The 57,671-nt window shown below is 71.3% G+C and carries 47 protein-coding genes (2 of these 47 running past the window's edge); 35 read left to right on the top strand and 12 right to left on the bottom strand.

Annotation, left to right across the window (positions count from 1 at the left end; translation table 11 throughout):
- The 8 genes from AB0M82_RS14750 to AB0M82_RS14715 form a co-directional block, all read left to right on the top strand.
- Positions 1 to 1,052, top strand: partial view of a VgrG-related protein gene (locus tag AB0M82_RS14750; protein ID WP_364721631.1) — the 3' portion only. It extends 769 nt beyond the left edge of the window; the window shows 1,052 of its 1,821 coding nt (coding positions 770–1,821); its start codon lies off the left edge, out of view; the stop codon is at positions 1,050 to 1,052.
- Between the two features lie 12 nt (positions 1,053 to 1,064).
- Positions 1,065 to 1,346 carry a PAAR domain-containing protein gene (locus AB0M82_RS14745; RefSeq protein ID WP_364721629.1) on the top strand — a complete coding sequence of 94 codons (282 nt, stop codon included), beginning with the start codon at positions 1,065 to 1,067 and terminating at the stop codon, positions 1,344 to 1,346.
- Position 1,347: 1 nt separating this feature from the next.
- Positions 1,348 to 1,803 carry a GPW/gp25 family protein gene (locus tag AB0M82_RS14740; RefSeq protein WP_364721627.1) on the top strand — a complete coding sequence of 152 codons (456 nt, stop codon included), beginning with the start codon at positions 1,348 to 1,350 and terminating at the stop codon, positions 1,801 to 1,803.
- Entirely contained in the window at positions 1,803 to 3,764 is a 1,962-nt protein-coding gene (locus tag AB0M82_RS14735) for a putative baseplate assembly protein (protein ID WP_364721625.1), read from the top strand. The genes AB0M82_RS14740 and AB0M82_RS14735 overlap by 1 nt, the downstream gene beginning before the upstream one ends.
- On the top strand, positions 3,761 to 4,300 hold the full coding sequence (locus tag AB0M82_RS14730) for a phage tail protein (protein ID WP_364721623.1): 540 nt from the start codon (positions 3,761 to 3,763) through the stop codon (positions 4,298 to 4,300). Before AB0M82_RS14735 ends, AB0M82_RS14730 begins: the two co-directional genes overlap by 4 nt.
- Before the next feature lie 3 nt (positions 4,301 to 4,303).
- Positions 4,304 to 5,281, top strand: coding sequence for a zinc ribbon domain-containing protein (locus AB0M82_RS14725; protein WP_364721621.1), 978 nt, complete (start codon positions 4,304 to 4,306; stop codon positions 5,279 to 5,281).
- 27 nt (positions 5,282 to 5,308) lie between these two features.
- Entirely contained in the window at positions 5,309 to 9,379 is a 4,071-nt protein-coding gene (locus tag AB0M82_RS14720) for a VWA domain-containing protein (protein ID WP_364721619.1), read from the top strand.
- A gap of 178 nt (positions 9,380 to 9,557) precedes the next feature.
- A complete protein-coding gene (locus tag AB0M82_RS14715; RefSeq protein WP_364721617.1) occupies positions 9,558 to 10,883 on the top strand; it encodes a hypothetical protein in 1,326 nt (441 codons plus the stop codon).
- Positions 10,884 to 10,956: 73 nt separating this feature from the next.
- Here AB0M82_RS14715 and AB0M82_RS14710 read toward each other — a convergent pair whose 3' ends face one another.
- The 3 genes from AB0M82_RS14710 to AB0M82_RS14700 all read right to left on the bottom strand — a co-directional run bounded on the left by AB0M82_RS14710 (position 10,957) and on the right by AB0M82_RS14700 (position 13,026).
- Positions 10,957 to 11,583, bottom strand: coding sequence for a response regulator transcription factor (locus tag AB0M82_RS14710; protein ID WP_364721615.1), 627 nt, complete (start codon positions 11,581 to 11,583; stop codon positions 10,957 to 10,959).
- Positions 11,584 to 11,693: 110 nt separating this feature from the next.
- Positions 11,694 to 12,344, bottom strand: coding sequence for a response regulator transcription factor (locus AB0M82_RS14705; RefSeq protein WP_364721613.1), 651 nt, complete (start codon positions 12,342 to 12,344; stop codon positions 11,694 to 11,696).
- A gap of 4 nt (positions 12,345 to 12,348) precedes the next feature.
- A complete protein-coding gene (locus tag AB0M82_RS14700) occupies positions 12,349 to 13,026 on the bottom strand; it encodes a sensor histidine kinase (protein WP_364721611.1) in 678 nt (225 codons plus the stop codon).
- A gap of 447 nt (positions 13,027 to 13,473) precedes the next feature.
- Between AB0M82_RS14700 and AB0M82_RS14695 the strand changes: the two genes are divergently transcribed.
- From AB0M82_RS14695 to AB0M82_RS14675, 5 genes are all read left to right on the top strand, one after another.
- Entirely contained in the window at positions 13,474 to 14,460 is a 987-nt protein-coding gene (locus AB0M82_RS14695) for a DJ-1/PfpI family protein (RefSeq protein WP_364721609.1), read from the top strand.
- Positions 14,457 to 15,215: a DJ-1/PfpI family protein gene (locus AB0M82_RS14690; RefSeq protein WP_364721607.1), complete on the top strand. Its 759-nt coding sequence runs from the start codon at positions 14,457 to 14,459 to the stop codon at positions 15,213 to 15,215. Before AB0M82_RS14695 ends, AB0M82_RS14690 begins: the two co-directional genes overlap by 4 nt.
- Before the next feature lie 84 nt (positions 15,216 to 15,299).
- Complete coding sequence (locus tag AB0M82_RS14685; protein WP_364721605.1) at positions 15,300 to 17,468, top strand: DUF1707 domain-containing protein; 2,169 nt, start codon at positions 15,300 to 15,302, stop codon at positions 17,466 to 17,468.
- A gap of 232 nt (positions 17,469 to 17,700) precedes the next feature.
- Positions 17,701 to 21,645, top strand: coding sequence for a hypothetical protein (locus AB0M82_RS14680; protein WP_364721603.1), 3,945 nt, complete (start codon positions 17,701 to 17,703; stop codon positions 21,643 to 21,645).
- 13 nt (positions 21,646 to 21,658) lie between these two features.
- A complete protein-coding gene (locus AB0M82_RS14675; protein ID WP_364721601.1) occupies positions 21,659 to 22,084 on the top strand; it encodes a hypothetical protein in 426 nt (141 codons plus the stop codon).
- On the opposite strand, the gene AB0M82_RS14670 is transcribed toward AB0M82_RS14675, so the two are convergent.
- Together AB0M82_RS14670 and AB0M82_RS14665 are read right to left on the bottom strand one after the other, a co-directional pair.
- On the bottom strand, positions 22,074 to 23,270 hold the full coding sequence (locus tag AB0M82_RS14670; RefSeq protein WP_364721599.1) for an MFS transporter: 1,197 nt from the start codon (positions 23,268 to 23,270) through the stop codon (positions 22,074 to 22,076). The genes AB0M82_RS14675 and AB0M82_RS14670 overlap by 11 nt on opposite strands.
- Positions 23,271 to 23,414: 144 nt before the next feature.
- Complete coding sequence (locus AB0M82_RS14665) at positions 23,415 to 24,398, bottom strand: hypothetical protein (protein WP_364721597.1); 984 nt, start codon at positions 24,396 to 24,398, stop codon at positions 23,415 to 23,417.
- A gap of 576 nt (positions 24,399 to 24,974) precedes the next feature.
- Between AB0M82_RS14665 and AB0M82_RS14660 the strand changes: the two genes are divergently transcribed.
- Positions 24,975 to 25,328, top strand: a complete 354-nt coding sequence (locus AB0M82_RS14660) for a nuclear transport factor 2 family protein (protein ID WP_364721595.1) — start codon at positions 24,975 to 24,977, stop codon at positions 25,326 to 25,328.
- A gap of 139 nt (positions 25,329 to 25,467) precedes the next feature.
- On the top strand, positions 25,468 to 28,275 hold the full coding sequence (locus tag AB0M82_RS14655) for a BTAD domain-containing putative transcriptional regulator (RefSeq protein WP_364721593.1): 2,808 nt from the start codon (positions 25,468 to 25,470) through the stop codon (positions 28,273 to 28,275).
- A gap of 11 nt (positions 28,276 to 28,286) precedes the next feature.
- Here the strand turns inward: AB0M82_RS14655 and AB0M82_RS14650 are convergent, their stop codons facing one another.
- Positions 28,287 to 28,526: a hypothetical protein gene (locus AB0M82_RS14650; protein WP_364721591.1), complete on the bottom strand. Its 240-nt coding sequence runs from the start codon at positions 28,524 to 28,526 to the stop codon at positions 28,287 to 28,289.
- Positions 28,527 to 28,677: 151 nt separating this feature from the next.
- Between AB0M82_RS14650 and AB0M82_RS14645 the strand changes: the two genes are divergently transcribed.
- From AB0M82_RS14645 to AB0M82_RS14595, 11 genes are all read left to right on the top strand, one after another.
- Positions 28,678 to 30,003 (top strand): helix-turn-helix domain-containing protein, encoded by a 1,326-nt coding sequence (locus AB0M82_RS14645; protein WP_364721589.1) that lies wholly within the window; start codon positions 28,678 to 28,680, stop codon positions 30,001 to 30,003.
- Between the two features lie 90 nt (positions 30,004 to 30,093).
- Positions 30,094 to 30,501 carry a cobalamin-dependent protein gene (locus AB0M82_RS14640; RefSeq protein ID WP_364721587.1) on the top strand — a complete coding sequence of 136 codons (408 nt, stop codon included), beginning with the start codon at positions 30,094 to 30,096 and terminating at the stop codon, positions 30,499 to 30,501.
- Positions 30,498 to 31,790: a methylaspartate mutase gene (locus tag AB0M82_RS14635; RefSeq protein ID WP_364721585.1), complete on the top strand. Its 1,293-nt coding sequence runs from the start codon at positions 30,498 to 30,500 to the stop codon at positions 31,788 to 31,790. The genes AB0M82_RS14640 and AB0M82_RS14635 overlap by 4 nt, the downstream gene beginning before the upstream one ends.
- Complete coding sequence (locus AB0M82_RS14630; RefSeq protein ID WP_364721583.1) at positions 31,787 to 32,782, top strand: asparagine synthetase A; 996 nt, start codon at positions 31,787 to 31,789, stop codon at positions 32,780 to 32,782. Before AB0M82_RS14635 ends, AB0M82_RS14630 begins: the two co-directional genes overlap by 4 nt.
- Positions 32,779 to 34,056 carry a glutamate synthase-related protein gene (locus AB0M82_RS14625; RefSeq protein ID WP_364721581.1) on the top strand — a complete coding sequence of 426 codons (1,278 nt, stop codon included), beginning with the start codon at positions 32,779 to 32,781 and terminating at the stop codon, positions 34,054 to 34,056. The genes AB0M82_RS14630 and AB0M82_RS14625 overlap by 4 nt, the downstream gene beginning before the upstream one ends.
- Positions 34,056 to 35,345, top strand: a complete 1,290-nt coding sequence (locus AB0M82_RS14620) for an MFS transporter (RefSeq protein ID WP_364721579.1) — start codon at positions 34,056 to 34,058, stop codon at positions 35,343 to 35,345. The genes AB0M82_RS14625 and AB0M82_RS14620 overlap by 1 nt, the downstream gene beginning before the upstream one ends.
- A gap of 5 nt (positions 35,346 to 35,350) precedes the next feature.
- Positions 35,351 to 35,566 carry an MbtH family protein gene (locus AB0M82_RS14615; RefSeq protein ID WP_364721577.1) on the top strand — a complete coding sequence of 72 codons (216 nt, stop codon included), beginning with the start codon at positions 35,351 to 35,353 and terminating at the stop codon, positions 35,564 to 35,566.
- Positions 35,563 to 38,748 carry an amino acid adenylation domain-containing protein gene (locus tag AB0M82_RS14610; RefSeq protein ID WP_364721575.1) on the top strand — a complete coding sequence of 1,062 codons (3,186 nt, stop codon included), beginning with the start codon at positions 35,563 to 35,565 and terminating at the stop codon, positions 38,746 to 38,748. The genes AB0M82_RS14615 and AB0M82_RS14610 overlap by 4 nt, the downstream gene beginning before the upstream one ends.
- Positions 38,745 to 42,659: an amino acid adenylation domain-containing protein gene (locus AB0M82_RS14605; protein WP_364721573.1), complete on the top strand. Its 3,915-nt coding sequence runs from the start codon at positions 38,745 to 38,747 to the stop codon at positions 42,657 to 42,659. The genes AB0M82_RS14610 and AB0M82_RS14605 overlap by 4 nt, the downstream gene beginning before the upstream one ends.
- A complete protein-coding gene (locus AB0M82_RS14600) occupies positions 42,656 to 43,054 on the top strand; it encodes a nuclear transport factor 2 family protein (protein ID WP_364721571.1) in 399 nt (132 codons plus the stop codon). Before AB0M82_RS14605 ends, AB0M82_RS14600 begins: the two co-directional genes overlap by 4 nt.
- A gap of 28 nt (positions 43,055 to 43,082) precedes the next feature.
- The gene (locus AB0M82_RS14595; protein WP_364721569.1) at positions 43,083 to 44,153 is read left to right on the top strand and encodes a branched-chain amino acid aminotransferase; all 1,071 of its coding nucleotides are present in this window, start codon (positions 43,083 to 43,085) and stop codon (positions 44,151 to 44,153) included.
- Between the two features lie 195 nt (positions 44,154 to 44,348).
- Here the strand turns inward: AB0M82_RS14595 and AB0M82_RS14590 are convergent, their stop codons facing one another.
- Positions 44,349 to 44,939 (bottom strand): DinB family protein, encoded by a 591-nt coding sequence (locus AB0M82_RS14590; protein WP_364721567.1) that lies wholly within the window; start codon positions 44,937 to 44,939, stop codon positions 44,349 to 44,351.
- 118 nt (positions 44,940 to 45,057) lie between these two features.
- Here AB0M82_RS14590 and AB0M82_RS14585 point away from each other — a divergent pair, with 118 nt between their 5' ends.
- Together AB0M82_RS14585 and AB0M82_RS14580 are read left to right on the top strand one after the other, a co-directional pair.
- Positions 45,058 to 45,879: an MBL fold metallo-hydrolase gene (locus AB0M82_RS14585; protein WP_364721565.1), complete on the top strand. Its 822-nt coding sequence runs from the start codon at positions 45,058 to 45,060 to the stop codon at positions 45,877 to 45,879.
- A gap of 30 nt (positions 45,880 to 45,909) precedes the next feature.
- Positions 45,910 to 46,680: a PIG-L deacetylase family protein gene (locus AB0M82_RS14580; RefSeq protein WP_364721563.1), complete on the top strand. Its 771-nt coding sequence runs from the start codon at positions 45,910 to 45,912 to the stop codon at positions 46,678 to 46,680.
- Positions 46,681 to 46,716: 36 nt separating this feature from the next.
- On the opposite strand, the gene AB0M82_RS14575 is transcribed toward AB0M82_RS14580, so the two are convergent.
- Positions 46,717 to 47,484, bottom strand: a complete 768-nt coding sequence (locus AB0M82_RS14575) for a sulfotransferase domain-containing protein (RefSeq protein ID WP_364721561.1) — start codon at positions 47,482 to 47,484, stop codon at positions 46,717 to 46,719.
- On the opposite strand from AB0M82_RS14575, the gene AB0M82_RS14570 reads away from it, so the two are divergent.
- From AB0M82_RS14570 to AB0M82_RS14555, 4 genes are all read left to right on the top strand, one after another.
- The gene (locus AB0M82_RS14570; protein WP_364721559.1) at positions 47,468 to 47,641 is read left to right on the top strand and encodes a hypothetical protein; all 174 of its coding nucleotides are present in this window, start codon (positions 47,468 to 47,470) and stop codon (positions 47,639 to 47,641) included. The two genes, AB0M82_RS14575 and AB0M82_RS14570, sit on opposite strands and share 17 nt — an antisense overlap.
- A gap of 44 nt (positions 47,642 to 47,685) precedes the next feature.
- Positions 47,686 to 47,838, top strand: coding sequence for a hypothetical protein (locus tag AB0M82_RS14565; protein ID WP_364721557.1), 153 nt, complete (start codon positions 47,686 to 47,688; stop codon positions 47,836 to 47,838).
- A 128-nt stretch (positions 47,839 to 47,966) separates the two neighbouring features.
- A complete protein-coding gene (locus AB0M82_RS14560; protein WP_364721555.1) occupies positions 47,967 to 48,176 on the top strand; it encodes a hypothetical protein in 210 nt (69 codons plus the stop codon).
- 26 nt (positions 48,177 to 48,202) lie between these two features.
- The gene (locus tag AB0M82_RS14555; protein ID WP_364721553.1) at positions 48,203 to 48,514 is read left to right on the top strand and encodes a GNAT family N-acetyltransferase; all 312 of its coding nucleotides are present in this window, start codon (positions 48,203 to 48,205) and stop codon (positions 48,512 to 48,514) included.
- Positions 48,515 to 48,597: 83 nt separating this feature from the next.
- Here AB0M82_RS14555 and AB0M82_RS14550 read toward each other — a convergent pair whose 3' ends face one another.
- Positions 48,598 to 49,416 (bottom strand): hypothetical protein, encoded by an 819-nt coding sequence (locus AB0M82_RS14550; protein WP_364721551.1) that lies wholly within the window; start codon positions 49,414 to 49,416, stop codon positions 48,598 to 48,600.
- Between the two features lie 137 nt (positions 49,417 to 49,553).
- On the opposite strand from AB0M82_RS14550, the gene AB0M82_RS14545 reads away from it, so the two are divergent.
- Positions 49,554 to 50,180 (top strand): TetR/AcrR family transcriptional regulator, encoded by a 627-nt coding sequence (locus AB0M82_RS14545; RefSeq protein WP_364721549.1) that lies wholly within the window; start codon positions 49,554 to 49,556, stop codon positions 50,178 to 50,180.
- 80 nt (positions 50,181 to 50,260) lie between these two features.
- Here AB0M82_RS14545 and AB0M82_RS14540 read toward each other — a convergent pair whose 3' ends face one another.
- The 3 genes from AB0M82_RS14540 to AB0M82_RS14530 form a co-directional block, all read right to left on the bottom strand.
- Positions 50,261 to 50,611 carry a hypothetical protein gene (locus tag AB0M82_RS14540; protein WP_364721547.1) on the bottom strand — a complete coding sequence of 117 codons (351 nt, stop codon included), beginning with the start codon at positions 50,609 to 50,611 and terminating at the stop codon, positions 50,261 to 50,263.
- A gap of 442 nt (positions 50,612 to 51,053) precedes the next feature.
- Complete coding sequence (locus AB0M82_RS14535) at positions 51,054 to 51,656, bottom strand: hypothetical protein (protein ID WP_364721545.1); 603 nt, start codon at positions 51,654 to 51,656, stop codon at positions 51,054 to 51,056.
- 13 nt (positions 51,657 to 51,669) lie between these two features.
- Positions 51,670 to 54,990, bottom strand: coding sequence for a hypothetical protein (locus AB0M82_RS14530; protein WP_364721543.1), 3,321 nt, complete (start codon positions 54,988 to 54,990; stop codon positions 51,670 to 51,672).
- Positions 54,991 to 55,976: 986 nt separating this feature from the next.
- On the opposite strand from AB0M82_RS14530, the gene AB0M82_RS14525 reads away from it, so the two are divergent.
- Together AB0M82_RS14525 and AB0M82_RS14520 are read left to right on the top strand one after the other, a co-directional pair.
- Positions 55,977 to 56,888 (top strand): alpha/beta hydrolase, encoded by a 912-nt coding sequence (locus AB0M82_RS14525; protein ID WP_364721542.1) that lies wholly within the window; start codon positions 55,977 to 55,979, stop codon positions 56,886 to 56,888.
- A 49-nt stretch (positions 56,889 to 56,937) separates the two neighbouring features.
- Positions 56,938 to 57,671: the 5' portion of a hypothetical protein gene (locus AB0M82_RS14520; RefSeq protein WP_364721540.1), read on the top strand. 514 nt of this gene lie beyond the right edge of the window; the window shows 734 of its 1,248 coding nt (coding positions 1–734); its start codon is at positions 56,938 to 56,940; its stop codon lies off the right edge, out of view.

Raw genomic sequence — 57,671 nt, 5'->3', positions numbered from 1 at the left:
ACGTGCCGGGCGTCGACCCGGTGGCGCTGGCCGGGAAGTTCGCGAGCCCACCGTTCCTCGACGCGGCCTCGCCCCGGCGCGCCCAGGGCGAGGCGGACGCGACCGCGAAGGCGCGGGCCGATCGGTTCGGCAGCGCCTGCACCGAACTCGACGGCGTCGCGAAGGGCAACCCGAAGCTGCGCGCGGGCGCCGCTGTCACGCTCACCGGCGTCGGCCAGCCGTTCTCGGGCAAGTACACGCTGACCAGCACGCGGCACCTGTTCAACGCCGAGGTCGGCTACACCACCGAGTTCACCGTGTCCGGCCGGCAGGAACGCTCGCTCTACGGCCTGGTCGCGGGCGGGGCGAAGAGCTCGTCGTGGCCGGGTGTCGTTCCCGCGCAGGTGACCGACCTCAAGGACCCGGCGAATCTCGGCCGCGTCAAGCTCGCGTTTCCGTGGCTGGACAGGGACTTCTCCAGCACCTGGGCGCGCACGGTCCAGCCCGGCGCGGGCAAGGACCGGGGCGCGATGGTGCTGCCCGAGGTCGGCGACGAAGTCCTGGTGGGTTTCGAACACGGCGACTTCGAAGCGCCCTACGTGCTCGGCGGGCTGCACAACCCCAAGGACCCCGCGCCGAAGTTCACCAAGCCCGTCGTCGACGGCAACAGCGGGGAGGTCACCGTCCGGGGCTTCGTCTCGCGGAAGGGCCACAAGCTGGAGTTCGCCGAGGACGACGGGATCATCCTGTCCTCCGGCGACGCGAAGTTCGTGGTCAAGATCGACCAGAAGAACCAGGTCATCGAGGTGACCAGCGGCAAGAGCGTCACGGTCAAGGCGCAGAACGGCGTGAGCATCGACGCCGGGACCGGGCCACTGGAGCTCAAGGGCCAGAAGGTGACCGTGAAGTCCCAGACCGACGCGAGTGTGGAAGCCGGCACGCAGCTCAAGCTGAACGGCACCGCCGGCGTGAAGGTCGAGGGCGCCACGGTTTCGGTCGCCGGGCAAGGGCAGACGGAGCTGAGCGCGAGCGGTGTGGTCACCGTGCGCGGCAGCCTGGTCAAGATCAACTGACGGGGAGTGCGCATGCCACCAGCCGCGAGGGTCGGCGATCCGACCGGGCACCCGGGCGTCATCGCCGGGCCCGGCGTGCCGACCGTGCTCATCGGCGGAATGCCCGCCGCCACCGTCGGGACACTGCACACCTGCTCGTTCCCGCCGCCGGCGGTGCACCCGCCGACGCCGGTCGCGCCGCCGGGCTGCCCGACGGTGCTGCTCGGCGGGCTGCCCGCCGCGCGCATGGGTGACATGGCCGCGTGCGGCGCGCCGATCGTCATGGGCTGCCCGACCGTCATGATCGGAGGCTGACGTGACAGTGCCAGGGAAAAACGCGACAGGGACAAACGCGACCGGGAAAGACTTCCTCGGCCGGGGTCTGGCGTTCCCGCTGCACACCGACGCGACCGGCTCGATCGCGCTGGTCGGCGGCGAGCGCGAGATCGTCGAGAGCATCCGGCTGATCCTGGCGACCGCGCCGGGGGAACGTCCGATGCGCCCCGAGTTCGGCTGCGCGGTGCACGACCTCGTGTTCGCGCCGGCCGATTCGGCGACCGCCGGGCAGATCGCCTACGAGGTGCGGGCTTCGCTGGAGCGCTGGGAACCACGCATCACACTCACCGACGTCGTGGTCAGTTTCGCCGAGGCCGACCGGGGGACCCTGCTGATCGACATCAAGTACACCCTGCGCGGCACGAACGACCCGCGCAACCTCGTCTTCCCGTTCTACGTCATCCCGCCGCACGAGTCCACCGAGGAAGGTGCGTGATGTCACTGCCCATGCCCAACCTCGACGACCGCCGGTTCCAGGACCTGGTCGACGAAGCCAAGTACCTCGTCCAGCGCAACTGTCCGGAGTGGACGGACCACAACGTCTCCGACCCCGGCGTCACGCTGATCGAGACGTTCGCGCAGATGGTCGACCAGCTGCTCTACCGGCTCAACCGGGTGCCCGACCTGCACTACCTGCGCTTCCTCGACCTGATCGGGGTCCGCCTGTTCCCGCCCGCCGCGGCGCGCGCCGACGTGACGTTCTGGCTCTCGGCCGCCCGGGACGTCCCGGTGGTCGTCGCGGAAGGCAAGCAGGTCGCGAGCGTGCGCAACGAGGTCGAGGACCCCGTGGTGTTCACCGTGGAGCGGACGCTGAACATCGTGCCGTGCTCGCTCGCGCACCTGGCGACCAGCACGTCCGACACCGGCCTGCCGCCGGTCGACCGCACCGACGAACTGCTCGTCGGCGGCGGTCCCGCGGCCTTCGCCGAGACCCCGGCGCCCGGCGACGCGATCCACTTCGGGCTGTCGGACGCCGTCCCCGGCTGCGCGGTGCTGTTGCGGATGAACTGCGAGGTCGAGGGCCAGGGCGTCGACCCGCGCGACCCGCCGTGGCTGTGGGAGGCCTGGGACGGCACCGGCTGGGCGGCGTGCGAGGTCGACCGGGACAGCACCGGCGCGTTCAACCGGGCCGGGGACATCGTCGTGCACGTCCCGGACGGGCACACGATGTCGGTGCTCGCGCGCCAGCGGGCCGGCTGGGTGCGCTGCCGCCTGATCGAGGCCAAGGTGAACCAGCCGTTCTTCCAGCGCTCGCCGCGCCTGCACTCGGTCGAGGCCTCGACCATCGGCGGCACGGTCGGCGCGGTGCACGCCGAGGTCATCCGCAACGAGATCGTCGGGACGTCGGAGGGCACGCCCGGCCAGCGGTTCCCGCTCGGTCGCCGCCCGGTCGTCGCCGGGGACGGCGAACTGGTCGTGGAGGTCTCCGGGCCCGACGGCTGGCAGCAGTGGACCGAGGTGCGTTCGTTCGCCGACTCCGGACCGGACGACCGGCACGTGCTGTTCGACCGCGTCGCCGGCGAGGTCGCGTTCGGCCCCGCGGTGCGCCAGCCCGAGGGCGGCGTCCGGTACTACGGCGCGGTGCCGGCCAAGGCCGCCGCGATCCGGGTGCCCGAATACTCCTCCGGCGGCGGGCGGCGCGGCAACGTCGCCCGCGAGGTCCTCGAGGTGCAACGGGATCCGATCCCGTTCGTCAGCAGCGTGGTGAACCGGCGGCCCGCGATCGGCGGGGTGGACGGCGAGTCGGTGCGCGACGCGGCGGTGCGGGGTCCGCTGCTGCTGCGCACCCGCGATCGCGCGATCACCGCCGAGGACTACGAACAGCTCGCCCGCGAAGCGGCGCCGGAAGCGGCTCGCGTGCGCTGCATCCCGGCGCACGGCGCGGACGGCCGTGAGACCGGCGCGATCCGGGTCCTGGTCGTGCCCGCGGTGCCCGACAGCGGCGAGCTCGCCTTCGCGACCCTGATGCTCGATCCGGGCATGCGCGGCCGGATCGAGCGGTACCTCGACGAACGACGCTGCGTCGGCGCGCTCGTGTCCGTGGAACCGCCGTTCTACCAGGGTGTCACGGTGGTCGCGCGGCTGCGCGCCCGGCGCCGGACGACGGCGGGCACGCTCGGCGCGCGGGCGACCCAGGCCCTGTACGACTACTTCAACCCGCTCAGCGGCGGTCCGGACGGCGACGGCTGGCCGTTCGGTCGTCCGGTGCAGTCGGGCGAGGTCTTCGCGGTGCTGCAACGGCTTCCCGGCGTCGAGCTGGTGGAGGACGTGCGCCTTTTCGCCGCGAACCCGATCACGCGCGAACGCGGCGACCAGGTCGACCGGCTCGACCTGCCGTCCAACGCGCTCGCGTTCTCGTTCGGGCACCAGGTCCGGGTCCGGGAGGCCGGCGCATGAGGGCGGGCGTCGCCGGGCTGCCGAGCCCGCACCCGATCGGCGAGCAACTGCCCGCGGTCTACGCCGAGGACCGGTTCGTGCAGGGCTTCACCGGCGCACTCGACGAGGTCATCGCGCCGGTCATCGCCACGTTGGACAACTTCACGGGCTACCTCGACCCGGGCCTGGCGCCCGAAGACTTCGTCGGCTGGCTGGCGCACTGGGTCGCGCTGCGCGTCGACGAGAGCTGGAGCCCGGCGCAGCTGCGGCAGCTGGTGACGCGGTCGGTCGAGCTGCACCGGTGGCGCGGCACCCGGCGCGGGCTCGCCGAGCACGTGGGGCTGTTGACCGGTGGCGCGGTCGAAGTGACCGACAGCGGTGGTGTCGTCGAGTCGCCGCAGCCGGGCGCGCCGCTGCCGGATCCGGGGCCGCCCTGGGTGCAGGTGCGCGTGCGCGTGCCCGATCCGGCCCGGATCGACATCCGGCGGCTGACGGCGACGGTCGTGGACGCGGTGCCCGCCCATGTGCGGGTCGCGGTGGAAGTGCTGGAGGGGTAGCGGATGGTCATCTACGCGGAGTGCGGGCACCAGGGTCCCGCCGAGGTCGAGTTCTGCGGCGAATGCGGCCAGTACCTGAAGTGGGACGACGACAAGCCGGTGGCCGTGCGGCAGCAGCCGGTCGCCCAGCACCAGGTGGTGCAGCCGGCCGAGCCGCTCGCCCCGGTCCGGTCGCCGCGGCAACAGGTCCTCGAAGAGGAGGTCCTCAACCCCGGCGACCTGATCTGCGGCAAGTGCGGCAAGGGCAACGCGCCCACCCGCAACTTCTGCAGCCGGTGCGGCGAGTCGCTGGCCGAGTCGCAGGTCGTGAAGACGTCCTGGTGGCGCCGGCTGTTCGGCCGCAAGCCGAAGGAACACCAGGCGGGCGCGCGGCCGGGCAAGGACGGCGTCCGCCGCCGGGCCGGGCGGGCCGGGGCCGCGCGGCGGACCGCCGGCAAGCTGATCCGCCGGGCGATCGCGGTGGCCCTGGTGCTCTCGGCGCTGATCTACGCGCTGTACCAGCCGTTCCGGGGCGCGATCAACACCGCGGCCACCGGGCTGTGGAGCCAGGTCACCGGGGTGTTCGAGGCCAAGCTGAACCCGGTGCACCCGATCAAGGTGACGGCGACCGGGCAGTCGGCCGGGCATCCGGCGCCGCTGGTCGCCGACAACGCCAAGAACACCTTCTGGGCGGCCCCGGTCGACCGGGAGCCCGCGCTGGTGTTCACCTTCGATCACCCGGCGGACCTGCGGAAGGCGATCGTGTACGCCGGCAACGCCGCCGACCTCCAGTCCACGCACCGGCCGCAGAAGCTGCATCTGGTGTTCTCCACCGGCAAGACCTTCGACATGGCGCTGGCGGACACGCCGGACGCCCAGGAAGTCCCGATCGAGAACAGCGAAGGCGCGACCAGCGTCGAGCTGCACGTGGTCGGGCTGCATCGCTCGCTCAACGGCACGGACGTCGCGATCTCCGAGATCGAGCTGTTCGAGGCCGGCTGAGTCACCGAAGTTCGGGAAGGACTGACCATGCGCGCGAACCGAGCGGTGGCGGGCATCGCGGTCGTCGCGCTGCTGGGCGGCTGGGCGATCAGCGGGGCGCTCTCGCCGACCGCGGCGCAGGGGCCCGCACCGGCGCCGCCCGCCGCGCCGTACCGCGTCGGGTACGTCAGCGCGGCCACCACGGGCCTGTTCCAGGCGACCGGGGAAGGCGCCGGGGCGGCGCTGCCGGGCGGCATCGGGAGCGTCGACTCCGACGCGTCCGCAGGCACCGGAGGCCTGGTGTGGGTGAGTCATCGGGCCGCGACGGCCGGTGGCGCCGAGCGTGACGGCGAGATCTTCTCCTTGCGTGACGACGCCAAGGCTCCGGTGCAGCTGACCAACGACGAAACCGTCGACATCCATCCGGCACTGTCTCCGGACGGCCGTTCGGTCGCCTTCGCCTCGGAACGCACCGGCAGCAGGAAGCTCTTCGTGATCGGCGTGGACGGCCGCGGCCTGCGGCAGGTGACGTCGGGACCGGCCGCGGACGACTCGCCGAGCTGGTCGCCCGACGGCACCCGGCTCGTGTTCAGCAGCACCCGCGACGACCCGGCCGGGGACATCTACACCGTCCCGGCCGGCGGCGGGGTGCCCACGCGCCTGACCGCGGACCCCGCCGCGGACACCCAGCCCGCGTGGGGCCCGGCGCGGATCGCGTTCACCACGACGCGCTTCCACCCGGCAGGCGACGTGGTGCTGATGGCCGAGACCGGTGGCGCGGTCACCCGCGCGGTTCCCGATCCCGGGGACTCGTCCGAGCCCGCCTGGTCGCGCGATGGCGGCCGGCTGGCGTTCACGACGCACGCGCCGGACCCGCTCGGCGACGTCAAGCAGATCGCCGGTGGCCGGATTTCGGTCGTCTCCGCGCTGCCCGGCGTCGGCGAGACCGAACCGGCGTTCCGCCCGAACGGTCAGCCGGTGTTCACCGAGCTGCGGTCGGACGACACCACCGACATCTGGAGCGCCGACGCGACCGGCGGCGATCGTCGCGACATCACGAACCGGCCCGGCGCCGACGAGGCCGATCCCGCGTTCTCCGCGGACGGCACGTTGCTGGCGTACACGGAGTTCGGTCCCGGCGAGTCCTCGGCCTCCCAGATCGTCCTCGCGAACTCCGACGGCAGCGCGCCGCGGTCGTTGACCGGCGTGGTGGACAGAACCAAGCACGAGCAGCACCCGGCGTGGTCGCCGGACGCCACGATGATCGCGTTCACCAACACCACGTTCGGGAGTGAGAGCAGACAGGACTTCGTCCGGATCACGCGGGTCGCGGACGGCCGGATCCTCGGCGACATCCCGATCCCGGCGCACCTGCGAGGAAACGACACACAGCCGGTGTGGTCCGTGGACGGCACGAAGATCACGTTGACGCGTGCGGCCACCCGGGTCGCACCGCCGGGACCGTCCAGAGTGGACCCGTCGGTGGTGGACATCCCGGCGGGGCAGGGCAGGCAGGAATTCATCAACAAGACCGTGCAGACCGACCAGGTTCCCTCGAACCCGGACATCGTCATCCTGATGGACCACACCGCGTCGATGGGCAGCGCGGACCCCGAGCACCCCGGTGCGCTCGAAGAGGTCAAGAAAGGGTTGCCCGGCATCATCACCGACGTCCAGAACGAACAGAAGGACGCGAACTTCGCCATCGCGGTCTACGGCGACAACGCCGACAAGCCGATCCCGCAGCAGCCGGTGATCCCGCGCGACTTCTTCGTGTGGCAGCAGCCGACGGGCACCGTCGCCGACCTGAACACGGCGTTCGGCAACGTCATCGCGAGCGGGGGCGGCGACACCCCCGAGGACTGGCTGATCGCACTGCACAGGATCGCCAAGGAGAACGCCGTCCATTTCCGGCCGAACAGCAGCAAGATCGTCGTCGTCATCGGGGACGCGAGCAGTCACGACGACCAGCATCCGGCCGACCCCAACGTGCCGCCGCAGCCGCCGAACGTCGCCACGATCGCCGGTGAGCTCGCGGGCGAGAAGATCCAGGTCATCGCGGTGCCGGTCGTGACGCGCAGCGGCGACGGCCTCGACGGGCGCCACCAGGCCACTGCCGTCGCCGCGGGAGGTGTGCTCACGCCGTTCACCGATCCGGCGGGCATCGTCGCGGCGATCAAGAAGGGCATCCACGATCTGCCGGTGACCGTGCAGCCGGTCCCGTTCTGCGACCCAGGCCTGACACTGACGTTCTCGCCGAACGGCGGACAACAGGTTCCGAGTGGCACCAACGCGAACTTCACCGAGATCGCGACCGTGTCGCCGACGGCCCCGATCGGCGCGTTCCTGCGCTGCCGCGTCGAGTTCCGCATCAACGGCGAGGAAACCGTGCGGCCCGGCTACACCGAGGACGTGACCGTGCGCGTCAAGGATCCGCGGCTGCCGCTGATCACCGTGCACGACAAGACAGTAGCCGGGACAGCCCCGACGGTGATCGAGTACCCGGCGACGGCATTCGAGTACAACGCGGACGTGGAGGGTGGCAAATCCCCGGTTCCGGTGAACTGCGCGCCGTCGTCCGGCAGCTTGTTCCCGGTCGGTTCCACCGCGGTGACCTGCACCGCGACCGGGGCGAACGGCACCGCCACCGAGACCGCGGTGATGGCGGTCGACCCGGGCGGGGAGTCCCGGCGGGAGCTGTGGCAGGTCTCGCTCGTCCCGGGGCCGGACAGCGTGGTCGCCGGAACCCAGCGGGACCTCTCGCCGCTGTTCGGCTCGCCGTGCGGCACCGGCAGGCAGGGCTCGGCGGACGTTTCGCCGGACGGCGCCACGCTCGCGTTCCAGAACGACAACAGGCTGATCTGCGCGGCGGCCGCCGACGGCGGTCCCGGGCGGGTACTGGTGCAGAACGCCGGCTGGGTGGACAACCCGGCCTGGTCGCCGGACGGCGCGCTGGTCGCCTTCGACAGCTCGCCCGGCGAATCCCGGCCGGGCATCCAGGTCGTGCCCGCGGCCGGTGGCGCGCCCGCGCTCCTGATCGCCGGCCCCGGCGGGGCTTCGCAACCGGCGTTCCAGCGGACCGCGGACATCGCCGTGACCGCCACCGCCGTCCCGGCCGCGATCCCGTTCAACGGGCTCACGACGTTCGAGTTCGTGGTCACCAACCACGGGGCCACCGCCTCACCGGCGGTCGGGCTGTTCGTCCGGCTGACCGCCGGGCTGCGGCCGCAGGCGCCCATCACGACCAAGGGCACGTGCACGCCGGACCTGGTCTGCGGCTTCGGCGCGCTCGCGCCGGGTGACCAGGCGCGGGTGCGGTTCAGCGCCACCGGCCTGGTGGCGGGGCCGCAGGCCGCGACCGGCACGGTCACCACGGCGGGCCAGGACGCCGACGCGCGGGACAACTCCGCCACGGCGGTCGTCACCGTCGCCGAGAAGCCGGTGCCCCCGGTCACGCCGGGGTCGTTGTCGGTGGGGATGTCGGTGTCGGCGGTGCCGCTGTTCGTCGGCGGGGACGACGTCGTGCTGACCTTCCTGGTGCACAACGGGTCCGGGGCGCCGATGCCGGACGTCCGCCTGGTCACCCAGCTGCCGCCGCAGCTGCCCGCGACGTCGGTGGCGCCGGGCTGCGTGCCGGGTGGCGGCAGCTGCGCGCTCGGGACGCTGGCGCCGGGCCAGACGGTCGAGGTCCGGATCGCGCTGGCGGCCAAGGCCGCGGTGGACGCGCCGGTGTCAGGCACGGTCGGCACGACGGGACCGGACAACAACGCCGCGGACAACACGGCGAGTTCGCGCGTGGTGATCCGGCAGCCGGTGGTGACGGTCGATCCGGAGGTCGCCACGCTGGGCTTCGTGCCGCGCGTGACGGGCACGGACTTCCCGCCGGGCGCGACGGTCCGGCTCGCCTGGTCGGCCGGCATCTCCGCGACACCGGGGGAGGTCACCGTGGGCGTGGACGGGAAATTCCAGGCGCAGTTCCTGATCTTCCACCACGACCTGATCGGGCCGCGCACGCTGTCCGTGACCTCGGTGATCGGCCCGAAGTTCGGGACGGCCCAGTCGAACCCGATCCTGGTCGTCCTCCGCACCCAGCAACCCCCGTTCATCAGCCGCGGCTGACCTTGCACCGAAGGCCGTGAATGGCACATTGAGGGACTTGAAGTCGCTCAATGCGACATTCACGGCCGTGCGCCCAGGGGGATTCGGGGGCCGCTGCCCGTACGGGCAATCAGGGGCGCACGGCCGCACACCCGTCCGCTGGTGCCGGAGCGGGGGCCGGGCGCGGAGACTTCCGTGCATGGGAGCAACGGCGACGCTGTCCGAGGCCGGCCTGGTCGCGGAACCGGGCCAGGAGACGAGCTGCTCGGTGACCATCCGGAACGCCGGACAGGTCGTCGACCAATTCGCGATCGACGTGGTGGGCGACGCGAGTGGCTGGGCCACCGCGGAACCGGCCACGGTCAACCTGCTGCCGGGGGAGACGGGGACGGTCACCGTGCGGTTCGCGCCGCCGCGGTCCTCCGACGTCCCCGCCGGGACGATCCCGTTCGGGGTCAGGGTGTTCTCGAGCGAGGACCCCGCCGGCTCGGTGGTCGAGGAGGGCACCGTCGAGGTCGGCGCCTTCACCGACGTGACCGCCGAGATCGTCCCGGCCAAGGTGGAGGCCAGTTCCAAAGCCAACTTCGAGGTCGCCGTCGACAACCGCGGCAACCGGCCGGTGGCGGTGGAGCTGAGCCCGCTCGACCCGGAGGACGAGCTGGATTTCGAGCTCGAACGCAACCGGGTCGACCTGGCGCCGGGGCGGGCCGCGTTCATCCGGCTGCGCGCCCGGCCACGGAAGCGGTTCCTGCGCGGGCAACCGATCCGGCACCGCTTCCAGGTGTTCGTCGCCGCCGAGGGTGCCGAGCCGCTCAAGACCGAAGGCACCATGGTGCAGCGGCAGCGGCTCCCGAAGTGGCTGCTGCCCGCGCTGGCCGCGCTGCTCGCCCTCCTGCTCGCCATCGTGACGCTGTGGTTCACCGTGCTGCGGCCCGCGGTCAAGTCGGCCGCTCGTGAGGCCGCCCAGGAGCAGAACCAGGAGATCGTGAAGGCCGCGCAGGACGCCGGCGCCGGGGCCGATCAGGCGAAGAAGAACGCGGACCAGGCCAAGCAGAACTCCGAGCAGGCGATGAAGGCCGTCGGCCTGACTCCGCCGGGCGACGGCGCCGGTCCCGCGGCCGCCCCCGCCAACCCGGCCGGCCCCTCCCGCGCCGCGAACGCCGCCGACGGGACGCCGACGGACTTCCGGGTGGCCGCGGACGCGAAGATCGACTCGAACGTGAACCGGTTCGCCGAATTCCCCTACACCTTGCCGGACCCGAACAAGACGCTGGTGGTCACCGACCTGATCCTGCAGAACCCGCGCGGTGACACCGGAACCCTGCGTCTGCTGCGGGATTCCGGCGGCACCAAGAGCGTCCTGCTGGAGGTCGGTCTCTCGAACTTCCGCGACCTCGACCACCACTGGCTGCAGGCCTGGCGGTTCCAGCCGGGGGAGAAGATCGTGCTCGCGGTCAGCTGCCAGAACCCGGGAGATCGTGGTCGCTGCACCCCGTCGGTCTCCTTCTCCGGCCGGGTCGAGTAGACCGTTGCCAGGGCGTGTTTCTCGGATCCGTGTTCGCGATGACTCTCATCGAACGAGATCCAAGAAATACGCCCTAGATCAGCCCTTCGCGCATCGCGAACGCGACGGCGTGGGCGCGGTTGCGGAGCTGGAAGCGGTTGGTGATGTCGTGCAGGATCGACTTCACCGTCCGCTCCGAGTAGCTGAGCTGGTCGGCGATCTCCCTGGTCTCGAATCCCTCGGCGACCAGGCTCAGCACCCGGGTTTCCCGCTGGGACATCCCGGCGAGGTCCCACCCGTTCGGCTGAAGGACGTCCCGCTGCAACCGGGACACCCGGGACAGCAGGCGGCCGAGCAGGTCGGGCGGCAGCGCGCCTTCGCCGACGGCCGCGGCCTTGACGAGCCGGACCAGGGTGTCGGGGGTGGCGTCGGCCCGGCGGATGATCGCCGACACGCCGCTCCCCACGACGTCGAGCAGTTCCGAGTCCTCCACCTCCCCGGCGACCAGGACGATGCCCGTGTGGTTGGCGCACTGGAGACTGCGCAGCAGCTGGCGGGCCTCGTCGTTCAGCCGCTCCACGATGACCAGCACCACGGCCGGCTCGCCGGAGTCCCCGTCGGCGAAGCGGATTTCGGGGCGTGACCGCAGTGCGGTCGTGACGCCCGCGTGGGTGATGGCGTCGGTCGCGTGCAACAGCACCGGGACCTGGTCGGTAAGCATCGGTGAAGCCCTCCCTCGAACTACGTGGGTTCCCTCAACCCAACCCCAAGGATCGTGCTGCGGGCGCGAGCCCAACAGGGACATCGAGTCCCGATATGTCCCGCTTTTCGTTACTCCGATCGGGCAATGCCGGCCTCTTTCGCCTTGGCGATGGCCTGGGCGCGGTCGGTGACCCGAAGTTTGCGGAAGATGTGGGACACGTGGTTGCGCACCGTCTTCTGGCTCAGCACCAGCCGGCCGGCGATCGCCGCGTTGCCCATGCCCTGCGCGATGAGCAGCATGATCTCCTTTTCTCGCAGGGTGAGCCGCGGGAACGACTCGTCACGCGGGGTCGCCGTGCCCAGGAGGGACAGCACCCGGGTGGCGATCGCCGGGCTGAAGATGGCCTCGCCGTCGCCGATCACCCGGACCGCCCGGATGATCTGCTCGTTGCGCGCCCCCTTGAGCAGGTAGCCGCGGGCGCCCGCGCGCATGGCGGCGAACACCGCGGCCTCGTTCTCGAACATGGTCAGCATGAGCACGCCGGTGTGCGGGGCGGCGTTCACGATCTGCCGCGTCGCCTCGATGCCGTCGAGGTCGGGGAGGTTCAGGTCCATCAGGACGACGTCGGGTTCCAGCCGGCCCGCGTCGGCGACCGCGGTCAGGCCGTCGGCGGCCTCACCGGCGACCTCCATGCCGTCGGTGCTGTCGATCATCGCGCAAAGCGCCGCCCGGAACAGCGGATGGTCGTCCACCACGAGGACACGCAGGGTGCCGAACATCGCCTCACTTCCCCGCGGCGAGCGGGAGCCACGCGGCGATCCGGGTGCCGCCGGAGGAAACCGGCTCGACCCGGCAGCCACCGCCGAGGTCGCCCGCGCGTTCCCGCATCGAGCGCAGCCCGGTCCCGCCGACGGTGGGCAGCGCCTCGCCGTCGGTGCCGACCCCGTCGTCGACGATCTCCACGTGCAGATCGCCGTCCAGCGGCCAAAGGTGGACGGTGCAGTGCCGCGCTCCGGAGTGGCGGGCGACGTTCACGAGCGCCTCGCGGATGATCCGGTACGCGGTGACCTCGACCTCCGCCGGCAGCGGTGGCAGCTCGCCGCGGACCTCGACCTCGACCCGCAGCGGGCCGTGTTCCGCGGGCACCCGGTCGGTGAGCGTTTCGGCGTACCGGCGCACGGCCAGGACGAGCCCGGCGTCGTCGAGCGCCGGCGGGCGGGCGTCGGCCACGATGCGGCGCAGATCGGTGATCGCGCCGAAGAGCTCGTCCTCGAGCCGGGCCAGCAGGTGCTCCGCGCCCGGCCGGTCACGGGCCATCAGATCTCGGGCCGCGCGCAGCCCGAGAACGGCGACCGCGAGAGTCGGCCCGAGGCCGTCGTGCAGATCGTTGAGCACCCTTTTGAGCCGGTCTTCGTACCCGGCAGGACGAACGGCGTCGGCGACGACGAATGTCCGGCGCATCTTCTCCCCGTCCGGCAGAAATGGTCTGGCCCCCTCGCGAACCGGGGGAACCAGCTCTCGTGCGGGTAGCCCAACCGGCTAGTCCGTTTCCCGTAGCGAGATGGTCACCCGCTGTACTAATCGCCGCATCCGGTCCCGGCGTTTCATCGCCGGCCGCCGGTTCAGGTCACGGTCTGGTCCCGATACGAAAACGGAAGTAACGTAGCGGATCAGGGTGTCGTTCCGGTACGACCCGGTGGGCTAATCCCGTTAAAAACGATTCATGAAGTGCGCCGCGAACGTGTCGAAGTTCGACAAAGCCCAGATGCTGCACGTTCGGGAAGTCGCACAGCGAATGGAGCAGGCGAGCGGTGGTGGGTGGCGTAACGGAGATACCCCCATTCGAGCGAATAGACGTCCTGCCGTTAGGTTTCGGCGGTGGGGAACAGAGCGGGCACGATCCGGAGAATGGTGATCGTCGCGTACGACGACGCACAGATTCTCGATGTCGCCTGTCCGAGCGGGGCACTGGAGATCGCCAACTCCTACGGCGCCGCGCCGCCGTACGCCGTCGAGCTGGCCACGGTCTCCGGCGAGGGTGCGCGCAGCTCGTCCGGGATCGTGCTGGCCGGCGCGCGGCGGCTGGCGGCGGTGACCGGCCGGATCGACACGCTGCTGGTCGTCGGCGGGGCCGGCACGCGCGCGGCGGCCATGGACGACCGGTTGCTGACCCAGGTGCGGCGGCTGGCCCCGCGGAGCCGGCGGATCGCGTCGGTGTGCACGGGGACGTTCGTGCTGGCCGCCGCCGGGCTGCTGGATCAGCGGCGGGTCACCACGCACTGGGGCTACGGCGAGGTGCTGGCCGCCGCATTCCCTTCGGTGGTGGTGGATTCGGCGCCGCTCTACGTCCGGGACGGCAACGTCTACACCTCGGCCGGGGTGACCAGCGCGCTGGATCTCACACTCGCGCTGATCGAGGACGACCACGGTCCGACCCTGGCCCGCGAGGTCGCCCGCGAGCTGGTGACCTATCTGCACCGCCCGGCCGACCAGGCGCAGATCAGCATGTTCCTGGCCGCCCCGCCGCCCGGCAACCGTGTGGTGCGCGACCTGCTGGGCCACATCGCCGCGCACCTGGCCGAGGACCTGAGCCCGCGGGCGCTGGCCGAGCTGGCCGGCGTCACCACCCGGCACCTCAACCGGCTGTTCACCACGCACCTGGGCAGCACCCCGGCCCGCACGGTGCGAGCGGCCCGGACCGAAGCGGCCGCGCACCTCGCACGCGGCAGCGAGCTGCCGCTGTCCGCCGTCGCGCGCCGGTGCGGGTTCGCCTCGGCGGAGACGCTGCGGCAGGCGTTCCTCGACCACTATGGGATCACCGGGGACACGCTTCGCAGGATGGCGGACATGCCGCGACCGCGCGTGGCGCGTCCGGGCCAGGCTCCCGTGCCATGACGAGTACGCAGACCACCCGCCGGACAGTGCTGACTTCGGTGGCGGCAGCCGCGGCGTTCGGGCTCGCGACCGGCACCGCCGAGGCGCAGACCCCCGGACGGCCGCCCCGCGGCAGGCAGATCGGCATCCTGCTCTACGACGGCTTCAGCCTGCTGGACCCGACCGGACCGGCGGAGCTGTTGTCCCGGCTGCCGGACACGACGGTGACGATGATCGCCGAACACCGGGGACCGGTGCGCACCGACACGAAGGATGTCGCCGTGCAGGCCGACCGATCGGTGGCCGAGGTGGACCGGCTGGACGTGCTGCTGGTGCCGGGCGCGGGCAACCGCGGCACGGTCGGCGCGATGCGGAATCCGGTCCTGCTCGACTGGATCCGCCGCATCGACCGGCACACGACGTGGACCACGTCGGTGTGCACCGGCGCACTGATCCTCGGCGCGGCCGGGTTGCTGCGCGAGCGCGCCACCACGTACTGGGCCTCGGCGAGCTACCTGGAAACCACCTTCGGCGTCCGGTACGTGCCCGAGCGGTACGTCCGCGACGGCAAGATCATCACCGCCGCCGGGGTGTCCGCCGGCATCGACCTCGCGCTGTACCTCGCGTCCCTGCTCGAGGGCGAAGAGATCGCCCGCGGCATCCAGCTCGCCGTCGAGTACGACCCGCGGCCGCCGTTCGACGCCGGCAACGCCGCCACGGCGAGTCCGGAACTCAAGGAACTCGCTCTGCGGTTGCTGGCCGAATCCCAGGTGTAGCCCCGGCCGGACTGATTACTGATCCGGCCAAAAGCAGGCAGGCTGTGGTCGGATCGGTAATGATCGGCACAGTATGCTCTCGCGATGGCAAGAGGTTCGCGTCAGCCGGACACCCGGATCGGTCACGACGCCCGCGCAGCGGCCACGGGCACATTGGACGCGGCGTTGCGGGAAGGCCGGCTCGATCTGGCCGAGTACGAGCGGCGGCTGGTGATCGTCCAGGCCGCCCGGGTGCGGAAGGATTTGACGCCGGCCGTCGCCGGGCTGCCCGTCCGTTCCGGCCAGACCGGCCCGGAACTGCGGATTTCCGCCGCGGACCGGGAACGAGCGCTGGTGCTGCTGGCCGCCGCCCTGACCGACGGGCGGATCCAGGCGGCCGCCTACGGTGACGCCGAAACGTTGCTGCACCGAGCCGTCACGTACGCGGACGTCGACGCCGTCGTCGGCGACCTGGACGCCAAAGCGAGCCTCGCCGAACGCGATCAGGCGGTCGCCCGCATCGAGGCCGCGGTTGCCGGCGGGCTGCTGGATCCCGCCGAACAGCGCGACCGCGTGGCGGCGGTCCGGCGGGCGACCACCGACGCGCAGCTGGCCGCGCTGGTGGCCGACCTGCCCGCCGACGCGGGCCCGGCCCGCTCGCCGCGAGCCTCCCACGCCGACCGCGAAGCCGTTGCCGCGCAACTGCACGACGCCGTGGAGGCGGGGCTGCTCGACCTGCCCGAGTTCGACGAGCGGGTGCGCGCGGTGTACGCGGCGCGGTTGCGCGACGAGCTGGCGAGGGTGGTAGCGGACCTACCAGAACCTGTTGCCCCGCTTATGCCACTGAGTTCGTTGCCGCCGGCGCCGCCCGTCGACCTTCCCAAGCGGAAGCGTGCCAGGCGGAAGCCGTCGTTGAAGACCGTCAACACCGCCGTCACGGTCGCCGGCATCGGCAGCTTCCCCGTGATAGTGATCTTGATCGGCTTGGGGAACGCGGGGCTGGCGTCTCTCGCCATCCTGATCCTGTCAGTGTGGGTGCTCGCGCTCGTCGCGCTCGCGGTATGGGGCTGGCGCACCGTAAAGGCGGTCGATGCCGCGGACAGGGCTTCTCGTGCCGTGGCCCGGACTTATCCGGCAGTGAAGGCGACTCCTCCAGTAGCGAAGCCGGCTCCTCGTGAAGTGAAGCGGGCTTCTCGCGAGGTGAAGCGGGCCCCGGCGGCGAAGCCGGCTCCAGTGGTGAAGCCGGCTCCGGTAGTGAAATCGGCTCCTCCTGCAGTGAAGCGGGCTTCTGGTGGAGTGAAGCGGGCTCCCAAGGCGCAGCCGGCTCCTCGGCCGAAGAAGGCGCCGCGCAAGCGACTGCTGGGAAGGCACAAAGGCGGCGTCGTTTCCCTGACGTGCCTGGTCCTGCCCGACGGCACCCCGGTGGCGATCACCGGTGGCCGTGACAACACGGCCAGGGTGTGGGACCTGACCGACGATTCGCTGCGGCACACGCTCAGCGGTCACACCCACGACGTGCTGAGTGTCGCGGCCATCGTCCTGCCGGACGGCGTACCGGTCGCGGTGACCCTCGGCGGGGACCGCACGGCGAGGGTGTGGGACCTCCGTGACGGATCGCCGCGCGGCACACTGCCAAGCCTGGCCAGGGACCCGCAGTCGGTCAAGTGCATGGCGCTGGCCGACGGCACTCCGGTCGCGGTCGCCTGCAACGTCCTCGAGACGGTCCAGATGTGGGACCTGCGGGACCGCAAGATGCTCAGCACCTTCACCGGCGACTGGTTCATCGATGCGATGGCGCCCCTGGTGCTCCCCGACGGCACTCCGGTCGCGCTGTTGGCCGGCATGGATTCGATCCAGGTCGTGAACCTCGAGAACGGGAACAAACGGTCCGAACTGTGCGGCCACAACGGTCCGGTCAATGCGATCGACACCACGGTGCTCCCCGATGGCACCCCGGTCGCCGTATCCGTGGGCAGCGACAAGACGGTCCGCGTCTGGGACCCGCAGAGCCGAACGCTGCTGCACACCATCGGCGGCCTGACCGAGGAGAGGGAAAGCGTTGTCTGCACGTCCCTTCCGGACGGCACCCCGGTCGCGGCCGCCTGTGATCTGCTCGAGAAGACGGTGATGTGGGACCTGAGAGACGGTTCCCGGCTCCCGCGCATGCTCGGGCTGAGCGGGCAGGCCCTCGCCGGAGTCGCGCTCCCGGACCGGACCCTGCTCCTGGGTCCGGCCGGCGACGGCGATGCGACGGAGGTTCATTCGCTGACCTGAAGCGTCTGTGCGGGCGACGAACGGTGCCCGTGGAAGCGCCCGCCCGGCCGTGGCCCGGCGGGTCGGCGGCCTTTCAGATGGAACCATGCGCGGGAAGGCCGAGACCGGTGACGAACCGGCCAAACGCGGCCGAGCCCCACACAGACCGAGACCGCCCAGCGCACCCCAAGGCGTACTGGATCTGCAGCGGCTGGCCGGAAACCAGGCTGTCACCCAGTCCCTGACCGCGCCCGTGCCCGCCGAAGCCGTCGCGCTCGCGGCGCCTCAGCGCGCGGCCGAACTCGGTGCCGGGGTGCTCGCCGCGATCACGCCGCCGAGAATCCCCGAGCCCGCACCCGAACCCGAGGTCGAAGCCGAGGAGACGGCGGAGGTCGCCGCAGCGCCGCAGACCGCGGCAGCCGAGCCGCAGGTCGCGCCGGAAGTCCCCGTGGAGCGTCCGCTCGCCCCGGCCGCGGCGGAGCTGTACGACGAGGTCCGGGCCCACGACGACGCCGGGCAGGCCGAACTGGACGCCGCCTTGCGGGAGACGCTCGGTAGCCACCGCTCCGCCGTCGCCGCGGAGGAGGAGCAGCTGGGCCGGAGGGAACAGACCGAGCTCGGCGCGGTCGGGCAGGCGGTCGCCGCGGCCCGGCGGCGGGTCGCCGGCGCGGTCGCGGCCGCGCAGGCGGCGGTCGCCGCGGCCGGCTCCGGGGCCCAGGCCGAGTTGGCCGCCCGGCACACCGCCCAGCAGGCCGAGGCGGGCGCTCTGGTCGCCGAGGGCGCGGCGCGTGTCCGTCAGGCGGGCACGACCCACGGCGACGAAGCGGTGTCGACCGCGGGCACCGTCGCGAGTTCCGTGCGCGGCGCGGTGGAGGGGCAAGCGAACGACGCCCGGCAGCGGGGTGCTTCGCGGCTCGGCTCGTTCCACGGCGAAAGCGAAGAGTCCACGACGGCGATGCGCCGGGCCGCGCAGGAGGTCGCCGGCCAGACCGCGGAGCAGATCCTCGGCAGCCTCGGCAGCACCGACGCCGACCTGCGCGCGGCCGGCCCCGAGGTCCGTGGCGACCTGGTCCGGCAGGCCGGCGCGCTCGCCGAGCAGATCGGCCGGCAGACCGAACCCGTGCACCGGCGGCTGGCTCAGGCCGCCGAGCAGGCGACCGGCTCGATCGGCCGCGCGGCGGGCGAAGGCAACGCCGCGGTGGCGGCGGCCGGCGGCGCCGTCTCGACCGGCCTGACCCAGCTGCTGACGACCGTGCGCGCCTCCATCCGGCAGCGCGCCGCCGCGGGCCGGACCGCGTTGCGGCAGAGCGCGGGACAGGTGGAGAGCGCGCTGGCCGAGCAGGGCGCCCAGACGGCCGCGGCGGGCCGGGAGACCACCGCCGGCATCCTCGCGCAGGTCACCGGCCGCCCGGTCCGCCGCCGGTTCGCCCGGCAGCTCGGCGACACGCTCGCCGGAACGCTGCGCGAGGCCTACGGGATGTCGGCCGGGCAGGCACGCGCGATGTCCGGGCAGATCGCCTCGGAGTTCAGCCGGGCCGCGGCGCAGGTGCACGAGTCGATCGGCGAGGCGGGCGCGGCCGGTGCCGCGCACGCCGGTTCGGTCGGCGCGAGCGGCGCCCGGCAGGCCGCGGGCTTGCAGGAACGCCTGGCCCGGCAGCTCACCACGCTGATGCGCGAGGCCGTGGCCCAAGGCGACCAGGTCGTGGACGGCACCGCCGAATCGGTGTTCCGGACCGCGACGGAGGTCGACCAGGGCTTCGCCCAGGCCGTCCGCGATCTGCGGACCCGGCTGGACCAGCACGCCGCCGAAGCCCGCACCCGCACCGGCGAGCCGCTGACCTCGCTCGACGCCCGGATGACCGATGCCGCCGAACGCGCCCGCAGCCGCGTCGAGGACGGCTGGCTGCTGTCGCAGCTCGCCGACGCCTGGGACGCGCTGACCCCGGGGTTCATCGCCGGCCTCGTCGTCGGGCTGCTGGTGACGATCGCGATCGTCGCGATCTGCGGCACCGGGATCGGCGCGCTCATCCTGGCCGGCGCGGTCGCCGGGGCCGCGTCCGCGTTGGCGTCCAACGCGACCGACTACGCCGCGGGCACCGGGAAGTACGCGGGCAACCACCCGTGGAGCTGGTCCGAGGTCGGCAAGGAGATGTTCTTCGGCGCGGTGTTCGGCGCGGCGGGCGGCGCGCTCGGCGCCGGGGTCAGCGGCGCGATCGGCGCCCGCACCGGCAGCACGATCCTCAACGGCGTCGCTCGCAGCGTCTTCGCCGAAGTGGCCACTCAGCAGGCGGCGAGCAAGGTGGCGAACGTCGTGGTCGGCGTCGGCATGGGCGTCGTGCAGAACGTTGTCACGGAGGGCAGCAGCCGCGGCTGGGACCACGCCTTCGACCACTGGGACCGTGGCCTGCTCCTGAACGCCGCGGTCAGCGGGATCATGGTGTCCGACGCGGTCGGCGGCCGGATCCACGCGGCCACCGAAGGCGCCCGCGGCACGATGGTCGACGCCGGGATGGCCTACAACGTGACGCCGGGGGAGTTCACCGCGTCCTCGGCGCGGCTGGCCGATCGGGCGGGCGTCGCCGAGCCCGCCCCGGCGGCCGGAGGCGGCCACGAGCCGGTGCCCCCGGGCGAACGCGAGACCGCGCCGGTCCCGGAGCGCGAACCGGCGACCGGCCCGGACGCCCCGCTCACCGAGCCGACGGTCGCCGAACCCGTCGAGTCGCCTTCGCGGACACCGATGCAGGAGCAGGTCGAGCAGACGACCGGCGTCGACCGCGGCGCGGCCCACGAACAGAGCATGGCCGAGCTGCGGGAGTTCTACGAGAACCAGCAACGCGAAGCCGCGGTGTCCACCGACGTGCGCGGCACCCGGATCGACCAGATGGTGGACGCTTCGGGCGCGCCGATGACCCAGCCGGACGGCAGCCCGTACGGCTACGGCGTGCAGCAAGGGTTCGAGGTCCGCACGTTCGACTACGGCCCGGGCGGCAAGCTCACCGAGGTGACCATGAAGGTCCGGCTCGAAGGGCAGCCGGGCGTCACACCGGCCGAGCTGGTCCAGATGCAGAACAACGTGCACGCCGGGATCGACCAGCACTACAACAACGGCCGGACCCTGCCCAACGGCGACCGGCTGCACGTGACCGTCGAGTTCGTCACCGACGCCGCCGACGCGCACCTCAACGTCGCCGTCGAGCCCGGCAACGGCCCGACGGTGCAGAACCGCTGGTTCACCGGCGACAACCCGACCACGCTGGCCCACGAACTGGGCCACCAGCTCGGCTTTCTCGACGAGTACATCGATCCGCGGACGGTCAACCGTGGCGACGCGACCGCGCCGGGCGTCCACCAGGACGGCAGCCTGATGGGCGACTTCTGGCTCCGGGACGCCCGGGGCAACGTCGTGCGCGATGCCGCCGGAAACCCGATGGTGGACCCGGCGACCGGCCTGCAGGACCGGCATCTCGACCAGCTCGGCGCGGACATCGACGCCGCGCGCGCCACGGGAGGAGCGGGCGGGACTCCGGCGCCTGGCCCACGAGAGGCCGCGCCCGCCCCGGACGCGTTGACCGCGGGCGGCGAGGGCGTGCCGACGCGGTATTCGGAGGTGCTGGCCGCCGCCGACCAGCGGATCAAGACCGTCGAAGCCATGCTGCGGCGCAATCCCGAGCTGGCCACGCGGTTCCAGGGCGAGGCCAGGGCACTGCGGATGGCCTACGGCGAGCAGCGGGACATCTTCCTCGACATTTCCCCGGACAGCGCGACCCGCAGCGGCGGCATGAACGCACTGGCCGCGGCCGAGCAGGGCGCCGTGCTGGAAAGCCGGGCCGCCGACCTGCTCGGCCGGATCGAGGAAGCCCGCACCGGCGGGGCCGCCGACACCGGCGCGTTCGACAACACCGCGTTCCAGAACGAGATCCGCCACCTGTCGCCGAACGAGCGCGTCGCCCTGGTCGAGCAGACCGCGGGCACGGTGGCCGAGCGCAACGGCTGGACCTACGACAGCAGGCTGAGCTCGATCAACAACCGGAGTGTGTACCGGGATTCCGCGACCGGCACGCTCTACGCTGTCGACACCCAGCACGGCACCTTCGAACGGTGCGCCGCCAACGGCAGGCATCTCGAGGAGGTCAACTTCGTCATGGAGTCCATGGAAGGCCGTGACCCCGAAGGTCGCCACGACCTGACCGTCCCCTGAGCGAGGAGAGGCATTGGCACACGTGCGATACGAGGTGGGCAACGAGCACAACCCGACCGACCCCTTCGGCCGGGTGACGCTCGAAGTCGAGTCCGGCGGCGAGGTCCGGCTGGCGCGGCACAGCCGCGACGGCGCCGAGGCCTGGACCGCCCAGGTCGCGCCCGGTTTCCTCGACGACCTCGCCGCCGCGCTGCGCACCGCCGGCTTCCCGCAGGCACCATCGATCATGCCGAGCCCGGACGACCGGCTCCGTGATCTGCGGATCACGGAGCCGTCCGCGGGCTCGGTGCTGCTGCCGTGGTACGAGGTCTCGAAGCTACCCGGCTACGCCGAAGCGTTCGCGCTGCTGGACGGCCTGGTCGCCCAGGTGACCGGGCTCGACCTGCGGGTGGCGCCGCCGGAGCACCCCGCGACCGGCATCGTGCGGGTCAGCGGGTAGCGCGGCGCTCGACGGCGCCGGAGACCACGGCGGCCCCCAGCGCGGCGACGCCCAGCACCACGCCGATCCACACCGGGGCGATGAGCCCGTGACCGCCGTCGATCGCCAGCCCACCGAGCCAGGCGGAGAGGGCGATTCCGAAGTTGAACGCGGAGGCGTTCGAGGAAGAGGCGAGTGACGGCGCGTCCTTGGCCGCGTCCATCACGCGGGTCTGGAAGACGGGGACCATCGCGAAGCTCGCGGCTCCCAGCACGAATACCATGATCACCGCCGGGACCTGCTGGTGGGCGGCGAAGGCGAACACGACCAGCGCGGTGGTCGCGGCAAGGATGGTGCCGTAGAGCGTGGGGGTGAGCGCCCGGTCGGCGAGCCTGCCCCCGAGCAGGTTGCCGCCGGTCAGCCCCACCCCGAAGAGCAACAGCAGCCACGGCACCGCCGAGGCGTCGAAACCGGCGACGCGCGTCAGGATCGGTTCCAAGAAGGTGATCGCGGCGTAGGCCGCGCCCCAGCCGAGCGTCGTCACCGTCAGCACCAGCCACACCTGGAGGCGGCGGAACACCGCGAGCTCGCCCCGCAGCCCGCCGCCCGTGTCGTTCGGTCGTGCCGGGACGAACGCCGCGATCGTGGCCAGCGCGGCCGCGCCGATCAGGGCGATGGCCCAGAACGCCGAACGCCAGCCGAGCCGCTGGCCCAGCGCCGTCCCGAACGGCACCCCGACCACGGTCGACAGCGTCAGGCCCGTCATCATCAGCGCGATGGCCCGGGAGCGCCGCTCGGGGGCGACGAGGCTCGCGGCCATGACCGGGCCGATGCCCATGAAGGCACCGTGGCACAGGGCCGAGACGACCCGGCCGGCCATGAGCACGCCGTAGCCGGGTGCGATGGCGGCGAGGACGTTCCCGGCGATGAAGAGGCTCATGAGCACGGTGAGCATGGTCTTGCGCGGCAGCCTGGTTCCGGCGGCGGTCATGATCGGCGCGCCGATCGCCACCGCCGCCGCGTAACCGGTGACCAGGAGCCCGGCGGTGGGGATGGAAACGTCGAGGTCTTCGCCGAGCGGCCCGAGCAGGCCGACGACGACGAACTCGGTCAGGCCGATGCCGAACGCGCCGAGGGCGAGCGCGCCGATCGCGAACGCGCGACGTCGTGGGGAGTACTCGACCGTGGACACGTGGGCTGGGCGCATGATCCACCGGAGTATGGGGTGGGAACGTGCCGTGCGTCCAACGATTTGCGGGAGCTCGCCGAGGATCGTGTGGAGGAGAAGGCCGGCGTCGGTGGGTTCCCGGGCCAGGTCCGGTTCCCCTTCGGCCGGTTTGGGGCGAGGCGCTCACGGGAGGGTGACCTGTTCGGGACCGGCCACGCCGCGCAACAGGTCGATCCGTTCCAGGATCTCGCGCGCGTCCGCGTTACCGGGAAAGCGGTTCGCGGCCGCGGTCAGGGGCGACATCCGCTGTTTCGTCCGCTCCGACTGGAGTTCGACCGCGACGTCGATCGCCGCCCCGCCGACGCGGGCCGCTTCGTCGAGGTCCCCGGCCAGTGCGTGTGAGGTGGCGAGCCAGATCCGCGTCAGCGCCCGGCTCCGTGCCATCGTCCGTCCGTAACCGTCGATGGCGAGGGTCAGCGCTTCGATCGCTTCACCGGCGTGGCGCACGTCGACCACCTGCGCCAGTTCGGTGTGCACGGTCCCGATCATGGCCGCCAGGTCGGTCTCGCCGAAGAAAGCCGCCCACGGCGGCGGTGCGGTCACCGACGCGGCGGCGAACTGCTCTCTCGCCGCGTGAAGCCGCGCGAGTGCCGCTGGAGGGTCACCCCGTTTCGCGTCCGCCCACGCCAGGTTGGCCGAGAGGATCGCGCTCGCGTGCCTGGAGCCGGTCCGGTGAGCCGCGGCCTGTCCGCGTTCGAAGTGGTCCACCGCCTCCTCGACGGCGTCGTAGTGCAGGTGAACCCGGCCGATCCGGTAGCAGATGTTGGCCAGCAGCTCGTCGTTGCCCGCGGTCGTGGCCAGTTCGAGTGCCCGGCCGAACGCGGCCAGCGCGGCACCCGGTCTGCCTTCGTCGAAACTGGTCCAGCCAACGAGGTTGTGCAGATCGGCGACGGCGGTGCACAGCCGGGGCCGTGCCGGTTCCCGCACCACACCGAGAAGCATCAGTTCGGCATAGGGCACGAGCGCTTCCACGGCGTCGCGGCAGGACCCACCGCCGTGCCGGTAGTCCAGGGCGCGAAACGCCCGGGTGGCCGCTTCCAGCCGGCGGACGTCCGCTTCGCCGATCCGGACCGCCCGGGGGTGCTCAGGTCGTGGCTCGACGGTCATGCGATCCCGCCCACTCTCCCGCGGGCGTGCTGCCGCAGGCGTTTGGTCGCCAATCCCTTCATGGTGCTGTGCGGATCGCCCCGGCGTGGCCTCCTGAGCGCCGGCGCGACTTCGATGCGCACACCCATGGCCGGCTCCCTAATTGCTCGACCGATCACGGGTCGCCGAAGGTCCAGGGCGGAACAAGGGGTCGACGATCAGATTAACGGCTGGCACGCCGTTGCCGCACAACGATTTGCGCACGCCGGGACGTCGAACCCACTGGTCGGCGTTTCGCACGGACGTCCGCACGTGCAGCGCGCTCGGCCCAGTCATCCGGCGTCAATGGAGATCGCCGGCCGCGATCCGCAACGGCGGACTCGATTGCCGGACCCGATTGCCGGACCGGGCCGTCGAAATTGCCGGCACGATCTCGGCGAACGCGTCTTTCGCCGGTCCCATAGGGCGGTGATAAGGGCGGAATAGCCGAATGGAAACGCGGTCGTGAAGCCTGGGTGGAGCACCGGCTACCGGTGATGGGCACAGAGAGGAATCGGCGGGCGAGTGATGGCAGACGATCGAGTACCGGGTGGGGTCATGGCCGTGGGGCTGGAGCACGTGCGGCTCAGCTACGACTACCTGAACCGAGGCGACACCGACGGCTACGCGTCGCTGCTGGACACCGCTGTACGGCTCGATCAGCCCGGTCAGGAACCGATTCGCGGCCGCCGGGCCGCGGAACGGCTCGCCGCCGTGCGCCAGCTGCGGGGGACCGGTGAGCACATCGTGCACGACGTCTTCGCCTCGGGCGGGCGGGTCGCGGCGACCGGCCGGTTCGTCGGGGAATACCGCGGTTCCGCAATAGAAGTGGACTTCGCGGACATTTTCACGTTGTCGAATGACGGCCTGCTCGTCGAGCAGAAGTGCTACCACTATGTTGATCCCGCCTGAGGGGTTCACCCGGCTGGAGGCTGACTTGGATCTTTTGGTCACCTAGCCTCCCCTGGAGCGTGCTCTAGGGGGACAGATGGCCGCTGCGGGCGAAGCGCACCAAGGCGCGCCGGTTTTCCGGATTCTCGGTCCTTTGCAGGTGGCGATACCGGGTAACGCCGAGTACGAAGTTCCGCACGGACGGCAGCAGACCGTTCTCGCCGTTCTGCTGCTGGAGGCCAACCGGGTGGTCAGCATCGGCCATCTGATCGACGCGATCTGGGAAGACGATCCGCCGGCGACCGCGCGCACGCAGGTCCAGATCTGTGTTTCCAAGCTGCGCAACAGCTTGGTCGAACACGGGCTCGGCGAGACGATCGTGACCAAGCCGCCCGGCTACCAGCTGAACGTGGCGCCGGGTCAGCTCGACGCGCGGGTGTTCGCCGAGTCGGTCGGCGCCGCGGACGCGTTGAGCCGGGAAGGCAAGCCGGCGCAGGCCGCCGAGGTGCTGGCCCGCGCGCTCGCCCTGTGGCGGGGTCCGGCGTTGAGCGGGGTGCGCGGCCGGATTCCGGAGGCCAAGGCCATCCAGCTGGACGAGAGCCGGCTTTCGGCCATCGAGACGCGCGTCGATATCGAACTGCGGCTGGGCAGGCACCACCAGCTGGTGGGTGAGCTGTCGACGCTGGTCGCCGAGCAACCACTGCGAGAACGGCTGCGCGGCCAGCTGATGCTCGCGCTGTTCCGCGCCGGCCGACAGGCCGAGGCGCTCGAAACCTACCGGCTGGGCCGCGAGCTGATGATCGACGAGCTGGGGCTGGAACCGGGGGAGGAACTGCGCAGGCTGGAGACCGCGATCCTGGCCGGTGAGGTGGCGGACGTCGAAGCCGCGGACGCCCTGGCCAAGCCCCCGCCGGCGCGGCCGGAGGAGGCCGACGTCCCGGTGCCGTTCCAGCTTCCCGCCGATGTCGCCGATTTCACCGGCCGGGCGGAGCTGGTCGCCCGGGCCGAACGGCTGCTGCTCGGCCCGGACGGCCGGCACGCGACCCGGGTGGTGGTCCTGCTCGGCAAGCCCGGCGTCGGCAAGAGCGCCCTCGCGGTGCACGTCGCGCACCGGCTCGGCGACGCCCACTTTCCCGACGGCCAGCTGTACTGCGATCTGGGCGGCCACCGGGACCAGCCCACCAGGGCGGTCGACGCGCTCGGCCGGTTCCTGCGCGCTCTGGGCGTGCCCGGCGAAGTGATCCCCGAGCACGCCGACGAGCGCGCGGAAATGTTCCGCCATCTGCTCGCGCGCCGGCGCATGTTCGTCCTGCTCGACGACGCGGCGGACGAGGCGCAGGTGACACCGCTGCTGCCGGGCAGCGGGAAGTGCGTGGTGCTGGTGACCAGCCGGGCCAGGCTGACCGGGGTGGCCGGGGCACAGGCCCTCGACGTCGAGGTGTTCGGGCACGACGAAGCCATCGGCATGCTGTCCAGCGTGATCGGGCCGCGGCGGGTCGCGGCGGAACCGGCCGCCGCCGACGCGCTGGTCCGGCTGGTGGGCCGGCTTCCGCTGGCCCTGCGCATCGTCGCGGCCCGGCTGGGCGCTCGTCCACATTGGACGCTGGCCTGGATGCTCGAACGGCTTTCCGACGAACGGCGCAGGCTGGACGAACTCGCGCACGGTCAGCTGATGGTGCGCGCCAGCCTCGCGCTGACCTTCGACGGGCTGCCGCCGCAGGCCCGCAAACTGCTGGGGCTGCTCGGGTTGCTGGACACCCCGAGCTTTCCCAGCTGGGTCGCCGCCGCGCTGCTGGACGCCGACTACCTGGCCGCCGCCGACCTGCTGGAACTGCTGGTGGACGCGCAGATGGTGGAGGTGGCCGCGCTCGACGTCACCGGCGGCCCCCGCTACAAGCTGCACGGGCTGATCCGGCTGTTCGCGCGGGAACAGCTCGAGCACGCCGAGCACGCCGACTTGCGGAACGCCGCGGCGGGCCGGGTGGCAGGCGGCTGGCTGGCCCTCGCCGAGGCGGCTCACGCGCGCGTCTACGGCGGCGACTTCACGGTGCTGCACGGGACCGCCGAGCGGTGGCGCCAGCCGCCGTCCTACGCCGCCCGGGCGCTGGCGGATCCGCTGGGCTGGCTGGAATCCGAGCAGGAGAACCTGTGCGGCGCGGTGGCGCTGACGGCGGAGTGCTCGCTGGACGAGCTGTGCTGGGACCTCGCGGTCACCCTGGTCACGCTGTTCGAGGCCCGCTGCTACTTCGAGGACTGGGAACGCACCCACCGGCTGGCGCTGGATGTCGCCCGCGCCAAGGGGAACAGCCGCGGAACCGCGGCCCTGTCCTGTTCACTGGGGTCGCTCTACCTCAGCCGCGGAAGGCTGTCTTCGGCGGAGGCCGAGCTGGAGCCGGCGTTACGCGAGTTCGAGCTGCTGGCCGACACGCACGGGCTGGCGATGGTCCGGCGCAACCTGGCCCTGCTGCACAAGGCCCGTGGCGACGCCGGCGGCGCGCTGGAGCGGTTCGCCCAGGCGTTGACCGGCTTCCGCGCCGTCCGTGACCTGATCGGCCAAGCGCACGTGCTCGGCCAGATCGCCCAGATCGAACTGGACCGCGGCGGCCTGCGCGAGGCCCGCACCCATCTGGACGACGCGCTGGCCATCTGCCGGGAGGTCGGCAACCGCCGCGTCGAGGTCCAGATCCGCTACCGGCTCGCGGAACTGATGATGCACGACGGCCAGTGCGAACAAGCGCGGCAGACGCTCGTCGAGTTGCTGCGGGCGGTCCGCGAAGGGGGCGACGTCGTCGGCGAGGCCCGGATCCTGCGCCGGCTCGGCCAGGTCAACGCCCGGCTCGGGCATCCCGACATCGCCGAGCAGTTGCTCGCCGAGGCGCTCGGCGTCTGCGAGCAGACGATCGATCGCGCGGGGGCCGACGACATCCGCGCGGACCTGGCGGAGCTCACCGCCCGCTCGGCCGGTTAGCGGAGCGCGCCTCACCACGGGGTGTCCTCGGCCGGCTGCCCGGCGGTCCACGGAGTGTCGTCGCCGCCGGGAGCCGGCGTGCCCCAAGGCGTGTCGTCACCGGAGCCCCACGGGGTGTCGTCCGCGACCGCGGTCACCGTGGCGGCCGTCGCGGTGCCGGCGAACGCGGTGCCGGCGAACGCGGCGACGGTGGGCGCCAGCATGGCGGCGGTGATGGCGGCGGCGGTCACGGTGGCCCTGATGATTCGCATTTTTCGGTCCGTTCCTTCGGTGTTCCCTGCTGGTGAAATCGAATTTATGAGCCCGGGGTATCGCCGGACTATTTCGTCGGGTATCCGCGCCTTATCGCGGCGGCAGGCGGGCGGCGCGGCCCGGTGATGCCACGGCGATAACCGGGCATCGATGCTGGTCACAGTGACTCCGCGGGTGGGGATCGGCTCCACGGGCGGACGGGATCACGGGACGGACAGCATGAGTCAGGAATTCGGGATCCTGCTCCGGACATATCGGGGCAGACGCGGTTTGACCCAGCGGCAATTGGCGGATCTCTCGACGGTCAGCGTCCGGGCGATTCGCGATCTGGAATCAGGCCGGGTCCGGCGGCCACGGCCGGACACCGCGCGGCTCATCGCCGACGGGCTCGGCCTGACCGGGTCCGGCAGGTCCGAGTTCGAGTCCGCGCGGCGTGATGGCCTCCGGCCGGAGGCGCCGCCCCTGCCCGCGCCGCTCGGCGCGCTGATCGGCCGCGACGTCGAATGCGCTCAACTGGGCGAGCTGCTCCGGTCGGGCGCGCAGCGGCTGGTGACCCTCACCGGGCTGGCCGGGATCGGCAAGACCAGGCTGGCCTTGGAGGTGGCTTCGGCTCTGCGCGGCGAGGGCATGCCCGTGCTTTGGCAAGACGATCACCACCCGACGTCGATGGCCGACCTCGAACCGCACGTCGGCGACGCGCCGGCGTTGCTGGTGCTGGACAGACCGGAAAACCGGTCCACCCTGCTCGAAGGGGCCGCCCGGCTGCTGCGCCGGTGTCCGGGTCTTCGGGTGCTGTGCACCGCGCGGGCCCCGCTCGGCGTTCCCGGCGAGTGCGCCGTCCCGTTGGAGCCCCTCGCCCTGCCCGAGGGGCAGCCGTCGCCGGCGACACTGCCGGCTTCCCCGGCGGCGGCCCTGCTGCTGCACCACATCCGGCACGTCCGGCCGGGCTTCCAGGTGAGCGCCGCCAACGCGGGCGCGCTGGCGGCGATCGTGCACCGGCTGGACGGCGTGCCGCCGGCGCTGGACGCGGCCGCGTCGTGGTTCCTGGTCTACCAACCCACCGACCTGCTCGCGTATCTGACCGGCGACCCGCTCGGGTTCGCCACCGAACGGCTGGCCTGCTGGCTCGATGCCGTGCGGGACACCGTGTCCGGGCTCGACGACGCGGAGTCCGCGTTGCTCGACCGGCTTGCCCGGCCGCCGGGCGCGGGCTCGGACCGCTCGCTGGCGGAGATCGTCGAGCTGAGCGGCCTCGCGGTCGGCGAATGCGTGCGCCTGGTCCACCGGCTGGTGTCGCTGGGGCTGCTGGCGAGCACGCGGCCCGGCCGGTTCCGGCTGCTCGGACTGGTGCGCGCGGCCCGGTCCGCAGTACTGCGCGAAGGCGCCGAAACTGCCGCCGTACTGCCGCTCCGGCTGCCGGTTCCGGCATTTTCCCCGGATATGTTCGAAGCAACCGATTCAACGCGGACAGCCTGAGCAAAAGGTGATTCGCGCCGACGAAAAGGCGGAACAATGCATCCGGGCGAACCATTGCTGGACGGCCGCGCAGGCGGTGGGGGACGGGACGTGGTGGTCACCAGTGTGTCATCCGACGCGCACACCTGGAACCTGGTCCACCTCCAGCTGGTGCTGGAGGAACTCGGCCACCAGGTGGTCAACCTCGGCGCCTGCGTACCCGATGACCTGGTCGTTTCCGAGTGCCTGCGGACCCGCCCGGCACTCGTGGTGGTCAGCAGCGTGAACGGCCACGGGTACCGGGACGGGCTTCGGCTGATCGGCCGGATCCGGGCGAACCCGGACCTGGCGCGGACGCCGGTGGTGATCGGCGGAAAGCTCGGGATCAACGGGAGCGACGGCCGCGACCGGGCCGGATCATTGCGCTCCTCCGGATTCGACGCGGTATTCGAGCGCGCCACCGGAATGGATTCGTTCATCTCGTTCGTCACGCAGTTGTCGGTAGGTGTCGGGAAATGAGCGGGTTCGGAGCACGCGTAGCCGAAGCACACCGCCTCGGGCAGCTGGTCGTGCAGCCGAGAATGGGCATGAGCGACCCGGCGGTCATGCGGGCCGGACTGCTCGCCACCCGCGCGGCGGCGGCCACCACCGTCGGCACGATCACGCTGGACAGTTACACCCGGGTCGGCGACCACGCCGGCGCCCGCGCCGCGCTCGAAAGCGGCGCGGCGCTCAACGGCTACCCGATCACCGCGCACGAGCCGGCCACCACCAGGCGGGTGCTGGCCGGGACGGCGAGCGACGGCTTCCCGGTGCAGGTCCGGCACGGTTCGGCGGTGCCGGAGGAGATCGTCGCGACGGTGATCCGCGCCGGGCTGCACGCCACCGAAGGCGGGCCGATCTCCTACTGCCTGCCCTACAGCCGGGTGCCGGTGCAGAACTCGGTGCGCAGCTGGGCGCGCTGTTGCGAGCAGCTCGCCGCACTCCGGTCCACCGGGGTCGAACCCCACCTGGAGAGCTTCGGCGGCTGCATGATGGGCCAGCTCTGCCCGCCGAGCCTGCTGGTCGCGATCAGCGTGCTGGAGGGGTTGTTCTTCCGCGGTCACGGGCTGCGCAGCATCTCGCTCAGCTACGCCCAGCAGACCAGTCCCGAGCAGGACCGCGAGGCGGTGCTCGCGCTGCGCACGCTGGCCGCCGAGCTGATCGGAGACCTCGACCTCCACGTGGTGATCTACACCTACATGGGCGTCTACCCGAAGACGCCGGGCGGCGCGACCGGCCTGCTCGCGGACGCGGCCCGGCTGGCGGTGCGGACCGGCGCCGCGCGCCTGATCGTCAAGACGGTCGCCGAGGCCCACCGGATCCCGACGATCGCGGAGAACGTGGCCGCGCTCGAGGCGGCGGCGCTCGCCGCCGCCGGGTGCGTCCCGGACGCGGTGCCCGCCCCCGACACAGGCATCTACGCCGAGGCCCGCGCGCTGGTCGAGGCGGTGCTGAACCTGCGCGCGGACATCGGGCACGCGCTGGCCGACGCGTTCCGGCTGGGCTATCTCGACGTCCCGTTCTGCCTGCACCCGGACAACGCCGGGGTTGCCCGCAGCTATCTCGACACCGATGGATGGCTGCGGTGGTCGCGGACCGGGTCGATGCCGTTGCCGCCCGAACGCCGTCCCGGCGCCGCCGGCGAGCTGACCGCCGCGGGCCTGCTCGCCTCACTGTCCTTTGTGGAAAGAACCTACGACGAAGCCGCGATCGAAGGGTGCCTGACCGGCGCCGCCGGCGAGACCAAGGGAGCGAACCAGAGATGACCAGCGAAACAGCGCTCGCGCTACCGGCGAGCCCGCGCGAGCACCTGTCCTCACCCGTCACGCGCTCGGTGCTCAGGATCCAGCACCGGATGCTCACCGCCACCAGGGAGTTCCTGTCCGGGCAGGGCTTCACCGAGCTGCTGCCGCCGATCATCGGCCCGGTCACCGACCCCGGCGCCCGCGGCGCCAAGCAGGTCGACGTCGACTACTACGGGCACCGCTACAAGCTGATGACCAGCGCGATCCTCTACAAGCAGGCGTCGCTGACCGCGTTCGACAAGATCTTCTGCATCGCGCCGAACGTCCGCCTCGAACCGCTGGAGACGGCGAACACCAGCCGTCACCTGGCCGAGTTCCACCAGATCGACGTCGAGGTGGCGAACGCGTCGCGCGAAAGCATCATGTCGGTGGCCGAAGGGCTGGTCGCGGCGGTCGTGCGCGGGGTCGTCGACCACCTGCCCGCCGAACTGGAACTGCTCGGGCGGGACGCCGGAGCGTTCGCCGACCTGCTCGCCGGCTCCTTCGAGCGGCGCACCCACGCCACCGCCGTCGCCGACCTCCATTCCCTCGGCCACGACCAGAGCCCGGACGCGGAGATCGACTGGGCCGGCGAGGCGTTGCTGTCCCGCAAGTCGAGCAAGCCGTTCTTCGTCACCGACTACCCGAAGGGTTCCCGCGGGTTCTACGACCGGGAGAACGAGCAGCTGCCCGGTTTCCTGCGCAACTTCGACCTGATCGCCCCGGAGGGGTACGGCGAGCTGTGCAGCGGCAGCGAGCGTGAGAACGGCTACGCCACGATCGTCGCCCGGATGCGCGAGACCGGCGAGAACCCCGCCAAGTACGGCTGGTACCTGCGGATGGTCCGCGACGGCATCCCGCCCAGCGCGGGCTTCGGCATCGGCCTGGAGCGGTTCACCAGGTACGTCGCCGGCCTGGACTCGGTGTGGCAGGCCAGCGCCTACCCGAAGGTGCCGGGAGTGGTGCTGCCATGAGCGCGCTGAGTGCGGAGAACTTCCCGGAAGCCGCGGTCCGCGAGCGGGCCAGGTCCGGCACGGCCACCGTCTTCCCGGACGTCGGCGGTTACGGCACCACCCTGTTCGGTGCGGGCCCGGACGACGGTGCCGACGGGATCGACGCGCTGCGCCTGGTGCCGCCGGTGTTCGTCCCGCAGCGCCTGGAAAAGCTGATCGACCTGGCCAGGGAGCCGGTGTACACCGACGTCGGGCTGGACACCGCGATCGGCGGGTTCGAGTCCCGCTACCCGCTGTACCTCTCGGCGTTCGGGTCCACCCAGGTCGCCAGCGTCGATCTCGGCACGGCCGCGAGCAGGCAGGCGGGACGGCTGGGGATCCCGATGGTGGTCGGCGAGAACGTGGTGCCGGTCAACGGGTACGGGCGGGTCGAGCGGGACGGGGCCCGCTCGCTGCTCGCCCGGATCACCGGCTACGCGGCGGAGCTTCCGGACGGCTGCGGCGGCGTGGTGATCCAGCAGAGCACCGAGGACGCCGACGCCGAGGTCTGGAACCTGGTCTACAGCGACCCGAACACGCGGCCGTTGCTGGAGTCCGGGCGGCTGGCGTTCGAACTGAAGGTCGGCCAAGGCGCCAAGCCGGGTCTCGGCGGGCTCACCGTGCTCGACGCGGCCGGCGCCGGCCGGCTGTCCGAGGCCTTCGCGATGGACCCGGTGTTCGGCGAAGGCAGCGACCGGGTGCTGCGCTGCAGCAGCCCGGGCACCTTCACCGAGGAGATCCTGCGGCAGCAGATCCGGTTGATGCGCAACAACTTCCCCCGCGCACGGGTGTGGGTGAAGCTGCCGCCCGGCCGGGACGTCCGCCCGGCCGCCGGGATCGCGTGGGAAGCCGGCGCCGAAGCGGTGACCGTGGACGGCGCCGAGGGCGGCACCGGCTGGGCGCCCACCGCCTTCCTCCGCCACGTCGGGCTGCCGCTCGCCGAATGCCTGCGCCGGATCGGCGCGCACGATTCCTGCCTGCTGGTGTCCGGCCGGATGTGGGAGGGCGCACGGGTGGCGAAGTGCCTCGCGCTCGGCGCCGACGCCGCCGGTCTCGGACGGGCCGCGCTGCTCGCGGTCGATGAGGATCCCGAGGGCGGGCTGGTCAACCTGGTCGAATGCCTGGCGCTGGAACTGCGGATGCTGACCAGCGCGCTGGGGAAGTACCACACCGGGGCGCTCGGGCGCGACGACGTCTGGCCGCTCGAACCCGCGCCGGTCCCGGTGCCGGGCCTGACCGGATCGCGGAGCTCGTGATGAGCGCGCCCGCCGGCACGGCGGCTCCCGCGCGCGGGGGGTTGCTGCGGCACCACGACTTCCGGCTGCTCTGGGCCGGTGAAACGACCAGCAGGCTGGGCACCGGGATCACCGCCGTCGCGCTGCCGCTGGTGGCCGTCGGCACACTCGACGCCGGTCCGCTGGCGATGGGGGTGCTCGGCGCCGCGGCCTGGCTGCCGTGGCTGCTGATCGGCCTGCACGCCGGGGCGCTGGTGGACCGGCTGCCCCGCCGCGCGGTGATGATCACCTGCGACCTCGCGTGCCTGGGCACGCTGATCGCGGTGCCGGTGGCCGCCTGGTTCGGCTGGCTGTCGATCGGGCTGCTGCTGGCCGCGGTGCTCGTGCTGGGCGCGGCGTCCGTCTTCTTCAGCACCGCGTACCAGGCTTATGTGCCGTTCCTGCTGGACAAGGGCCGGCTGGCCGAGGGCAACGCGAAGCTGCAGGGCAGCGAGCAGGTCGCCAACATGGCCGGCCCGGGTGCGGGCGGGCTCATCGCGCAGTGGTTCGGCGGGCTCGCCGGACTGTTCGTCGACGCGCTGACCTTCCTGGCCTCGGCGGTGTCCCTGCACCTGATCCGGGCCAGGGAGCCCCGGCGGCGGGTCGAATCGCGGCCGGGGGACATGCGCCGGGAGATCGGCGAAGGCCTCCGGTTCGTCGGGCGGGATCGGTACCTGCGGGTGCTCGCACTGGCCGCGTCGGTGGACAACCTGATCCTCAACGGCTACATGGCGCTGATCGTGCTGTTCCTGGTGCGCGAGGTCGGCGTTCCCCTCGGCGCCGTCGGCCTGCTGCTGACCGCCGACGCGGTCGGCGGACTGCTGGGGGCGGTGCTCGCGGCGCGGCTGGCCAAGCGGCTGGGCACCGCGAGGGCGATGCTCGTCTGCTCGCTCGGCGCCACTCCGTTCGGGCTGCTGGTCCCGCTGGCCGGCAACGGTTTCGGCCTGCTGTTCTTCGTGGTCGGCATGGCCGTGCCCGCCGCGGGGATGGTCGTCGGCAACGTCGTGGTCAACGGGTTCCGGCAGACGTACTGCCCGCCGGAACTGCTCGGCCGGATGTTCACCAGCTCCCGGTTCCTGCAGTACGGCGTGATGCCGGCCGGCGCGGTGCTCGGCGGCGCCCTCGGCGCGGCGATCGGGCTGCGTGCCGCGCTGTGGGTGCTGTTCGCCGCGGCGGTGCTCGGCAAGGGCGTCCGGCTCATCGGCCCGATCCGGCGCACCCGTGATTTCCCTTCCGAATATCCAGTCGCAGCAAGCAATCCAACGAGGTGAGTGCAGTGTTGAACCCCTTCGACAACGAGGACGGCAGCTTCCTGGTGCTGGTCAACGACCGCGCGCAGCGGTCGCTGTGGCCCGCGCAGCTGGACGTGCCCGGCGGCTGGCGTGCGGAGCACGGTCCCGGCCCTCGCGCCGCCTGCCTCGACCACATCGACGCCACCTGGACCGACCTGCGTCCGGCCGCCACCCCCGCGCCCATCGAGGAGCTGTCGTGATTCCCCTGTCCTACGCCCAGAAACGCCTGTGGTTCCTCACTCAGCTCGAGCAGAGCCCGGCGTACAACATCCCGCTGGTGGTGCGGCTGCGCGGGCAGCTGGACCGGCAGGCGATGCGGGACGCGTTCAACGACGTCGTCGCCCGGCACGAGGTGCTGCGGACGCTGTTCCCCGTGATCGAGGGCGAACCGTTCCAGGAGACGCTGAAACCGGAGGAGCTGCCCGAACTGCTCACCGAGCGGCGGTCCGCCGAGGCCGGCCTGCCCGCCGACGTCGAGGCGATCGGCAAGCACCGGTTCGACCTCGCCGTCGAGCCGCCGGTCCGCGCCTGGCTGTTCGAACTGGGCGCCGAGGAACACGTCCTCGTCCTCGTGCTGCACCACATCGCGGGTGACGGCTGGTCGCTGGGCCCGCTGCTGCGTGACCTGGGCACGGCCTATACCGCCCGATACGAAGGCGCCCCGGCGCAGTGGCCGCCGCTGGCCGTCGAGTACTCGGACTACACGCTCTGGCAGCAGGAACTGCTCGGCGACGAGTCCGATCCGGACAGCCTGCTCGCCCGGCAGCTGGCGTACTGGCGGGCGACGCTGGCCGGGTTGCCCGACGAACTGACGCTGCCCTTCGACCGCAACCGGCCGGCCGTGCCCAGCCACGAGGGCGGGACGGTCACCGGGCACATCGACGCCGAGCTGCACGGGGCGCTGCTGGAGCTGGCCCGGTCGAACCGCGTGACGCTGTTCATGGTGCTGCAGGCGGCGTTCGCCGTGCTGCTGAAGCGGCTGGGCGCGGGAGACGACATCCCGCTGGGTTCGCCGGTCGCCGGCCGCACGGACGAGGCGCTGGACGAGCTGGTCGGGTTCTTCGTCAACACGCTGGTGCTCCGGACCGACGTGTCCGGCAACCCCAGCTTCAGCGAGTTGCTGGCCAGGGTGCGCGAGCGCGACCTCGGCGCGTTCGGCAACCAGGACATGCCGTTCGAGCGGCTGGTCGAGGAGCTGAACCCGGTGCGGCTGGCCGCCCGGCACCCGCTGTTCCAGGTGATGATCGTCCTGCAGAACAACGAGGCGCCGACGCTGCGGCTGCCCGAGCTCGAAGTGAGCTCGGAGCTCGGCTCCAACGGCGCGGCGAAGTTCGACCTGACCGCCGCCTTCGAGGAGCAGGAGGCCGACCAGGCGGGCCGGCCCACCGGGATCCGGGGTGCGCTGGAGTACGCCGCGGACCTGTTCGACCGGGCGACGGTCGAGTCCATTGCGGCCCGGCTGATCCGGCTGCTCGCCGCGGTCACCACCGACCCGGACGAGCCGGTCGGCCGGATCGAGCTGCTGGACCAGGCCGAGCGTCAGCAGATCGCGCTGGACTGGAACGACACCGCCCGTCCGCTGCCCGAGACCACCATCGGCGAACGGTTCGCCGAACAGGCCGCCGCCACGCCGGACGCGACCGCGCTGGTGTTCCGCGACCAGCGGGTCCGTTACGCCGAACTGGACCAGCGGGCCAACCGGCTCGCCCACCACCTGCTGGCCACCACGCCCGTCCGGGGGGAGCTCGTCGGGATCTGCCTCGACCGCGGCCCCGAGCTGATCGTCGCGCTGCTGGCCGTGCTGAAGGCGGGTGGCGGGTACACCATGCTCGACCCCGACTTCCCGGCCGCCCGGCTGAGCCGGGTGCTGGCGGACTCCGGCAGCACGCTGGTGATCACCGACCGGGCGCTGGCCGGGCGGGCCGGCGACGCGGACGTCGCGGTGCTGCTCGTGGACGAGCAGGCCGCGGCGATCGCGGAGCGTCCCGCCACCGCGCCCCCGCCGATCGCGGTTCCCGACGACCTCGCCTGCGTGATGTTCACGTCCGGGTCCACCGGCCGGTCCAAGGGCGTCGCGGCTCCGCACCAGGCGGTGCTCGGCACCCTGCTCGAACAGTCCTATGTGGATTTCTCGGCCACCGAGGTGGTGCTGCAGTGCTCGCCGGTGTCGTGGGACGCGTTCGCGCTCGAGCTGTTCGGCGCGCTGCTGTTCGGCGGGACCTGCGTGCTGCAGCCGGGCCAGCGCCCGGAGCCGGCGGTGATCGCGGAGCTCGTGCGGGCGCACCGCGTCAGCACCATGCACCTTTCGGCCAGCCTGCTCAACTTCATGCTCGACGAGTACCCGGGTGTCTTCGCCGGGGTCGGCCAGCTGATGACCGGTGGCGAAGCCGCGTCGATCGCGCACGTGGGCAAGGCGCTGCGCGAGTATCCGGGCATCCGGCTGGTCAACGGGTACTCGCCGGTGGAGAACATGATCTTCACGCTGTGCCACCGGATCGTCGAGCGGGACACCGAGCTCGCGTCCATCCCGGTGGGCAAGCCGATCGCCAACAAGCGGGTGTACGTGCTGGACGACCAGCTCAACCTGGTGCCGTCCGGCGTCGTCGGCGAGCTCTACATGACCGGGATCGGGCTCGCGCACGGATACGTGAACCAGTCCGGCCTGACCGCGGAACGGTTCGTGGCCAACCCGTTCGGGGCGCCCGGCGAACGGATGTACCGCACCGGCGACCTGGTGCGCTGGCGGGCCGACGGCGTGCTGGAGTTCCTCGGCCGGGCCGACGGCCAGATCAAGATCCGCGGCTTCCGGGTGGAGCCGCGCGAGGTGGAGACCGCGCTCGGCAAGCACCCGGGGGTGGGCAAGGCGGCGGTCGTCGCCCGGGAGGACCGGCCCGGCGACAAGCGGCTGGTGGCCTACGCGGTGGCTGCCTCCGGCGTCGAGCTCACCGCCGGTGACCTGCGCGAGCACGTCGCCGCCTTGCTGCCGGAGTACCTCGTGCCCGCCGCGTTCGTGCTGCTCGACGAGCTGCCGATCACCCCGAACGGCAAGCTCGACCGGGCCGCGCTGCCCGCACCCGACTACGCCGCGATGGCCACCGGCCGCGACCCGCGCACCCCCGAGGAAGAGCTGATGCGCGGATTGTTCGAAGAAGTCCTCGGCGTGACCGGGATCGGCATCGACGACGGCTTCTTCGACCTCGGCGGGCACTCGCTGCTGGCCACCAAGCTGATCAGCCGGGCGCGGACGGCGTTCGGCCGGGAGCTGTCCATCCAGGCGGTGTTCGAGTCGCCGACGGTGGCCGGGCTGGTCGAGTGGCTCGGCCGGGCGGAGAAGGCGCGGCCGAGCCTGCGCGCGATGCGCCGGCAGCGGGTGGAGTCATGAGCACCCCGATCCCGCTGTCCTACGGCCAGCGCCGGCTGTGGTTCCTCAACGAGCTGGAACGCGGCCCGGGCTACCACTGCCCGCTGGCGATCCGGCTGCGGGGGAACCTCGACCGCGCCGCGCTGGCCGCCGCGCTGCGTGACGTGCTCGCCAGGCACGAGGTGCTGCGGACGGTGTTCCCCGTCGTGGACGGCCTGCCCGTGCAACGAGTGCTCGATCCGGCGGACGTCGTGCTCGAGCCGATCGTGCGGGACGTGTCCGGCGCCGAGGTGACCGAGGCGCTGATCTCGGCCGCGAGGGACGGGTTCGACCTGGCCGCCGAGCCGCCGATCCGGGCGTTCCTGTTCGTCGTCGGCGAGGCCGACCACGTGCTGGAGCTGGTGCTGCACCACATCGCCAGTGACGGCTGGTCGATGGGACCGCTGCTGCGCGATCTCGGCACGGCGTACGAGGCACGCGCTTCGGGAACCGGGCCGGACTGGGAGCCGCTGCCGGTGCAGTACGCCGATTACGCCCTGTGGCAACGGGAACTGCTCGGCGACGAGTCCGATCCGGCGAGCCTGGTGTCCCGGCAGCTGGACTTCTGGCGCGACGCGCTGGCGGGCGTTCCGGACGAGCTGGCGCTGCCGTTCGACCGGCCTCGCGGAGCCACCGGCGGCGCCGCCCGGGTGGTGCCGCTGTGGTTCGACGCGCGGCTGCACCGCGGGCTGGCGGAGCTGGCGCGCGCCAACGGGGTCACGCTGTTCATGGTGTTCCAGGCGGCGTTCGCGGTGCTGCTGAGCCGGCTGGGCGCCGGCGAGGACATCCCGTTCGGGTCGCCGGTCGCCGGTCGCACGGACGAGGCGCTCGACGACCTGGTGGGATTCTTCGTCAACACGCTGGTGATGCGGACCGACGTGGCAGGCGATCCCACCTTCGCGGAGCTGCTGGCCAGGGTGCGGGAGCGCGACCTGGCCGCGTTCGCCCACCAGGAGGTCCCCTTCGAGCTGCTGGTCGAGGCGCTCGAACCGGCCCGCTCGCTGTCCCGGCACCCGCTGTTCCAGGTGACGGTGCTGGTGCAGAACAACGCCGAGGCGCCGCTGCGGATCGGTGACCTGGACGTGCGGGTCGAGCAGGTGCCGGTGAACGTCGCCAAGTCGGACCTGATGCTGGCCGCCGGCGAACACTTCGACGACGCCGGACGGCCCGCCGGGATCAGCGGCGCGCTGGAGTACGCGGTCGACCTGTTCGACGGCGCCACCATCGAGTCGATGGCGGTCCGGCTGGAACGGGTGCTGACGGCGGTGGTGGCCGATCCCGGCGCCCCCATCGGCGCGATCGAGGTGCTCGGGCCGGACGAGCGCGAGCGGATCCTCGGGGACTGGAACGCCACCGCGGCGCCGGTGCCGGACACGACCCTGCCGGCGATGTTCGCCGAACGGGTCGAGCGGGCTCCCGACGCGACGGCGGTGGTGTTCGACGGGGAGCCCGCCCGCTCGCTCACCTATCGCGAGCTGGACGACGCGGCGACCCGGCTGGCCCACCGGCTGCGCGCCCGCGGCGCGGGGCCGGGCGGCATCGTGGCGGTGTCCATGCCTCGGTCGGTGGAACTCGTCGTGGCGCTGTACGCGGCGCACAAGGCCGGCGCCGCGTACCTGCCGCTCGATCCGGCGTACCCGGCGGAGCGGGTGGAGTTCATGCTCGCCGACGCCGCACCGGCGGTGGTGCTGACGCCGGAGTCGTTCGCGCGGCTGGTCGCCGAACCGGCTGCGGCGACCCGACCACTGCCCGAGGCGACCGGCGCCGACCCGGCGTACGTGATCTACACGTCGGGTTCGACCGGGCGGCCGAAGGGGGTGGTGGTCGGGCATACCGCGATCGTCAACCGGTTGTGCTGGATGCAGCACGAATACGGGCTGGAGCCGGGCGAGCGGGTGCTGCAGAAGACGCCGTCCAGCTTCGACGTGTCGGTGTGGGAGTTCTTCTGGCCGCTGCTCGTGGGCGCCACGCTGGTGCTGGCCCGGCCGGACGGCCACCGGGACCCGGCCTACCTCGCGGACCTGATCCGCCGGGAACGGATCACCACTGTCCACTTCGTCCCGTCGATGCTGGAGGCGTTCGTCGCGTCGCCGGACTCTGCGGGGTGCGCCGGCTTGCGGCGGGTGATCTGCAGCGGGGAGGCGCTGCCGTCGGCGCTCGCCGCGCGGTTCGCCGCGATCTCGGACGCCGGGCTGCACAACCTGTACGGGCCCACCGAGGCGGCGGTCGACGTGACCGCCCACCGCTACGACCCCGGCGACGGCACCGTGTCCGTCCCGATCGGTTCCCCGGTGTGGAACACCCGGGTCCACGTGCTCGACGAGCGGCTGCGGCCGGTGCCGCCCGGGATACCGGGGGAGCTCTACCTGGCGGGCGTCCAGCTCGCCGACGGCTATCTGAACCGGCCGAAGCTCACCGCCGAACGGTTCGTGGCCAACCCGTTCGAAGCCGGAGGTGGACGCATGTACCGCACCGGCGACGTCGTCCGCTGGTGCGGCGACGGCGTCCTGGAGTACCTCGACCGGGCCGACGACCAGGTGAAGATCCGCGGCCTGCGGATCGAGCTCGGCGAGATCGCCGCGGTGCTCGGCGGGCATCCGGACGTCCTCCAGGCGGCGGTGGTGGCCCGCGAGCACCGGGCGGGTGACCGGCGGCTGGTGGGCTACGTGGTGCCTGCCGGGGGCGAGGTCGATCCGGCCGCGCTGCGGGAGCACGCCGCGGCCGCCCTTCCGGAGTACATGGTGCCTTCGGCGATCGTGGCGCTGGCCGCCTTGCCGCTCACCCCGAGCGGCAAGCTCGACCGGAAGGCGCTGCCCGCGCCCGATCCGGTGAGCGTCGCCGGCCGTGCCCCGCAGACCGGGCGGCAGCGGGTCCTGTGCGGGCTGTTCGCCGAGGTGCTGGGCCTGGACTCGGTGAGCATCGACGACGGGTTCTTCGACCTCGGCGGGCATTCCCTGCTGGCGGCCAGGCTGATCGCCAGGATCCGCGCCGAGCTCGGCGTCCGGCTGAGCATCCGTTCCCTGTTCGAGGCGCCGACCGTGGCGGGCCTCGCCGACCGGCTGGAGTCCGCCGCGGACGGCGACCCGCTGGCCGTGCTGCTGCCGCTGCGCGGCGGCGGGGCCGGCGAGCCGCTGTTCTGCGTCCATCCGGCGGCGGGCGTCGGCTGGGTGTACGCGGGGTTGCTGCGGCGGGTCACCGGCCGTCCGGTGTACGCGCTGCAGGCCCGGGGACTGTCCACACCGGACGCCCGGCCCGCGAGCGCCGACGAGCTGGTCAAGGACTACCTCGCGCAGATCCGCGCGGTGCGGCCGAGCGGGCCGTACCACCTCCTCGGCTGGTCGTTCGGCGCGAACATCGCGCACGCGATGGCCGCCCGGCTGCGCGGTGAGGGGGAGCGGGTCGGGCTGCTCGCCCTGCTCGACGGCTACCCCGCGGCTCCCGCGGACACGGCGGTCGCGCTGGATCCCGACGACCCGGAGATGCTGGCGATGGTGCTGGCTTCGCTGGGATATCCGGCGGAGGAGGTGACCGGCCACGCCGGGTTCGCCGCCACCCTGCGGGCGCCGGACAGTCCGCTGGCGACGCTCGAACCCGCGGCGATCGCCGCGCTGCCACGGGTTTTCGCCGACAGCGTCGCCATGCGGGCGGAGCTGACGCCGGAGGAGTTCGACGGGGACGTCCTGCTGGTCGTCGCCGCGGCGGATCGGCCGCCCGGCGCGCCCGTGCCCGCCGACTGGCTGCCGTACGTCACCGGCCGGGTCCGGGTGCACGAAATCGACTGCCGGCACGGCGAGCTCGCCGCGCCCGGCCCGATCGACGCGGTCGGCGCGCTGCTGGCCGGCGAACTGTCCGAACAGCCATCCGAACACCAGGGAAGGGAAACCCGATCATGACCGCCGACGTGAACGTCCGCCCGGTCGCCGTCACCGCCGAGACGGCGGCGAGGGCCAATGCCTGCCGGTTCTACGACTGTGTCGACGCCGGTGACGTGCCGGGCCTGGCCGCGCTGTTCGCTCCGGAATCCAGCTATCACCGCCCCGGCTACGAGCCGTTCCCCGGCCCGGAAGGCGTCGCGCGGTTCTACTCCGAGCATCGGGTGATCCGCTCCGGCAGGCACCACCTGACGACCGTGCTGGCCACCGGGCGCGATGTCGCGGTGCGCGGTGAGTTCCACGGCGAACTGCACGACGGCAGCCCGGTCGACCTGCGGTTCGCCGACTTCTTCCGCGTCGGGCCGGACGGCCGCTTCACCCGCCGGGAGACCTTCTTCTTCGCACCCCTGGTCTGAACCGACGAAACCCAGAGGAGAACCAGTCATGACCTCACTTCTCGAGCCGGCCACGAACCCGGCCGCCACCACGAGCCCCGGGCACGGCGACGCGTTCACCGACCACCTGTACGCGATGAGCTGGACCGAGCAGGACGGGTGGCACGCCCCGGATCTGCGTCCGCTGGCCAACCTGTCGATCCATCCCGCCATGCTCGGCCTGCACTACGGCCAGGTGATCTTCGAGGGGATGAAGGCGTTCCGCCAGGCCGACGGCTCGATGGCGGTGTTCCGTCCCCGGCAGAACGCGCACCGGTTCCAGCGGTCGGCGAGGCGCCTGGCCATGCCGGAGCTCGCGGAAGAGGACTTCCTGCTGGCGGTGGACAGCCTGGTCGCCGCCGACCAGCATGCCCTGTCCGACGACCCGGACCACAGCATCTACCTGCGCCCGCTGATGTACGGCAGCGAGGCGAACCTGATGCTGCGCCCGTCGAAGACCTACGAGTTCCTGCTGATGGCGTTCGTCGCGGGCGGTTTCTTCGGCGACACGGTGCGGCCGGTGTCGGTGTTCGTCAGCCACGAGCACAGCCGGGCCATGCCGGGCGGGACCGGCGATGTCAAGTGCGCCGCGAACTACGGGCCGTCGTTCGTGGCGCAGCGGATCGCGCAGGACGCCGGTTGCCAGCAGGTCGTCTGGCTGGATTCGGCGGAACGGCGCTGGGTCGAGGAAATGGGCGGGATGAACCTCTTCTTCGTCCGCGGCAGCGGTCCCGGCGCCGAGGTCGTCACCCCACGGCTGACCGGCACACTCCTGCCCGGAGTAACCCGCGATTCGCTGCTCACCCTCGTCGAGCGCGACGGTTACCGGGTGGGCGAGGAGCGGATCTCGGTCGAGCAGTGGCGCGAGGAATGCGCGACCGGATCGATCACCGAGGTGTTCGCGTGCGGCACGGCCGCGGTGGTCACCCCGGTGGGCGAGGTGGTGGACGAAGCCGGCGACTGGACCATCGGCGACGGCGGAACGGGCCCGGTGACGCGCCGGTTGCGCACGGCACTGGTGGACGTCCAGCACGGCCGCGCGCCCGACCCCGGCGGCTGGATGCACCACATCCCCAGGTAGCGGGCGAAGGGGCTTTCCTTGCGCCGTGGCAAGGAAAGCCCCCTTCACGCCACGAGCACCCGAACCCTTTCTTGGTCGCGAATGACTCATCGGGACCTCGCAGACCCCGAATGAGTCATTCGCGACACCAAGCCGAGTGGGGAGGCCGCCGGGATGCGGCGGAAAGCGACTTTGCCGGAACCCTGGGTGAACGGGTCAGGCCGTGGTTTGCCCGGCCGCTTTGGCGGCCCGCTCGATTTCCGCGCACCGGTTCTCCCAGAAGGCGGCGTCCTGCCCACGCCGGGCCATGCCTTCCGCGTCGATCTCGACCTTGCCGTCCAACTGTTCTCGCAGGATGTCGGCGTGCCCGGCGTGCCGGCTGGTCTCGGTGAGCACATGGACCAGAACGTTGAACAGCAGCACGTCAGGACGTGGCCACCAGGGCACGTAGCCGGGCGAGTCGACGGCGAGAGCACCGATGGTCGCGTCGGAGTGTACCCAGACGCGTCGGTAGCGGCCGGTGATCTCCTCGCGTGTTTCGTGCTCGGTCGCCCACATGTCGGTCCCGCGCTGTCCGAGGTCGTCCCACCGGGGGACGGGCTCGGGGAACGGTCGGCCGAAGACCTCGCCGAGGTACCGGGACTCCCCCACCGACAGGTGCTTGACCAGGCCGAGAAGGTTGGTTCCGGTCGCAGTCAGTGGCCTGCGGACGTCGTACTCGGACAGCCCGTCGAGCTTCCCGAGCATCGCCTCACGGATCTCTCGCAGATCACCGTGCAGGTACTCTTTCGCGAAATCATCGATCATGAGTACGAGGATGCCCCAACAGCCCGCACCGACTCGGCCGTGAAGCTCGAGTTCGACGCCCGGAAATTCAGTCCTCGGTATAGTGACGGCAAAACGCGACCACTGGGGGTAGAAGCTTGTGCTGAAGCGGGTCGCGGACGGTGTGCTGGTCCACGAGAGCGAGTTCGTACGGACCAACACCGTTGTGGTGGAGGGCCGGGATGGCGTGTTGCTCATCGACCCCGGGGTGACCGGCTCCGAGATCGACTGCCTCGCGAACGACCTTCGCGAACTGGGCCGGCCCGTGGTGGCCGGGTTTTCCACGCATCCGCACTGGGATCACCTGCTGTGGCACGCCCGGCTCGGCTCGGCGCCCCGTTACGGCACCGCGCGCGGCGCCGCCACGGCCCGGGCTCAGGCGTCCGACGCGGGAGTGAAGGCCCGCATCGCCGAGCACCTGCCGCCGGAAATCGCCGGGCGGGTACCGCTGGACCTCCTCGGCCTCATTACCGGCCTGCCCGCCGAAACCACGCGGATTCCTTGGGATGGCCCTCGAATCAGGATTATCGAGCATCAGGCACATGCCCCCGGCCACGCGTCGCTGCTGATCGAGGAACACGGAGTTCTCGTGGCCGGCGACATGCTGTCCGACGTCCTGGTTCCGATGCTCGACCTGAACGGCACCGTCGACCCGATCGAGGACTACCTCGCCGCGCTGCGGCTGCTCGACGACGTCGCGCGCCACGCCGAAGTCGTCATCCCCGGCCACGGGTCCACCGGGGGAGCGGACCAGCTACGCGCGCGGATCGACCAGGATCGGGCGTACGTGCACGCCTTGCGTGACAGCCGGGATGCCGGCGACCCGAGGGTCGGTCCGTCGGCCGAGCCCGGCTGGGAATGGGTGAGCGACGTGCACGCAGGACAACTCCGGCGACTCGCCGGAAGAAGCGAGCGCGGCTAGATCAGGACGGCGAGCCTGAAACGAGGGAGGATGGCCGGCATGACCTTGCCTACCCTTCCCGAGGAGTCCTTCCGGCGCGTGCTCTGCGTCGTCGCGCACCCCGACGACATGGAATACGGCATGTCCGCGGCCGTCGCCCGCTGGACCGCGCGCGACATCGAGGTCGGCTATCTCCTGCTCACCCGCGGCGAGGCCGGCATGCCGAATCCTCCCGAGGAGACGGCACGCCTGCGCGTCGCCGAGCAGCAGGCCGCCTGCGCGGTCGTCGGCGTCGAGCACCTGACCATCCTCGAACACCCGGACGGCGTGCTCGTCTACGGCCTCGACCTGCGCCGGGACATCTGCCGGGAGATCCGCCGGTTCAGGCCCGACGTCGTCCTCGGCACCGGTTACCAGGTCGACACGCCCTACGGCTTCGACCAGGCCGACCACCGCGCGGTCGGGCTCGCGACGCTCGACGCGGTCCGCGACGCCGGCAACCGGTGGGTCTTCCCGGAGCAGGTCGACGACGAGGGCCTCGAACCGCATTCCGTGCGCTGGCTCCTCCTGCCCGGGCTTCCCGGCGCCGCCGCGACCCACGGCGTCGACGTCACGGGCGAGCCGCTGCGCCGCGGCGTCGCTTCGCTCGAGGCGCACGCCGCGTACCTGGCCGCGCTCCCGGACCACCCGGCTCCCCGGGACATCATCCCGGAGTTCGCCGCGCTAAGCGGCAAGGCGCTGGGCGTCGAGCACGCCATCCTGTTCCGCGCTCACGACCTGCAGGCACCCCCGGAGTTCTCCGCCGAAGCCACGCAGGACTGACTCGCGGGCGGTCGTGGCCGAAAAGCCGCCGTACCGTCAACGGGCCGCTGACCAGCCCGCATGGAGCCACTCGGCGAGGTCGGGCGGCGCCAGTTCGGCCACGCGCCGGTGGTATCGGTCGACGGCGGCGGGGTCGAGCAGGTGGCGCCACTTGTCGCTGGTGCCGGACCGGAAGAAGTCCCGGTTGCTGCGCCACAGGTTCGCGTCGACTCCGGGGGCCAGTTCGTCGGCCCGGTTCCGCATGCGTTCGAATGTCGCCGCGGCGGCGAGTTCGTCGAGCCGCTGCGGCGTTGTGTCGATCGAGAGCGTGGTGGCCAGGCGCCTCAACTGGCCGGGAAGATCGGCTTTGAGGTCCGCGTAGTGGAACAGGGCGACCTGCGGTTCGTCGCGGTGGTCCCAGAACGTCCGCACATGGTGGACCAGGTTGGCCAGGGTCACCCCGAACAAGGCCGACTCGGGGGTGAATTCGGCGTCCGCCCACTCCCGGAACCGTTCGAGCGGGTCTTCTGAAGGCGGGCCGACCTGCGGATCGAGACCGCTCGAGGGGAAGGCGTCGGGGTGAATGTTGGCCGTGGCTTGCTCGAACGACAGCATGGCGTCGCGCGGGTCACGCCCGACGCAGAGATACGTCACCCCTGCCTCGAACGGCAAGCCGTCGAGCGGTGTGTGCGTCTTGATGAAACGTCGGTGTCGCTGGCTCTCGAGCCCGGCCAGGACCGCCGCGGTGTCATAGGTGGTCGCGTCCAGCCAAGGGGAGATCTCGGTGAGCGGGCGAGGGAGATCGGGGGTGTCGAAGATCAGCAACGCGCACAGCATCTGCATCCACGTCGTGCCGCACTTCGGCGGCGTGCTGATCACCACGTCGCCCGCGCGAAACCGGAAGCCGGCCCACAGGGCGCTGTCGGACACCACCGTTCGATACCGCCGCAATTCGACCATTCCCAGTCCCCCCGGCTGTTGACGGCTTCACTCGCGCGGATGCCAGAATGCCACGTTCGCCGGCAGGTGGGCTACCCGCAGAGTGCCACCGCCGCGCCGACTTCCCGCAACCGTTTCGAGGAAGCGGTGCGCAGCTTGGACGAGCGGCCGCTCACGGTGCCGCTCGAGAACCTCGAACGGTGGACCGGCGGCGCATCCGACTTGGGCGATGCTCAGTGAAGCTGCGCGGGGACTCCTTTAACCTGTATAACGCCCTATATGGTGAGGTGGATAAGAAACCCGCAGTCGCGGCGTCCATTTCCATCTCAAAACCGCACAGAAGCGGGGAATGCGATAGGTTACGCGCCGTGACTGAGCTCGGCGCCGTCGTCTGGCCACCTGCCCCGATCAGAACCGAGCGGCTCGTGCTCCGCGAGGCCGAGGCGCGGGACCGGGCGGCGTTCATCGAGCTGTTCGCCTCGCCAGAGGTGGGCACATACGTGGGCGGTCATCGACCGCGGAACGAGCTCGAGCACGCGTACCCGAACTTCCCGGGCAGCGCCTCGGCTTTTTCGTAGTCGAGCTCGAGGGGGCGATGATCGGCATGATCACGCTCGATCGGCGCGACGGGGAGCGTCCGGGTCCCGTCCGCCCGAACGCCGGGGAAGCCGAGCTCGGCTACATGTTCCAGCCGGAGGCGTGGGGGTTCGGGTACGCCACCGAGGCGTGCGCGGCAGCACTCGATTGGTTCGCCGGCGGGCACCCCGGCGAGCCGGTGGTGCTGTGCACCCAGACCGCCAACGTCCACTCGATGCGCGTCGCCGCGAAGCTGGGGTTTATCGAGGTGGAGCGGTTCGAGGCGTACGGCGCCGAGCAGTGGTTCGGTGTGTGGCACCCGGTCACACAGTCCGACTGAGCTGCTGGCCGACAGCGCAGCGGAAGCCGGCTCGCCGATGCTTGGCCCGATCCGGTCCCGCATCGACAAGAAGCGCGCGTCAGCTACCGTTCGTAGCAGCCGTCGACGCAGAATTGCGGTCTTCCGTGACTCGCCTGAGCGGCGCGGGCGAGCGGGATGAGGGTCGCTTCCATTTCCGGAGTGACCCGGATGTGGCGCACCCAGCCGTGGTCGGTCAGCTTGATCCCGGTGGGCGTTCCGCGGAACGTCATCCGGTCGTCGCCGGAACTCCCGCGGCCGCCGTACAGAAAGTTTTGTACCTTGCCGGTGCCCAGGAGTGCGGTCGCCTCCGCAAGGGTGATCCACCGGTGGTTCGTCGACGACGGGCCTTGGCCGGTGTCGTCGTCGTAGTGGATCATCCGGCCTTCGGCGAGGATCTCGTCCGCGGCGGCCACGAACGCGAGGTAGTCCTGCGGGTGGGCGCGACGGGTCCACAGCTCCGAGTACTCGGCCGCCCGGGGATCGAGTGACACCTCGAGGACGCCGTCGCGTCGCGAGAAGGAGCGCACCAAGCCCGCACCGATCAGATCGAGCACCTCTTCCCGGGACAGAAGCTGCCTGCCGATGCGGGAAATCCGGCGGGACAGCCAGAGCTGGTTGAGGACCACCGCGGTGACGCAGGCGGCCCCGGCGAGCAGGACGACGGTGCTCACGACGAGGACGACGCCTGCGTCGGACAACAGGATCAGCGCGAGGCCGCTGAAGCCGCCGACGAACGTCGTCACGGTGGCGAGCATGGTCAACATCACCGCGAGGAGACCCAGGCCCTCGAAGCGGGGCCCGAGCTGGGACACCGCCAGGCTCACGAACAGCATCCCGACATTGAGAACGGCGATCCCCCACAGGGCCCACAACACCAGCACAGCGCCTCCCAGGTTTGGTCGGTCCAGGATGCGCCGAACTCGGACACGACGTCAAGACACGATGTCCGGACACTGTGTCCGGACCTATCGTCCGGCTAGGATGCTGGTGAACGCACCCCCGCAAGTGGAGACCGCCGATGCCCTCAGTCACCCGGCCCGCCGGCAGCAAGCGGCAGGACCGCCGAGAAGAGCTGGAGCGCCGCCTGTTCGCGGCCATCGAGGAGCTCGTGGGCGAAGGCGCCGGCTTCACCGAGCTGAGCGTCGAGCGGCTGGCCGCGGCGGCCGGCATTTCCCGCTCAACGTTCTACGTCCACTTCGAGGACAAGGGCGACCTGGTCCGCAGGCTCGCCACCACCGTGCTGACCGAGCTCCGGGACGTGTCGAGCACCTGGTGGGAGACGGCCGACCACGCCGACCCGGCCGGCCTCACCGCGGCCGTCACCGCGATCGTGGAGGTCTACCGCCGGCGCGCCGCCGCCTTCACGATCATCACCGAAACCGCGGCGTACGACCCCACCGTCGCCGCCGAGCTGCGCACGCTGATGCAGTCGATCATCGACGCCACCCGGGACGCGATCGAACGCGGCCAGGAGGCCGGCGTGATGCGCCGGGTCCGCCCGGCCGAGACCGCCGCCGTCCTCACCTGGATGGTCGAACGCGCGGGCTACCACCTCGTCCGCGGCACCGAACCGGCAAACGACGGCAACGTCATCGAGGTCCTGACCGACATCATCCGGACGACGCTCTACACCGCCGCTCCCTGACGGCGGCGGGGGCCTCGTCGCTTGCCAGCGGCTGTCCGCGGTCATCTGAGCAGCGCACCGGATGCTGGACGAGTGACGTCTCAGGCCGCGCCGGGCACGCCGAGCTTCCAGAACACGAACGCCGGCTCCTGGTGCACCTTGGCTTCCCGGCGCAGGCCGTCCCGGACCGCCGGGCCGAAGCCGAGGAGGCTCGAGAGGGCACCGAAGATCGTCGCCGCGGGTGGTGCGGCGCCGGCCTTTCCGCCGGTGCTCGTCGGCTTCCCGCGGCTCGTCACCCCGGGCGGCCGGGCCACCACGAGCAACGGCACCGAGTACCGCGCCCGCGACCTCTGCGGCACCGACCAGCCGAGCTTCACCGTCACCGAGAAGGCCTGGAGCTGGCTCCGCCAGCCCCAGGACGGCGGGGTCGACTCGGAGCCGGTCCGCGTCACGGCCGAGGAGGCCGCCGCTCTCCAGACATTCCCCGCGGTCTACTGGTAACCGCGGATATTGGAAGTTGCGGAGTTGTCGGAAAGTGTTGGGTTGGCGGTGGTCACGAGGCGCCGGATAGGCTGGCGTGGTCAGTCAAATCAGGTGCTCTCGAAATGGGTGGGCGCGACAGAAAGAACATGAAGGAGGTCTTCCAACAGACGGAGGACCGTCACGCGGTGCTCCTGTTCAACGAAGCGGACGCCTTGTTCAGCAAGCGGGGCGAGGCCAAGCACGGCACGGACCGCTACGCCAACCTGGAAGTCGGGACTCAGGGGCAAGAAGCCACTGGTCCTGGTCCCCGCGGTGGTAGGCAACGCCCAGGCGGAGCGGCGATGCGAGTGGTCCCAATGGCTGTTCCGAAGAAGGAATTCCACCCGGGGCGGTAACGCCACGCTGAGACTCCTATGGCGCCGCACTCATGGGTCGTACCTCGACAACGTGTGCGAGGAACCGCGCATAGGAGCTGAAGATCGGGAACAGCGAATTACGCAGTGGCTCGTCGTCGAGTTCGTCGTCGATCATGTCCTCGCCGGAGAAGTCGAAGATCCGGATGTCCTCCGGGTTCTGGAGGTCGATCCCCAGATCGGACCGGTCGCTGCCGAACCAGCCCCCAATGGGATAGATCTCGGCGCCGTCACGTAGGCGGGCACGGTCTTCCTCGTTCGCGTACCCGAACGTCACTTCGTACCAGATGCGGTCGACCGCCTCGCATCGCGGCGACTCGTACCACTGGAAGTCGTCGACTCGGCACAGCACCGGTGGATCGACGAACGCCAACGTGGAACGCACCGCACGCAGCCAGGGTGGCAACTCCACTCCTCCGGATTCGGCGTAGTGGTCGAGGATGACGTCGTCCTCTCGGGTGAACGTCAGTGACGGGAAGTTGTCCACGAACCGCTGCAGGTCGACCCTCTGCTCCTCGGGCAGCGTGGAGGACTCGATCCAGCCGCGGGCGGTATGCGCATCGCCCTTGACCAGGTGTTGTTCGTAGTCGAACTCGGTCACGTCGTCCTACCTGTCAGGCGTACTTGCTGAAGAGAGTGTCGATACTAGTCACGTTGGTGGCCTGCCTGCCGGCCGTCACCTGATCACCGTTCTTGTCCACGCAACTGGGGTGTATGTCCGGCGTCATCGCCGATCCGTCCCAAATCCATTCCGTCGCGACCGCGTATGCCGCTTGTGCCGAGGCCTTGACGGTCGACGCACCTCTGAACGCGGCGCGGAGATCGTTGTGGAACCGGCCGGAACCCGAGTCTTTCTTGTTCGCCCTGCTAACGGTCGGATAGTAAACCGCTCCTACGTGGCCATGTGGGACACTGTAATGTCGCTTTTTGGCGTCGCCGGGAAGCTTGTCCTGGACTTTGTCAGGCGCCTGCTTGGCAGGACTGTACACAATCAGGAACGTCTCGGTACGGAGATCGTCCTGTAGGTCGATCCACTTCGTGCCCTCAGCGAAGTCTCTGGCGCGTTCGGTCACCTTCAGGATGTAGTTGGTCGGTATCCACTCGTGGTTCCCGTCCGACACGTCACGGAACTTGTCCTTGACGTACTTCTTGCTCTTGCTCTTGCCCCACGCCGTCTCGAACTCGGGCATGCCGATCGTGCCGGTTACCGATCCCTGGGTGACCGTCATGGTTTGCCCCGTGGCCATGTTCTTGAGGAACTGGATGATGCCGACCTGAACAATGGCGATCCGCAGTATCGCCTCATCCGTCGGCAGGCCGTCGATCTTCGCGAGTGGTGTGTTCGGGTTTATCCCGCCCCAGATCTCGGCCCCGTCGTCCTTCTTCTTCAAGGTGACCTTCGAGACGCCCGTCTGGTTGGCCAACTGCGAGCCGAGTGCGGAGAGTGAACCGGCGCTGCCTTCCGACACCTTCGGCAGCGTGAGGGTACGGGTGGACTTGTCGTATTTGGCATCCCGATGCTTGGCCAGCAGGGCCTTGGTGACCTGTTTCGCGCTGCCGCCGGTCTTGTGGATCGTCTTGTCGCCGGCAGCAACCTGGATTTCCTCGGCGAGCTTCGGACTGACCTTGGTGATCGTGAGCACCGCCGGCTCGACCAGCCGCCTGGGCGCCGTGATGTCCTTGTCCTCGGGTTTCTTCTTCTTGGTTCGGTCAGGCCGCCGCTTCCTCGGTTCCTTGGGGAGTCCGGGTTTGCGAGGCCGACGGGGCACCCTGCGTTCAGCGGGACGCCTGGGCCTCCTCGGCTTCTTGGCTTTGATCTTCGACCACAGCTTCTTGATCAGGCCGACGATCTTGTCGATGACCCAGTCGATGGCTCGGTTGACCGGGCGGGCGATCTTCTGGAAGACCTGTTTGACCTTGCCGGCGATGCCGCCGATGCCCAGCAGGGCCGCCAGGGCGCCGATGAGGACCGGGATCGCGCGGGCCAGGGCGCGTTCCACCAACGCGGGGACGCCGCCGGTGCCGCCGCGGGCGATGGCCAGCACCGCGTCGAGGACGGCGTTGACGAACTCGATGATCTGGCGGGCGTTGGTGACGATGAAGCGGATGATGTCGATGATCATTTTGCAGGCTCGGATGAACGCCGACGCGGGGTTGAACAGGGACACGATCCACGTGATGCCCGCGATGATGATCGTGGGTAGCAGGAACGAGACCAGGTTGCTGATCAGTTCCTTCTTCAGGTCGCCGACCCTGGTCTTCAGGTCGTCCCACATGCCGGCGACGCCTCGGCGCTTGACCTCTGAGACCAGGGGGACCGCGGTTTCCGCTGCCACCAGGGCCTGGTTGGGGACCTTGCGGGCCAGGCGGGCGCGGATGTTCGGCCAGGACAGGCCCAGGATCATGGCGATCAGGGTCAGGATGCCGAGGATGTCGAACGTCGTGGGCAGTTGCAGGCCTATCGTCCCGCCGGTGCCCAGGAGCCACGCCAGCACGCCGCCCTCCAGGTGGCGGCCCGCGTTCTTCATGAACAGTTTCAGGCCGCCGCCGACGCCGGTGACCAGGTTGCCCAGGAACCCGATCGGGTCCTTGAGGATCGCGCCGATGGCCGACACCGCCTTGCGGAGGACACCCATCAGCATGCGGCCCAGTTCGATGATGGCCTTGATGGCGCCGCCGATCGCGTCGGCGGCCTTGGCCACCAGTCCCTTGTTCTTCTCCTTCTCCGCCGCTATCTCGTCGTCGACCGACTTGACCGCTTCGGTGTACTTGGTGGCCAGGGTGTCGACGAGTTCGGTGCCTTTGTCGTTGACCGTGTCCTTGAGTTCGTCGAACTTGCCTTCGAATTCCGTCGCTGCCTCGCGGCCGATCGCTTTCAGGTCGGCCGGGAGCTTGTCGACCGCGGCCTTCAGTTCCTTGCGGCCCGCGGCGATGCGGTCCTTGGCGCGTTTCAGTTCGGCCTCTACCGTGTCGGCGATCTCGGTGATGATCTGGTCCATCGCCGCCAGGTAGGTGTCCCTCGCGCGTTCGTAGATGCGGTTGGCTTCCTCCGGCAGTCCCGCGAACAGGTCCCTGGTCCACCGCGCCCAGCCGAGCGCGCCGCCGTAGCGCTCGTCCTTGTACCGCTCCATGCCCTCTTCGTGTTCGCGGGTGAAGCGGTCCCGCGCCTTCTTTTCCTTCGTGGTGAACTGGTCGTCGACCTTCTTGTCCAGACCCTCCAGGATCTTCTCTACGTCGCCCTTGGTCTGGTCGAAGACCTTCTGCAGTAGTTCGGTGACCTCTTTTCGCTTGTCCTCGTCGGTCTTCTTCGTGCCCTTCTTGCCGGTGCCCACCTGCTGGCCGGTGGTGACGCGGGTCGCGTGGATACCCGCCATCGCGGCGGAACCCTGTGCGGCGGCCGTGTTCTTCACCTGGTTGAGCTCGCCGGCCTCGTCGGCGCGGAGTTTCTTCGGGGCGGCCGCCGAGTGGGCCTCCATCGTCTTCTTTTCTTTGACCGCCTTGTCGAATTGTGGTTCGCGGGAGTTCTTGAACGACAGCTGCTGGTCGGTGACCTGTGCGTCGGCCATCTGCCGGTCGACCTGCTCCGGGCCCGCTGACATGTCCGTGGCCGACGGTGGCAGCTGGTCCGGAGCCGCCTGGGCCGGATTCGGCGCGCCCGGTTTGCCCGGGACCTTGTCCGCGGCCATGGGCACGACCTGCTTGGCGTCCGGCGCCGGTTCCGGCGGTGCCGCGGTCGTTTCGGCGATCTCCTGCGCCGAGGCGTCCTTGCCGTCGCCGACCTTGCCCTGGACCTCGTTCTTGACCTCTTCGGCCTTTCCCGACTCGCCGAACTTGTCCGCCTCGTCCAGGTTCTTCGGGGCCTTGTCGGCGATCGCCTTCTTGACCGCCTGGATGAACTCCTGCTTGTCGAACTCCTTCGGCTGGGCGGCGTCCATGTCCTCGGCGTGTGCTGCCTTGCCGCGGGCCTCCTGGTCGTCGGCCGGGGCTTCCGCGGCTTCCTGGGCCGCCCCCGCTTCCGCGGCCGCCGGTGGATGGCTCGCGCCGATCGTCTTCTTCTTGGTGTTGACGTCCTTCTTCAGTGCCTGGAACTTCGGGTCCGCGCCGGGGGAGCGCGGGCCGGCGCCCTTCTCCTTCTTGGCGCCCTTCTCCGGACGTTCATCAGGTGCCTTGTCCTTGCCCAGGGCCTTCTCGTCCGGGGCGGACGCAGGTGCGGCTTCGGTTTTCCGGGCGGTCGGCTTGGCCAGCGGCGGCTTCTTCGGCGCGGGTTGGGGCTTGGGCGCTGCCGGTGGGACGGGCGCGAGACCGGCGGGAGTGGGCGTGGCCGGGGCAAGCGCGGTGGCCTGGTTCGCGACGGCCCGGTTGCCCACCAGGTCCTGGCCGGCCACCATCATCTGCGCGGCCCACGTGGACGGCCTGGGCTCGGCACCTCTTGGCAGACCGCCCATCGCCGCGGTCACCGCCGCATTGCCCAGCTGCGCCCGGGCGCGGACCACGTCCGCCGGGCCCGGGTCCATCGCGCCGCGCGTTTCCGGGCGGCGTTGCCGGACCGACGGCGACGCGGTCTGAGCAGGCGGTCGGGGACCGCGGGCTTTCACAGGTGGTGGCATCCGGCGCCTTCGCTGGTCAGCTCGGGGGTACCAGGCGAAAGCAGGATGCCAATCAGCCCGTCGCGGGGCCGCGATCCCGGCGTCGCCAGAGCGTCACCCGACCAGGTCCCGGTGTAACAATCCGTCGACGACCGCGACTTCAGCGTGACCGCACGGAACGGCTCCGGGAAGGTTGTCCCACGGTGAACAGCTCACGTCGGCTCGCGACCGGCCCGGCCACCGCCACCCGGCGGTGTTCTCCCCGGGCGGCGGGCACGCGAAGGCGATACCGTCCGAGATCGGCTGATCGGTGGGTGTGCCCGGAGGGAACCGAAGTGGACTACTGCCCCTTCGACATCGTCTCGGCGCCGGAGGCGCTGGACCTCCGGACCTGCCACGTGGAGACCCGGTACGGCCGGCTCGCGGTCCGGACGAGCCGGGAACGCCGTTCCGACACAGGCACTCTCTACATCCACGGCGTCGGCGCGGACTGGACCACCTGGACGCCGCTGATCCGCGCCGAGGCCGCCGCCGGGTTGGACGTGCACGACCAGCTCTTCGTCGACCTGCCCGGGTTCGGCGGGTCCGAGAACCGGCTCGACCGCCTCGACATCGCGGACGTCGGCACCACGCTCCTGGCCGTCGCCGAGGAACTGGGCTACTCGCGCCTGCGGATCGTGGGTCACTCGATGGGCGGCTTCCTCACCCTGGACGTCGCCAGCCGCCACCCCGGCCGGATCGACTCCATCCACCTCGTGGCGGGCTCGTACTTCTCGATCCTGACCAGCATCCAGCACCCGATCCGCAGCTTCGGCCACGACGCCGGCGTCGCGGCGGTCTTCGGGGCGCAGTATCTGCTGGCTCACACCGGTGAGGTGGAGGTGGCGCTGCTCCGCGCGCTCTACCGGCTGCACCTGTTCCGGCTCCTCCTCCTGCCCTTCGCGACGCATCCCTTCACCCTGAAGGAGTCGGTCGTGCGGAGGTTGAGCGAGCAGGCCAACCCGCGCGGCCTCCTCCTGACCGCGGCGAACGGCGAGAACTACTCGGCGGACGAGCAGTGGGCCAAGATCGAGTGCCCGATCCGGGCGGTCTTCGGCGACAAGGACCAGCTCGTCCCGCCCCGGGACCGGGACCGGCTGCTGCGGTGCCGTCCGGCGGCGCGGTGCGTCACGGTTCCGGACGCCGGGCACCTGATGCACATCGAACGCCCGGCCCTGGTGCTGGCGGCGCTGGATCTCTGGAACTGAGCGACTTTCGACGGGTGTTTCACGGCGACCGAATTCCGGGGGCTTGGGCATGGTGCGGGAGAAGACCGGGGAAGGCTCGCTCCTCGAGCGCACGATCACGCCTGTCGTGAACGTGGCCCGGAAGGCCGGGCCCCCGGTCGGCCGGCTCGTGACCACCATCCGGAAACCGGCCTTCCTCGCGCCGACCGGCCCGGTGAGCGTGCGCCGGGAAATGCTGTGCCTGACGCTGATCCCGCTCGCGACGTTCGGCCTGGTCTGCCTGCTGACGTGGTCGGCCGGAGTCGCGTACCGCCCCAGCTGCCACAGCGCCGCCAACTTCCTGGCCAGCCTCTTCTTCCAGCCCACGGTCGGCTCGACCTGCCAGTCCGTGCCGTTCCTCTCCGACGTCCCCACCATCATGCTGTCGTTCTGCTGCCCGTTCGCGCTGGTGGCCTACAAGCTGCTCCGGCGCAGGCTCGCGTCCCTGCAGGGCGCGCTCGTCAGAACCGGGCTGCTCAGCGAGCAGGGCTCCCGGGACACGATCTCGACGGTGATCCAGCGGCTGGAACGCGCGATCGACCTGACGCCGGCGCGGCGGCTGGCCCTGTTCGCCGCCTCCGCCGCGATGGTGATCTGGCTCTACTGGCGCAACCTCGAGGCCGGGCACCTGTTCACCACGCTCGAATCGGCCGACCCGAGCCACACGACCAACGCCGCGCAGCTGCGGGACAGCTGGTGGGCGAACTACCATCACCACTTCTTCCTCGCCGCCGTCTGCGTCTTCATCGGCACGGTCGGCGTCTA

This window comes from Amycolatopsis sp. NPDC051128, assembly GCF_040682715.1.
GTDB lineage: Bacteria > Actinomycetota > Actinomycetes > Mycobacteriales > Pseudonocardiaceae > Amycolatopsis.
This window is presented reverse-complemented; position numbering and strand designations above follow the sequence as displayed.

What these genes read in the sequence shown, in the direction of transcription:
- AB0M82_RS14620 (WP_364721579.1), top strand. Translation starts at nt 34,056, where the DNA reads ATGAGCGCGCCCGCCGGCACGGCGGCTCCCGCGCGCGGGGGGTTGCTG.
- AB0M82_RS14630 (WP_364721583.1), top strand. Translation starts at nt 31,787, where the DNA reads ATGACCAGCGAAACAGCGCTCGCGCTACCGGCGAGCCCGCGCGAGCAC.
- AB0M82_RS14625 (WP_364721581.1), top strand. Translation starts at nt 32,779, where the DNA reads ATGAGCGCGCTGAGTGCGGAGAACTTCCCGGAAGCCGCGGTCCGCGAG.
- AB0M82_RS14745 (WP_364721629.1), top strand. Translation starts at nt 1,065, where the DNA reads ATGCCACCAGCCGCGAGGGTCGGCGATCCGACCGGGCACCCGGGCGTC.
- AB0M82_RS14590 (WP_364721567.1), bottom strand. Translation starts at nt 44,939, where the DNA reads ATGATCGATGATTTCGCGAAAGAGTACCTGCACGGTGATCTGCGAGAG.
- AB0M82_RS14690 (WP_364721607.1), top strand. Translation starts at nt 14,457, where the DNA reads ATGACGAGTACGCAGACCACCCGCCGGACAGTGCTGACTTCGGTGGCG.
- AB0M82_RS14730 (WP_364721623.1), top strand. Translation starts at nt 3,761, where the DNA reads ATGAGGGCGGGCGTCGCCGGGCTGCCGAGCCCGCACCCGATCGGCGAG.
- AB0M82_RS14635 (WP_364721585.1), top strand. Translation starts at nt 30,498, where the DNA reads ATGAGCGGGTTCGGAGCACGCGTAGCCGAAGCACACCGCCTCGGGCAG.
- AB0M82_RS14555 (WP_364721553.1), top strand. Translation starts at nt 48,203, where the DNA reads ATGATCACGCTCGATCGGCGCGACGGGGAGCGTCCGGGTCCCGTCCGC.
- AB0M82_RS14700 (WP_364721611.1), bottom strand. Translation starts at nt 13,026, where the DNA reads ATGCGCCGGACATTCGTCGTCGCCGACGCCGTTCGTCCTGCCGGGTAC.
- AB0M82_RS14725 (WP_364721621.1), top strand. Translation starts at nt 4,304, where the DNA reads ATGGTCATCTACGCGGAGTGCGGGCACCAGGGTCCCGCCGAGGTCGAG.
- AB0M82_RS14705 (WP_364721613.1), bottom strand. Translation starts at nt 12,344, where the DNA reads ATGTTCGGCACCCTGCGTGTCCTCGTGGTGGACGACCATCCGCTGTTC.
- AB0M82_RS14710 (WP_364721615.1), bottom strand. Translation starts at nt 11,583, where the DNA reads ATGCTTACCGACCAGGTCCCGGTGCTGTTGCACGCGACCGACGCCATC.
- AB0M82_RS14715 (WP_364721617.1), top strand. Translation starts at nt 9,558, where the DNA reads ATGGGAGCAACGGCGACGCTGTCCGAGGCCGGCCTGGTCGCGGAACCG.
- AB0M82_RS14660 (WP_364721595.1), top strand. Translation starts at nt 24,975, where the DNA reads ATGGCCGTGGGGCTGGAGCACGTGCGGCTCAGCTACGACTACCTGAAC.
- AB0M82_RS14670 (WP_364721599.1), bottom strand. Translation starts at nt 23,270, where the DNA reads ATGCGCCCAGCCCACGTGTCCACGGTCGAGTACTCCCCACGACGTCGC.
- AB0M82_RS14720 (WP_364721619.1), top strand. Translation starts at nt 5,309, where the DNA reads ATGCGCGCGAACCGAGCGGTGGCGGGCATCGCGGTCGTCGCGCTGCTG.
- AB0M82_RS14685 (WP_364721605.1), top strand. Translation starts at nt 15,300, where the DNA reads ATGGCAAGAGGTTCGCGTCAGCCGGACACCCGGATCGGTCACGACGCC.
- AB0M82_RS14600 (WP_364721571.1), top strand. Translation starts at nt 42,656, where the DNA reads ATGACCGCCGACGTGAACGTCCGCCCGGTCGCCGTCACCGCCGAGACG.
- AB0M82_RS14530 (WP_364721543.1), bottom strand. Translation starts at nt 54,990, where the DNA reads ATGGACGCCGCCCAGCCGAAGGAGTTCGACAAGCAGGAGTTCATCCAG.
- AB0M82_RS14665 (WP_364721597.1), bottom strand. Translation starts at nt 24,398, where the DNA reads ATGACCGTCGAGCCACGACCTGAGCACCCCCGGGCGGTCCGGATCGGC.
- AB0M82_RS14545 (WP_364721549.1), top strand. Translation starts at nt 49,554, where the DNA reads ATGCCCTCAGTCACCCGGCCCGCCGGCAGCAAGCGGCAGGACCGCCGA.
- AB0M82_RS14580 (WP_364721563.1), top strand. Translation starts at nt 45,910, where the DNA reads ATGGCCGGCATGACCTTGCCTACCCTTCCCGAGGAGTCCTTCCGGCGC.
- AB0M82_RS14605 (WP_364721573.1), top strand. Translation starts at nt 38,745, where the DNA reads ATGAGCACCCCGATCCCGCTGTCCTACGGCCAGCGCCGGCTGTGGTTC.
- AB0M82_RS14650 (WP_364721591.1), bottom strand. Translation starts at nt 28,526, where the DNA reads ATGCGAATCATCAGGGCCACCGTGACCGCCGCCGCCATCACCGCCGCC.
- AB0M82_RS14735 (WP_364721625.1), top strand. Translation starts at nt 1,803, where the DNA reads ATGTCACTGCCCATGCCCAACCTCGACGACCGCCGGTTCCAGGACCTG.
- AB0M82_RS14695 (WP_364721609.1), top strand. Translation starts at nt 13,474, where the DNA reads ATGGTGATCGTCGCGTACGACGACGCACAGATTCTCGATGTCGCCTGT.
- AB0M82_RS14645 (WP_364721589.1), top strand. Translation starts at nt 28,678, where the DNA reads ATGCTGGTCACAGTGACTCCGCGGGTGGGGATCGGCTCCACGGGCGGA.
- AB0M82_RS14595 (WP_364721569.1), top strand. Translation starts at nt 43,083, where the DNA reads ATGACCTCACTTCTCGAGCCGGCCACGAACCCGGCCGCCACCACGAGC.